Annotated in this window: 45 protein-coding genes and 6 pseudogenes (1 of these 51 cut by a window edge); 20 read left to right on the top strand and 31 right to left on the bottom strand. The window is 67.0% G+C overall.

Going from position 1 to position 57,671, the window contains the following annotated elements; all coding sequences use genetic code 11:
* Window positions 1–1,358: the 3' portion of a cryptochrome/photolyase family protein gene (locus tag SACSA_RS0119805; protein ID WP_019819520.1), read on the top strand. Its footprint begins 7 nt before the window's first position; the window shows 1,358 of its 1,365 coding nt (coding positions 8–1,365); the start codon falls outside the window, past its left edge; the stop codon is at window positions 1,356–1,358.
* An 84-nt stretch (window positions 1,359–1,442) separates the two neighbouring features.
* Here SACSA_RS0119805 and SACSA_RS0119800 read toward each other — a convergent pair whose 3' ends face one another.
* The 3 genes from SACSA_RS0119800 to SACSA_RS0119790 all read right to left on the bottom strand — a co-directional run bounded on the left by SACSA_RS0119800 (window position 1,443) and on the right by SACSA_RS0119790 (window position 3,965).
* Window positions 1,443–2,651 carry an FAD-dependent monooxygenase gene (locus SACSA_RS0119800; protein WP_019819519.1) on the bottom strand — a complete coding sequence of 403 codons (1,209 nt, stop codon included), beginning with the start codon at window positions 2,649–2,651 and terminating at the stop codon, window positions 1,443–1,445.
* Between the two features lie 20 nt (window positions 2,652–2,671).
* Entirely contained in the window at window positions 2,672–3,232 is a 561-nt protein-coding gene (locus SACSA_RS0119795; RefSeq protein WP_408640291.1) for a TetR/AcrR family transcriptional regulator, read from the bottom strand.
* Window positions 3,233–3,578: 346 nt separating this feature from the next.
* On the bottom strand, window positions 3,579–3,965 hold the full coding sequence (locus tag SACSA_RS0119790; RefSeq protein ID WP_028662069.1) for a VOC family protein: 387 nt from the start codon (window positions 3,963–3,965) through the stop codon (window positions 3,579–3,581).
* Window positions 3,966–4,043: 78 nt separating this feature from the next.
* On the opposite strand from SACSA_RS0119790, the pseudogene SACSA_RS27235 reads away from it, so the two are divergent.
* Together SACSA_RS27235 and SACSA_RS26995 are read left to right on the top strand one after the other, a co-directional pair.
* Window positions 4,044–4,163, top strand: a pseudogene (locus SACSA_RS27235) (TetR/AcrR family transcriptional regulator); the annotation flags it as partial.
* Window positions 4,164–4,396: 233 nt separating this feature from the next.
* Window positions 4,397–4,672, top strand: a complete 276-nt coding sequence (locus tag SACSA_RS26995) for a hypothetical protein (protein WP_019819516.1) — start codon at window positions 4,397–4,399, stop codon at window positions 4,670–4,672.
* 32 nt (window positions 4,673–4,704) lie between these two features.
* Here SACSA_RS26995 and SACSA_RS0119780 read toward each other — a convergent pair whose 3' ends face one another.
* The 4 genes from SACSA_RS0119780 to SACSA_RS0119765 form a co-directional block, all read right to left on the bottom strand.
* A complete protein-coding gene (locus SACSA_RS0119780) occupies window positions 4,705–5,373 on the bottom strand; it encodes a hypothetical protein (protein ID WP_019819515.1) in 669 nt (222 codons plus the stop codon).
* Window positions 5,370–6,665, bottom strand: a complete 1,296-nt coding sequence (locus SACSA_RS0119775) for a hypothetical protein (protein WP_232213023.1) — start codon at window positions 6,663–6,665, stop codon at window positions 5,370–5,372. The genes SACSA_RS0119780 and SACSA_RS0119775 overlap by 4 nt, the downstream gene beginning before the upstream one ends.
* Entirely contained in the window at window positions 6,658–7,371 is a 714-nt protein-coding gene (locus SACSA_RS0119770) for an ABC transporter ATP-binding protein (RefSeq protein ID WP_232213022.1), read from the bottom strand. The genes SACSA_RS0119775 and SACSA_RS0119770 overlap by 8 nt, the downstream gene beginning before the upstream one ends.
* 736 nt (window positions 7,372–8,107) lie before the next feature.
* Window positions 8,108–8,923, bottom strand: a complete 816-nt coding sequence (locus SACSA_RS0119765; protein WP_019819511.1) for an alpha/beta fold hydrolase — start codon at window positions 8,921–8,923, stop codon at window positions 8,108–8,110.
* Between the two features lie 80 nt (window positions 8,924–9,003).
* On the opposite strand from SACSA_RS0119765, the gene SACSA_RS0119760 reads away from it, so the two are divergent.
* Window positions 9,004–9,666 (top strand): TetR/AcrR family transcriptional regulator, encoded by a 663-nt coding sequence (locus tag SACSA_RS0119760; RefSeq protein WP_019819510.1) that lies wholly within the window; start codon window positions 9,004–9,006, stop codon window positions 9,664–9,666.
* 90 nt (window positions 9,667–9,756) lie between these two features.
* Here the strand turns inward: SACSA_RS0119760 and SACSA_RS0119755 are convergent, their stop codons facing one another.
* Window positions 9,757–10,998 carry an MFS transporter gene (locus SACSA_RS0119755; protein ID WP_019819509.1) on the bottom strand — a complete coding sequence of 414 codons (1,242 nt, stop codon included), beginning with the start codon at window positions 10,996–10,998 and terminating at the stop codon, window positions 9,757–9,759.
* A gap of 175 nt (window positions 10,999–11,173) precedes the next feature.
* Between SACSA_RS0119755 and SACSA_RS0119750 the strand changes: the two genes are divergently transcribed.
* Entirely contained in the window at window positions 11,174–12,376 is a 1,203-nt protein-coding gene (locus SACSA_RS0119750) for a Gfo/Idh/MocA family protein (RefSeq protein WP_019819508.1), read from the top strand.
* A 64-nt stretch (window positions 12,377–12,440) separates the two neighbouring features.
* Here SACSA_RS0119750 and SACSA_RS0119745 read toward each other — a convergent pair whose 3' ends face one another.
* From SACSA_RS0119745 to SACSA_RS0119720, 6 genes are all read right to left on the bottom strand, one after another.
* Complete coding sequence (locus tag SACSA_RS0119745; protein ID WP_019819507.1) at window positions 12,441–13,439, bottom strand: ABC transporter permease; 999 nt, start codon at window positions 13,437–13,439, stop codon at window positions 12,441–12,443.
* The gene (locus SACSA_RS0119740; RefSeq protein WP_019819506.1) at window positions 13,436–14,431 is read right to left on the bottom strand and encodes an ABC transporter permease; all 996 of its coding nucleotides are present in this window, start codon (window positions 14,429–14,431) and stop codon (window positions 13,436–13,438) included. The genes SACSA_RS0119745 and SACSA_RS0119740 overlap by 4 nt, the downstream gene beginning before the upstream one ends.
* Window positions 14,428–15,924, bottom strand: a complete 1,497-nt coding sequence (locus tag SACSA_RS0119735) for a sugar ABC transporter ATP-binding protein (RefSeq protein ID WP_019819505.1) — start codon at window positions 15,922–15,924, stop codon at window positions 14,428–14,430. The genes SACSA_RS0119740 and SACSA_RS0119735 overlap by 4 nt, the downstream gene beginning before the upstream one ends.
* Window positions 15,925–16,020: 96 nt before the next feature.
* Window positions 16,021–17,046, bottom strand: a complete 1,026-nt coding sequence (locus tag SACSA_RS0119730) for a substrate-binding domain-containing protein (RefSeq protein ID WP_019819504.1) — start codon at window positions 17,044–17,046, stop codon at window positions 16,021–16,023.
* A gap of 361 nt (window positions 17,047–17,407) precedes the next feature.
* Window positions 17,408–21,391 carry a family 16 glycoside hydrolase gene (locus tag SACSA_RS0119725; protein WP_019819503.1) on the bottom strand — a complete coding sequence of 1,328 codons (3,984 nt, stop codon included), beginning with the start codon at window positions 21,389–21,391 and terminating at the stop codon, window positions 17,408–17,410.
* A 266-nt stretch (window positions 21,392–21,657) separates the two neighbouring features.
* On the bottom strand, window positions 21,658–22,869 hold the full coding sequence (locus tag SACSA_RS0119720) for an ROK family transcriptional regulator (protein WP_028662065.1): 1,212 nt from the start codon (window positions 22,867–22,869) through the stop codon (window positions 21,658–21,660).
* Window positions 22,870–22,994: 125 nt separating this feature from the next.
* On the opposite strand from SACSA_RS0119720, the gene SACSA_RS24205 reads away from it, so the two are divergent.
* From SACSA_RS24205 to SACSA_RS24945, 5 genes are all read left to right on the top strand, one after another.
* Window positions 22,995–23,963, top strand: coding sequence for a 3-keto-disaccharide hydrolase (locus SACSA_RS24205; protein WP_019819501.1), 969 nt, complete (start codon window positions 22,995–22,997; stop codon window positions 23,961–23,963).
* A 165-nt stretch (window positions 23,964–24,128) separates the two neighbouring features.
* On the top strand, window positions 24,129–25,094 hold the full coding sequence (locus SACSA_RS23900; RefSeq protein ID WP_019819500.1) for an ROK family protein: 966 nt from the start codon (window positions 24,129–24,131) through the stop codon (window positions 25,092–25,094).
* A gap of 523 nt (window positions 25,095–25,617) precedes the next feature.
* Complete coding sequence (locus tag SACSA_RS0119700) at window positions 25,618–26,028, top strand: VOC family protein (RefSeq protein ID WP_019819498.1); 411 nt, start codon at window positions 25,618–25,620, stop codon at window positions 26,026–26,028.
* Window positions 26,029–26,564: 536 nt separating this feature from the next.
* Window positions 26,565–26,723 carry a hypothetical protein gene (locus tag SACSA_RS26430; protein ID WP_019819497.1) on the top strand — a complete coding sequence of 53 codons (159 nt, stop codon included), beginning with the start codon at window positions 26,565–26,567 and terminating at the stop codon, window positions 26,721–26,723.
* On the top strand, window positions 26,720–26,986 hold the full coding sequence (locus SACSA_RS24945; RefSeq protein ID WP_198009106.1) for a PIN domain-containing protein: 267 nt from the start codon (window positions 26,720–26,722) through the stop codon (window positions 26,984–26,986). Before SACSA_RS26430 ends, SACSA_RS24945 begins: the two co-directional genes overlap by 4 nt.
* Before the next feature lie 33 nt (window positions 26,987–27,019).
* Here SACSA_RS24945 and SACSA_RS0119690 read toward each other — a convergent pair whose 3' ends face one another.
* Window positions 27,020–27,586 carry a dihydrofolate reductase family protein gene (locus tag SACSA_RS0119690; RefSeq protein ID WP_028662064.1) on the bottom strand — a complete coding sequence of 189 codons (567 nt, stop codon included), beginning with the start codon at window positions 27,584–27,586 and terminating at the stop codon, window positions 27,020–27,022.
* Window positions 27,587–27,877: 291 nt separating this feature from the next.
* Window positions 27,878–28,780, bottom strand: coding sequence for a LysR family transcriptional regulator (locus tag SACSA_RS0119685; protein ID WP_019819495.1), 903 nt, complete (start codon window positions 28,778–28,780; stop codon window positions 27,878–27,880).
* A 120-nt stretch (window positions 28,781–28,900) separates the two neighbouring features.
* Between SACSA_RS0119685 and SACSA_RS0119680 the strand changes: the two genes are divergently transcribed.
* Complete coding sequence (locus SACSA_RS0119680; RefSeq protein ID WP_019819494.1) at window positions 28,901–29,743, top strand: SDR family NAD(P)-dependent oxidoreductase; 843 nt, start codon at window positions 28,901–28,903, stop codon at window positions 29,741–29,743.
* A gap of 47 nt (window positions 29,744–29,790) precedes the next feature.
* On the opposite strand, the gene SACSA_RS25460 is transcribed toward SACSA_RS0119680, so the two are convergent.
* From SACSA_RS25460 to SACSA_RS0119660, 4 genes are all read right to left on the bottom strand, one after another.
* Window positions 29,791–29,967 carry a hypothetical protein gene (locus SACSA_RS25460; RefSeq protein ID WP_019819493.1) on the bottom strand — a complete coding sequence of 59 codons (177 nt, stop codon included), beginning with the start codon at window positions 29,965–29,967 and terminating at the stop codon, window positions 29,791–29,793.
* Window positions 29,968–30,063: 96 nt separating this feature from the next.
* Window positions 30,064–31,650 (bottom strand): glycerol-3-phosphate dehydrogenase/oxidase, encoded by a 1,587-nt coding sequence (locus SACSA_RS0119670; RefSeq protein ID WP_019819492.1) that lies wholly within the window; start codon window positions 31,648–31,650, stop codon window positions 30,064–30,066.
* A 16-nt stretch (window positions 31,651–31,666) separates the two neighbouring features.
* On the bottom strand, window positions 31,667–33,184 hold the full coding sequence (gene glpK, locus SACSA_RS0119665) for a glycerol kinase GlpK (RefSeq protein ID WP_019819491.1): 1,518 nt from the start codon (window positions 33,182–33,184) through the stop codon (window positions 31,667–31,669).
* Between the two features lie 18 nt (window positions 33,185–33,202).
* Window positions 33,203–34,021 (bottom strand): MIP/aquaporin family protein, encoded by an 819-nt coding sequence (locus tag SACSA_RS0119660; RefSeq protein WP_019819490.1) that lies wholly within the window; start codon window positions 34,019–34,021, stop codon window positions 33,203–33,205.
* A 223-nt stretch (window positions 34,022–34,244) separates the two neighbouring features.
* Between SACSA_RS0119660 and SACSA_RS0119655 the strand changes: the two genes are divergently transcribed.
* Both SACSA_RS0119655 and glpK (SACSA_RS0119650) read left to right on the top strand, forming a co-directional pair.
* On the top strand, window positions 34,245–35,012 hold the full coding sequence (locus SACSA_RS0119655; RefSeq protein ID WP_019819489.1) for an IclR family transcriptional regulator: 768 nt from the start codon (window positions 34,245–34,247) through the stop codon (window positions 35,010–35,012).
* Between the two features lie 8 nt (window positions 35,013–35,020).
* On the top strand, window positions 35,021–36,535 hold the full coding sequence (gene glpK, locus SACSA_RS0119650) for a glycerol kinase GlpK (RefSeq protein ID WP_019819488.1): 1,515 nt from the start codon (window positions 35,021–35,023) through the stop codon (window positions 36,533–36,535).
* Between the two features lie 17 nt (window positions 36,536–36,552).
* Here the strand turns inward: glpK (SACSA_RS0119650) and SACSA_RS0119645 are convergent, their stop codons facing one another.
* The 4 genes and pseudogenes from SACSA_RS0119645 to SACSA_RS25450 form a co-directional block, all read right to left on the bottom strand.
* Complete coding sequence (locus SACSA_RS0119645) at window positions 36,553–37,461, bottom strand: IS5 family transposase (protein WP_028662063.1); 909 nt, start codon at window positions 37,459–37,461, stop codon at window positions 36,553–36,555.
* Window positions 37,425–37,889, bottom strand: a complete 465-nt coding sequence (locus SACSA_RS27230; protein ID WP_408640287.1) for a transposase — start codon at window positions 37,887–37,889, stop codon at window positions 37,425–37,427. The genes SACSA_RS0119645 and SACSA_RS27230 overlap by 37 nt, the downstream gene beginning before the upstream one ends.
* Window positions 37,890–37,911: 22 nt before the next feature.
* On the bottom strand, window positions 37,912–38,331 hold the full coding sequence (locus tag SACSA_RS24935; RefSeq protein ID WP_083940316.1) for a condensation domain-containing protein: 420 nt from the start codon (window positions 38,329–38,331) through the stop codon (window positions 37,912–37,914).
* 166 nt (window positions 38,332–38,497) lie between these two features.
* Window positions 38,498–38,633 (bottom strand): annotated as a pseudogene (locus SACSA_RS25450) (IS256 family transposase); the annotation flags it as partial.
* Window positions 38,634–38,879: 246 nt separating this feature from the next.
* On the opposite strand from SACSA_RS25450, the gene SACSA_RS23895 reads away from it, so the two are divergent.
* Window positions 38,880–39,536: a transposase gene (locus SACSA_RS23895; RefSeq protein WP_198009104.1), complete on the top strand. Its 657-nt coding sequence runs from the start codon at window positions 38,880–38,882 to the stop codon at window positions 39,534–39,536.
* 16 nt (window positions 39,537–39,552) lie between these two features.
* On the opposite strand, the gene SACSA_RS26990 is transcribed toward SACSA_RS23895, so the two are convergent.
* Both SACSA_RS26990 and SACSA_RS0119635 read right to left on the bottom strand, forming a co-directional pair.
* On the bottom strand, window positions 39,553–39,906 hold the full coding sequence (locus SACSA_RS26990; RefSeq protein WP_232213021.1) for a hypothetical protein: 354 nt from the start codon (window positions 39,904–39,906) through the stop codon (window positions 39,553–39,555).
* A 211-nt stretch (window positions 39,907–40,117) separates the two neighbouring features.
* Window positions 40,118–40,927 (bottom strand): Hint domain-containing protein, encoded by an 810-nt coding sequence (locus tag SACSA_RS0119635; protein ID WP_157597038.1) that lies wholly within the window; start codon window positions 40,925–40,927, stop codon window positions 40,118–40,120.
* Window positions 40,928–42,577: 1,650 nt separating this feature from the next.
* On the opposite strand from SACSA_RS0119635, the gene SACSA_RS0119630 reads away from it, so the two are divergent.
* Genes SACSA_RS0119630 through SACSA_RS0119620 form a run of 3 tightly spaced genes read left to right on the top strand, consistent with a single transcriptional unit; the run spans window position 42,578 to window position 46,999 of the window.
* Window positions 42,578–43,138 (top strand): hypothetical protein, encoded by a 561-nt coding sequence (locus SACSA_RS0119630; protein WP_157597070.1) that lies wholly within the window; start codon window positions 42,578–42,580, stop codon window positions 43,136–43,138.
* Window positions 43,131–44,249 (top strand): helix-turn-helix domain-containing protein, encoded by a 1,119-nt coding sequence (locus SACSA_RS0119625; RefSeq protein WP_019819481.1) that lies wholly within the window; start codon window positions 43,131–43,133, stop codon window positions 44,247–44,249. Before SACSA_RS0119630 ends, SACSA_RS0119625 begins: the two co-directional genes overlap by 8 nt.
* A gap of 5 nt (window positions 44,250–44,254) precedes the next feature.
* Entirely contained in the window at window positions 44,255–46,999 is a 2,745-nt protein-coding gene (locus SACSA_RS0119620) for an ATP-dependent DNA helicase (protein ID WP_028662062.1), read from the top strand.
* A gap of 48 nt (window positions 47,000–47,047) precedes the next feature.
* Here SACSA_RS0119620 and SACSA_RS0119615 read toward each other — a convergent pair.
* Together SACSA_RS0119615 and SACSA_RS0119610 are read right to left on the bottom strand one after the other, a co-directional pair.
* Window positions 47,048–47,955, bottom strand: a pseudogene (locus SACSA_RS0119615) (IS5 family transposase).
* 125 nt (window positions 47,956–48,080) lie between these two features.
* A complete protein-coding gene (locus tag SACSA_RS0119610) occupies window positions 48,081–52,952 on the bottom strand; it encodes a DEAD/DEAH box helicase (protein WP_019819475.1) in 4,872 nt (1,623 codons plus the stop codon).
* A gap of 671 nt (window positions 52,953–53,623) precedes the next feature.
* Between SACSA_RS0119610 and SACSA_RS0119600 the strand changes: the two genes are divergently transcribed.
* Genes SACSA_RS0119600 through fxlM form a run of 3 tightly spaced genes read left to right on the top strand, consistent with a single transcriptional unit; the run spans window position 53,624 to window position 55,862 of the window.
* A complete protein-coding gene (locus SACSA_RS0119600; RefSeq protein ID WP_019819473.1) occupies window positions 53,624–54,622 on the top strand; it encodes a lanthionine synthetase C family protein in 999 nt (332 codons plus the stop codon).
* Window positions 54,623–54,631: 9 nt separating this feature from the next.
* Window positions 54,632–54,754: a hypothetical protein gene (locus tag SACSA_RS27080; protein ID WP_019819472.1), complete on the top strand. Its 123-nt coding sequence runs from the start codon at window positions 54,632–54,634 to the stop codon at window positions 54,752–54,754.
* A gap of 1 nt (window position 54,755) precedes the next feature.
* On the top strand, window positions 54,756–55,862 hold the full coding sequence (gene fxlM / locus SACSA_RS0119595; protein ID WP_232213020.1) for a methyltransferase, FxLD system: 1,107 nt from the start codon (window positions 54,756–54,758) through the stop codon (window positions 55,860–55,862).
* 646 nt (window positions 55,863–56,508) lie between these two features.
* On the opposite strand, the pseudogene SACSA_RS24925 reads toward fxlM, so the two are convergent.
* The 3 pseudogenes from SACSA_RS24925 to SACSA_RS24915 form a co-directional block, all read right to left on the bottom strand.
* A pseudogene (locus SACSA_RS24925) lies at window positions 56,509–57,302 on the bottom strand (IS5 family transposase).
* A gap of 44 nt (window positions 57,303–57,346) precedes the next feature.
* Window positions 57,347–57,518: pseudogene (locus tag SACSA_RS27225) on the bottom strand (haloacid dehalogenase); the annotation flags it as partial.
* 1 nt (window position 57,519) lies between these two features.
* Window positions 57,520–57,671, bottom strand: a pseudogene (locus SACSA_RS24915) (bL17 family ribosomal protein); the annotation flags it as partial.

Here is a 57,671-nt window from a genome sequence, read left to right as displayed (position 1 = left end):
TCTCCCTCGTGCTGTTCACACGGGATCTGCGGGTGCACGACAATCCCGCGCTGCGTGCCGCCGCGGACGATGCCGACCGCGTGATCCCGCTGTTCGTCGTGGACAGTCGGATCGTGGCCAGTGGCTACCCCGGAGGCAACCGGGCGGCCTTCCTCGCCCGGTGCCTGGCCGATCTCGACGCCGGACTGCGCGCCCTGGGTGGACGGTTGGTCGTCCGCACGGGTGACCCGGTGCGGTGGGTGCGCACCCTCGTCGACGAGCACGCGATCCGCGATGTGCACCTCTCCGACGACGTCAGCGGCCACGCACAGCGCAGGCTCGCGCGGTTGCGCGCCGAACTCGACGAGGCCGGTGCCCGGGTGCACGCGCACACCGAGACGATCACCGCCGTCGCCCCGGCGCGCCTGAGCCCGTCGGGAGGCCAGGACCACTTCGCCGTGTTCACCCCGTACCTGCGGCGGTGGCTGGAGACGCCCCTCCGTTCGGTGCTCGCACCTCCTGACACGGTTCGCCTGCCCGGTGGCCTCTCCCCCGGCGCTCTGCCGGGACCGGAGGCGTTCAGCTCGGCCGAGGCCACCGCCGGGACCCTCGACGGCGGGGAACGCGCCGCCCGCACGGCCCTCGCGGCATGGGCCGCGGGCCCGGTCGACGACTACGCCGAGGGCCACGACGATCTGGCCGGGGACCGCACCTCGCACCTGTCGCCACATCTGCACCTGGGCACTCTCTCGGCGGTCGAGGTGCTGCACCGGGTCGGCTCCCGTACCCCGGGGGCGCGGGAGTTCACCCGGCAGCTCGCCTGGCGGGACTTTCACCACCAGGTGCTGGCCGCCCGCCCGGCGTGCGCCCGCCAGGACTACCGGCCGCGCGGCGACCGGTGGCGCGACGCTCCCGCGGAACTGCGCGCGTGGCAGGAGGGGCGCACGGGGTTCCCGATCGTCGACGCGGGCATGCGGCAGCTGTTGCGGCAGGGGTGGATGCACAATCGCGCCCGGTTGATCACCGCGAGTTTCCTGACCAAGACCCTCTATCTCGACTGGCGCGCGGGTGCCCGGCATTACCTGCGCCATCTGCTCGACGGTGACATCGCGAACAACCAGTTGAACTGGCAGTGGGTCGCGGGCACCGGCACCGACAGCCGTCCGAACCGGGTGCTCAACCCGCTGCGGCAGGCCGAGCGCTACGACCCCGACGGCGCCTACGTGCGGCGCCACCTGCCCGAACTGGGCGAGATCACCGGCCCCGAGGTACACCGTCCGTGGACGCTGTCGGAGACGGTGCGTTCCCGCCTCGACTACCCGGAGCCGATGGTCGATCTCGCCGGTGCCCGCGAGCGCTTCCTCGCCGCCCGACGGTGAGCCGTCCCCCGCGGGGATGGCCGGTGTGAGTCCAGGACCAGCAGGCCACAGGCGCCAGGGGATAAGCCGACCGATCCTGGCTCCTCACCGTGCCAGTTCGGTGCCGATCAGCTGCCGAGAGCCGTCGCCCTGGTGCAGCGTCGCGCTGAGCGACGTCGACTTGCCCGTCAGGGTCGCGGTCACGTAACGGTCGAACAGCGGCAGACGCGACATCCGCAGCACGCTCCGCCGCACCCGTAGCCCCAGCTCCGTCGCGGGCACGAACCGGCCGGCGCCGGACCGACCCACGCGCTGCTTCTCCTCGGCCACCGGACGCCACAGCGTCTCGTACCGTGCCAGTGCGTGCTCGACCGACCGCGTCCGTGCGAGCTGATCGGCCAGTAGGTAGGCGCCGGCGATTCCGAGTGACGCGCCTTGGCCTGCCACCAGAGAGACGGCGTAGCAGGCATCACCGGCCAGCACGACCCGCCCCTGACGCCAGCGGGGCATCACGATCTGGGCGACCTGGTCGTAGTAGATCTCCGGGGAGGGCGGACACCGGTCGAGCGCCTCCGGCACGACCCACCCCAGACCGCGGTAGGCGTCGAGCACCGCCGTCCTCGGGTCTTCCGGTAGTGCCGGGTCCGGCGTGCGGTGCACGCCGAAGGCCACGACGCGATCCTCGCCGAGCGCGTAGAAGCCCATCTGCCTGCCGATGGTGTCGGTGAGGCAGGCTCCACCCTGCACGGCGGCATGGATCCGTGGTGAATCGAACGAGAACGCGGCGGTGTGGAACCCGAGATAGCGCAGGAACCGCTCCTCGTGGCCGAACACCAGTCGGCGCACCGTCGAATGCACGCCGTCGGTGCCCGCGAGCAGATCGGCGTCAAGGCCGGTGCCGTCGTCCAGAGTGACCCGCACGCCGTCGCCGTGATCGGCCACGGCCACCGGGCTGGTGCCGTAGCGCAGGTCGACCACGGGTGGCAGGTGCTCGCGCAGCACGCGCTCCAGGTCCGGCCGCATCAGATGCAACAGCGCTCCGTCGGCGAACCGCGCGGGCCGCAGGCTCGCACGGCGGCGCCCGCGCCCGTCGACGAAGCTCGCTTCCGCCACGGGATGGGCGATCGCCTCGATCGACGGAAGCAGTCCCATGGCCTCGATCGCCTCGTAGCCCGGCCCGAAGAAGTCGATCATGTATCCCTGCTGTCGTGGGGCAGGTGCACGCTCCAGCAGCACGACCTCGCCACCGAGTGCCGCGATTCGACTCGCCAAGGTCAGACCGGTGATTCCGGCCCCGCAGATGACCACCTTCACAGCGTCCTCCTTTGTCATGGTCAGCTGACCAGCCGACGGAGAACCGCGGCGGTCGCACCGCTGTCCACTCCGGTGCCCATCCCGCGATGCAGGAGCAGGCCGTCGACCGCGGCCAGCAGGACCCCTGCGGTCTGCTCGGGGTCGGACACACCGCGCTCACCCAGCCAGCGGCCGAACCGGTGACGGAACTCGGCGACCATGCCGCCGACCTCCTCACGCAGCGGCTCTCCCCGCGTGGCCGCCAAGTACGCCTCGATGGCCAGCAGCGAGGTCGGATCGTCGCCGGTGTACTGCTGCACCGAGGAGAGGATCGCCTCGACCGCCTCCGCCGGAGTGCGTGCGGTGTCCAAAACCTTGTCCACCTCGTGCAGCACACCCCGCAGGACCCCGACCGTGGCCTCGTTGAGCAAGGCCGACAGGGAGGGGAAGTGGTAGTGCACCACGCTCGGGTTCACCCCGGCGCGCTCGGCCAGGTTCCGGGTGCTCACCGCGGACCAACCGCGTTCGGGAATGAGTTCGACCGCGGCCGCCAGCAGGCGCCGCCGCACTTCTTGGCCGCGTGCTGCCGCCGGAGAGGACACGGCGCTCCCCTTCCCCTTGAACTGGACGACTGTCCTGTACAACTGCCCTGATACTAGCGCGTGCACGATGAGGCCCGCAACGACGGCACGTTCCGGCTCCTCCACACGCTCACGGTGAATACGGCGGTGTTGCCGCCCGCCGTCGGTGGCGAGCAGCGACCGCCGCGGGCGGACACGCGGAGGACGCGCGGGCTGAGCGGTGCTGGCCCGGAGCCGATCCGCCGGCCTCCGGCTCCACTACTCCCTATTGCGCCGGTGTGGCGCGCCGGTCATCCGGCGGGCGGGGCGCCAGACCGCGTAGGCCTGGTCAGCTCGCACCCGCCCGTGTCGCCTCGGCGCGGGTCGGTTACTGCCCGCTGCCGTATGGGCGGGTGAGGATCTCCATGTGGTGCCCGTTGGGGTCGTCGAAATACGTGCCGCGACCGCCGTCGTTGTGGTTGATCTCCCCCGGCCCCTGATGACCGGGACCGGCCCAGTGAGAGATACCGGCCTGCCGAATCCGCCCGAGAATGGCGTCGAACTCGTCCTCGGAGACCAGGAAGGCGTAATGCTGCGGCACGATCTCGTCACCGTCGACGTCGAGGAAGTCCAGGTCGACCCCGTTGCTGGTCGTGACCGGGACGAACGGGCCGTACGGCGGGCCGACCCGCAGCCCCAGGATCGACGCCAGCCACTGCGCGGACGCGTGCTTGTCGCGTGCGGCGACGATGGTGTGGTTGAGTTCAATCGGCATGTCCCTGTCTCCGTTCCGGACGTGGTTGTTGACGCACCGGATTCCCATTTAAACGAATCTGCGGACCTGCGCATCGTGATGGACCCGCCGCGGGCCGCGGTCGGCTCCATGCTCGATCGAGCTATCGCTCGCGGACACCTGCGCGACGACACCGACCGCGAGCAGATCCTCGACCCGCTGGGGTCACTGGTGTACCACCGCGCGCTGTTCGGCGAGCGCCACCTCAGCGACGCCGACGCCGAACGCGTCATCGCCGCGCTCCTCGTAGTCTGGGCCCCAAATGCGGTGACGCCGCCGTTGCTGCTGGCCGGAGGCGCCGTCCTGGGTGTGGCCGAGGTCATCGCCCTCACCTCCGCGATGGCGCTGACCCGGCCGCGATCGGTCCGCGCTGGCGGGAGCGGGCGAACTCCCGGATCACGGGCGCGGAAACGGTGTGCAACGAGTTCTGCGGCCCGTTCGTGGGCGGGCTGCTGGTCGCGGTCGGCAGCGCCGTCGCTCTCGGCATGCCCATCGGCACGGGCGCGATCGGACTCCTCGCGGAAGTCGTTGGCATGCGTGCCGCGTTCCTCGTCTTCGCCACCGCCGTCCTGATCGCCATCCCGCCCTTCCTGCGCACCGTCACCCCGGACGTCCTCGCGGGCGTCGAGAGGGCAAGACAACGGCAACTCGCCGAACACCGAACCGCTTCCGACCCAAGGGAGAGGTGAACCGGCGCCCGCCGTCGGACGCGGTATGAACGCTAGCGTGCGAGCCGTTGTGCGAACGCAGTCGACCCGCGTGTGCGGGCGTGCACGGTGACCGCGAGAGTCGCCACCACGAGCACGGCGGCAAGGGGAGAGTACGGCCAGGTGCCCGGCAGCGGGAAGCGCAGGCCGGTGATCGGCGTGTAGTGGCGACTGGCGGGAACGAGGTTGCTCACCACGGCAGTGCCGATCCAGAGAAACACTCCTCCGGCACCGGCAAGAGCCGGGCCAACGAACGGAGTGGTGGCGAACACCAGCGCGGCGACGAACGCCGCATTCAACGCGGAGAAGGCGAACAACTCGGGCACGGTCGTGACGTCATACGCCTCCGCGGAGGGGGGCAGGTCGAAAGACGCGGTCGAGATCACCACCACGAGCGGAGCGGTGGCGATCCCCCCGGCGGCGGCGGTGGCAGCCGGAACGGCGGTTCGCGGTCCACCGGCGGTGTGATCCCATTCCCAAAGACGGGGCCGCAGCGAGATCGCGGCGAGGATGGCACAGACGATGCCGCATGCTTCGACCACCGGAAGCGACACCGCAGGGTCGTTGGGGTTGAGGCCGATGTCGAGCACCCGGCCGGACAGCATTAGACCGAGCGCGGAACACACGACGACACCGGCGAGCAGACAATGCGTCCGCCGGTAGCGCAGCAGGATCATGATCATGAGGGCAGTTCGACCGTGTCGAGCGAGCAGGTGCGGATCTCCTCGGGATGTTCGGCCATCCACTCGCGCATCACGCCGGTGGCGACCTTGCCGAAGACGTTCTTGTCGTCGACGGCACGACCGCCGTGAGCCAGCCACGAGGCCAGGTCGGACGCTCTGTCATACGGATGATCTCCACCGGACGTGGCATATCCTCTGCGCGGGTACCGCTCGACGCATGCGGACATCCCGGCGAGCTCCGCGGCGAGAGCACGCGCCTCGTTCCCGCGCGACGCGGCATCGTTCAGGGAATCACCCGGAGCGAGGATGGCGGCGTGTGTGTTCGGCATGTGGCGCGAGCCGAACAGCAGCGCGCGATCGTGGACACGCCGAATCTGTTCTTGGGGCCCCCGCGCGGTGAACACGGGGCCGAGCGCAGCGACAAGGGCGTCGAGTTCGCTGCCGTGGCCTTGGTGGACGCAGTACTCAATACGATTGTGCTCAATGCACTCCCGGGGCGCAGCGGGCGGAGTCGCGAACAGGTCCGGCGTCGTGCTGACCCCGAGGGACCCCAGTGTCACGGGAACGACCGCGAACGCCGCCGCGACCGCGACACCGGAACGCGCGCGTGCGGCCCGGTTGGCGAGCAGCTGGGCCGCGATCCCACTCGCCGCCGCAGTGACCAGGAGGAAGAAGTCACAGCGGAACACCACCATCGCGGTGTTCTCGACCTGGCCGAGTGCCGGATCGATGTGGAGCACCGGGATCACAGCGGCATAGGTGTCGCCACCACTGCCGAGCGCCGCGAGCCCGAAGAACAACAGGAACGCCACCGGAGCCACCAGCGCGGTTCTGGCCAGGACTCCGATGAGGTATCCGACCGCGATGGCGGCCATGAGACCGAGCAGCCCGCTGGCCATCACCAGTACATTCGGACCACCGAACCGGGCGTCGACGACGGTGACGACGACCAGCGGCACCAACCCGAGCAGGTAGCCACCCACCAGCGCCACACCGAGTTGCCCCAGATGACGCCGCACCGCCGGAGCACCCACCCGAGATCCGACGGGAAGCGCGAAAACCCGGCCCGGGGCCGTGAGCCTGCCCGCGACCACGGCCGCGACCGCGGCGCACAGGGGCGCGACCCACGCAGTCTGTTGGTGGAACTGCGCGTTGGTGTACTGCCACTCCTGATACGGCCAGCTCAATGACTCCCACGTGCCCGCGAGAACGAGGACGAGGACACCCACCGTGGGAGTCGGCAGGTACCACCACGGCAACGGCCAGCTCAGCCTGCGCAGCCACTCAGTCACGCGCACCACCGAGCGTGTTGATCAGCGACTCGTAGGCCCGCTCGAAAGCCGACCCCAGGCTCCCGGCACCCTCGGTGTCCTCCACCAGGGCGGTCAGTTCGTCGACCGTTCCGTCGAAGGCCATTCGGCCCTGCGCCAACACCGCCACACGTTCGCAGACATGGGCGATGTCCTCGATCAGATGAGTGGACAACACGACGGTGTAGCGGGCCCCGATCGCGCTGATGACCTCCCGAGCACGCAGCCGCTGCCCCGGATCGAGCCCCGAGGTCGGCTCGTCCAACACCACCAGCTGCGGCCGGTGCGCCAACGCGGCGGCGATACCCAGGCGCTGCCGCTGGCCCCCGGACAACGAACGCACACGATCACCGGCCCGATTCCCCAGCTCGACCTCAGCCAAAGCACGTTCCGCGGCCGCGATGCACTCCTTTCGCGCGACGCCGTTGATCCACGCCGCGTACGCTACGGTGTCCAGGACACGCATTTCCCCCGCCGTCGAATACTGCTGCGGCACGAACCCGACAGCGGACTCGCGTCCACCCCCGCTGAAGACGATCTCGCCAGAGGACGGCTTCGTCAGCCCGACAAGCAGATTCAACAAGGTCGTCTTGCCTGCGCCGTTCGGTCCCAGCAATCCCGTGACACCGCGAGGGACCTCCCACGTCACTCCGGACAGCGCCGTACGACGCCCGTACCGGAACGTCACGTCATCACACGAGATGCGCAATCTCAGTGCCCCCAGGGCCGTTGATTCGATACTCCGCGCCGACCGCTCTACGGCCCGTGCAGAACATACCACGGCTCAGCCGGTCAAATAGCACACGGCTCGACTCAGCACTATTTCCGGTAGAGCCAATAACCCAACTGTAGAGCAAACGCGTCCCTGTTACGCCAACCGCTACTCGTTGCACTAACGGTGCCGTTGCCAATGGTCGCGCTGTTCTGCGCCCAGAGCGGATCGGGTGAAAAGCTGACATCTTCGGTAAGGCGAGTAGTAATCGTAGCCGTATTGCCACAACCGCTGCGCCCACCCGTGGCCGTTACGCTGCTGGCGTAGGCTGCGGGCGTCCGTACGGGATGAGCGATCGCCTCGATCGACGAAACAGTCCCATGGCCTCGATCGCCTCGTAGCCCGGCACGAAGAAGTCGGTCATGTATCCCTGCTGTCGTGGGGCAGGTGCACGCTCCAGCAGCACGACCTCGCCACCGAGTGCCACGATTCGACTCGCCAAGGCGTCCGTTGGGAGGAACTCGACGCAGGTGGTCCGGGCCAGCGGTCCGGTGACGCCGGTGCCGTCACCCGCGCGGTCGTAGCTGTACTCATCATCGTGCCGCAGGCCAGGCGATGCGCTGCGGCGACGAGGGATACCACCCGACACCGACCACGCGGCTGGTCCTCCCGCCCCCGTGTCGACGAAGGATCCTCCCGCAGGACAGGCGGGCTACTCGAAGGTGGACATGAGGTGGGCCAGAAGTTGTGCCGGTGCGTCTTCCTGCAGGACGTGGCCGGCGCCTTCGATCCAGTGCAGCTCTGCGTGCGGGATCCGGTCGTGCAGCCATCGCGCGTAATGGGGTGGGAGGATGCGGTCCTCGGTTCCCCAGATCAGGCGCGTCGGGATGGTGATATCGCTGATCAGGTGCTCGTACTCCGCCGTATGCTCCTGCTTGAGCTGGCTGTACTGACGGTAGAAGGCGGCCTGTCCGCTCTCGCCGCGCCAGGGGGCGAGGAACGTGTCGAGCACCGCTGGTCGGTAGCCGAAGTTCGTGGCGTGGCGCAGATGACTGGCGACGAGTTCCTGGTGGGCGTAGCCCGGAAGTTGATGGAATACCTCGGCGTGTTCCAGGATGAGCTGGAAGAGGCCGCGTTCCCACTCGCCGCCGCTCACGGCGTCGAACAGAGTGAGGTCTCGGAAGCTCGCCCCTTCCAGCAGCATGCTGCGCAGCGTGACCGCGCCGCCGATGTCATGAGCGACGACGCTGGGGTGGGACAGCTCCCAGTGGTCGAGCAGCTGGGCGAAGTTCCGGGCGTGCGCGGCCAGGCTGAGGTCTTGGCCCTCGCGTTGCTCGGACTGGCCGAAGCCGAGCAGGTCGAACGCGTAGACCTGCCGCGTCCGGGCGAGGGCCGGCGCGAGATCGCGCCAGAGGAAGGACGAGTATGGCGTGCCGTGCACGAGCACGAGCGGCTCCCCGTTTCCCAGGGTCGTCCACCGGATCGTCCCGCCCGGTGCTTCGAACTCGTTGTCCAGTGACCAGGCCATCGTGACTCTCTCCTACACTGATCTGTGAAGTTACCTGCTCGACAGTAGGTACACAGATCTGTGAAGTCAACTGAGGTGAGATGAACACCGACACCGGCCCGGGGCGACCACTGACGCCAGGCGCCCAGCGGATCCTCGACGTCGCCTCAGAGCTGTTCTACCGGCACGGCATCCACGCCGTCGGCGTCGACACCATCGCCGCCGAATCCGGGGTGACCAAGCGGACCCTCTACGACCGGTTCGCGTCGAAGGACAACCTCGTCGCTGCCTACCTGGACGCCCGGGACCGGCGCTGGCGCGACATGGTCACCACCCGCCTCCACGACGCGCCCCCCGACCCCGTGACCCGCGTGCTGGTGCCCTTCGACGAGCTCGCCGACTCGCTGAAACCGAGCACACGAGGCTGCGCCTTCATCAACGCCTTCGCCGAGCTGCCCAACCCCGACCATCCCGGCCACCGAATCGTCGTCGCCGCGAAAGCGTGGTTACGCGCCCTGTTTCGCGACCTGCTCATCGAGGCCGCCACCGTGGGTGAGAACGATGCCGAGACGCTCGCCATCCAGCTGCTGAGCCTGCACGAGGGAGCCATCGTCAGCTACGCCATCAACAACGACACCCCGGCTGTGACCGCCACTCGCGCAGCCGCGAAAACCCTCGTGACCGGCGCCCTTCCGGGCCCTCACCCTGCTCCCGCCAACCAATCCCACCGAACACAACACCCTGATCATGCGACCGGGCCGTGAGCGGGACCTGCCATGTCTCATCCATGCGGTCCCGCGAAGAACTCACTTGTCGAGAGAGAGCCGAGCGCCCGCTCGTTTCGCGGTGGGGTCTCACCGGTGACCGGCGTCGTGCTCGGCCGCATCGATGGCGTCGTCGGTCAGGATCGTCATGCCACCGAGCAGGGCGAGCATCAGCAGCGCCATCGTGGCGAACACCCAGCGGAGCCCGAGGAGTTCGGCGAGGACACCGCCGACCACGGCACCGAGCGGTATGGTGCCCCAGGCGAGGAGCCGATAGCCGCTGTTGACACGCCCGAGCAGCCGGTCGGGCGTGATCCGCTGACGCAGGGCGACCACGACGACGTTCCACAGCATGATCCCGACGCCCCCGGCGAAAAGCCCGGCACCGATCAGGAACGGGTTCGTGGTCACGGCCGGGACGCCGACCAGCAGCACGCCGCTGAGCACGGACAGCAGAAGTGTGCGGGCTCTTCCCAGCGCCAGTTCGATTCGTTCGGCGACCAGCGAACCGAGCAGACTGCCGACGGCGGTGGTGGCGAACAGGACACCGAAGGCCGGTTCGGACAGCCCCATGGCGGACGCCGAGCCGACCGCGAACAGGACGAAGACGCTGAACGTGGCGTTGGACGCGAGGTTGAACACCCCGGTCATCACGGCGAGCGCCCGCAGCAGCCGGTGCCGCCACAGAAAGCGCACCCCTTCGGCGATGTCGGCCCGCAGACTCGTGTGCCGACTCGCCTCCACCCGGAACGACCCGTGCACGAGCAGCAGTGCCCCCAGGGCGACCGCCCACAGCGCCGCCGGCGCCGCGAAGGCGACGGCCACACCGGCCGCCACCAGAAAACCGGCCAGGGGCGGACCGGCGAACTGGTTCGCCGTCAACTCGGCCGCGAACAGGCGACTGTTGGCTCGCGACAGCTGAGCGCGGTCCACGAGCTGGGGCAGGATGGACTGCGCCGAGGTGTCGTACACCGTCTCCGCGATGCCGAGGCCGAACGCCACCGCGTAGAGCATCCAGATCGAGCCCAGGTCGAGCACGACAGCCAGCATGAGCGCCGCAGGCAGCGCGACCCGGATACTGTTGGCACCCACCATCATCCGTCGGCGATCGATCCGGTCAGCCAACGCGCCGACGGGCAGCGCGAACAGCAGCCACGGCAGCGCCAGCGCGACCGCGAGTCCCGCGATCAGCATGGGTGATCGGGTGTAGTGCACCGCCACCAGCGGCATCGCGACCTTGACGATCCCGTCGGCGAGATTCGACAGGCCCGACGAAATCCACAGACGCCAGTACGGCGCACCCAGGGAGCCCCGCCCGAACACGTTCGCCACCCGTGGATGATCGCACACCGAGCCGTGCCGAGGGTGCCAGAGTCGAGCCGGACCGGTGCCTTCGTGCTGAGCGGCCACGCCGTCGGCGACCCAAAGCCGGGCTCAATGGTCTGGTCCAATCCAGGCGCCCTGTCTAGACTTTCCACGTGACCGACGCCACGAAGAGAGGTTTGTCGTGACAGAGCACCGCATCGCCATGTTGGGTACCGGCCTGATCGGGGACTTCTACACCGCCACTCTGCATCGCGGGCGCAACCGCGACACGGTAGACCTGGTGTACTCGCGCTCGGAGGAGCGCGGCGCGGCGTTCCGCGAACGCTGGGGGGTCCCGCGGTCGACCACATCACTGGAGGCGGCGTGCTCAGACCCTGACATCGACACCGTGGTGATCGGGCTGCCCAACGACATGCACGAGGAGGCCGTCCGCCTCGCCGCGGAGAACGGCAAGCACGTGCTGTGCACCAAGCCACTCGGCCGCACCGGCGCGGAGGCGAAGAAACTCCTCGACATCGTCGAAGAGCACGGCGTCTTCGCCGGCTACCTTGAGGACCTCGCTTACACGCCCAAGACGTTGGGGGCGGTGAAGTCGGTGCGGGACGGCGCGCTCGGCGACATCCTGTGGGTGCGTTCACGAGAGACCCATCCCGGCCCCCACAGCGCCTGGTTCTGGGACGAGAAGAAGGCCGGTGGCGGTGCCATCGTGGATCTGGGCTGCCACTGCATCGAGATCTGCCGGTCGTTCATCGGCAAGGGAAACCGGCCGGTCGAGGTGTTCTGCTGGAAGGACACCCTGGTCCACCCGATCACCGCGGAGGACCACGCGGTGGCCCTGATCCGCTTCGAGTCCGGCGCCGTCGGGCAGTTCGAGGTGTCCTGGGCGTTCCGCGGGGGCTTGGACCTGCGCGACGAGGTCGCAGGAACCGAGGGAACGATTTGGCTCAACCACTTCCAGCGGACCGGCTTCGAGATGTTCACCACGGGCAAGGGCGAAGGATACGTCGCTGAGAAGGCCGAAACGACGAGCGGCTGGCTCTTCCCTGTCGGCGACGAGGTCGGTGAGCTCGGATACGTCGACATGTTCACCGACATGTTCGACTCGATCGACAACGGTACCGAGCCACGGGAGACGTTCTACGACGGGTACGTCGTCAACTGCGTTATGGACGCGTGCTTCGCCTCCTCCGGCAGTGGGAAGTGGGAGCCGGTGCAGCTCGACGACTGGCGTGGCGGGTCGACACCGCGGATCTCCCGGGTCGCCGAGACCCACAACGGCCACCCGGTGATCAAGAGCGAGACGCTGCCGGACGGACGGACGAAGCTGCTCTTCCGGCGCCAGGACACCGGCGAGGTCGTGGAGGAGGTCGTCGGCACCGCCTGACGGCGGCGGTCACCGCGGGAGCGCCCACGTGGGTGCTCCCGCTCCTTTTCGGACTCCCGACCTTTCAGCCCGAGCGCTGGCCGGACACCGCCACGTAGACCCAGGCCAGCGCGAGCACGATGAGCCCGTAGACGATCTGCTGCACGTCCGGTCCCACCTCGAGCGCGAGGAGCAGACGGTTCAGGACGGTCAGGATCAGCGCTCCGACGATCGTTCCGGCGTACCCGCCGTAGCCACCGAGGATCGACGTTCCTCCGATGACGGCGGCAGCGATGCTCGGCAGCAGGAACACGTTGCTCTGGCTCGGGCCCACCGAACCGCTCGTCCCCGAGATCAACAGTCCGGCGACCGCGGCCAGGACGGCGACGACGACGTAGGTGGCGATGTGCACCTGCCAGACGCGGACGCCCGACAGCCGGCAGGCCTCGGGATTGTCGCCCACGGCGTAGATGGTGCGTCCCAGTCCCGACCGGTGCAGCCCGTAGACCAGCAGCGCTGCCACCGTGACCCACACCAGTGCGTTGAGCGGGACCGGCCCGATAAGGCTTCCCCCGCCGATCTCCCTGAGCAGTGGAAGAACCCGCGCCGACCCGGAGAGGAAGCCACCACTGGCCAGGCCGACCGAGACGACGCCGAGCAGGACGCTCGACATTCCGATGGTCATGATCAGCGGGTGAACGCGGAACACACCGACGCCGATGCCGTTCACCGCTCCCACCGCGACGGCCGCGAGCACGGCGAAACCCAGCGCGACCACCGGTCCCGCTCCGCTCTGCGTCGCGGCGACGTAGGCGGCCAGGTTCGCGATCATCGTCACCGACAGATCGATGCCGCCGGTGAGGAAGGCGAGGGTCTGCCCAGCGGCGAACAGAGCCAGAGGACAGGCGAGCAGCAGGATGGAGCGGATACCTCCGGCGCTGAACAGGCTCGGGTCCACCACGGCGGTCGCCACGTAGAACACCACGAATACGACGCTCAGCACGATGACGGGCTGGTCGGTCAGGATCCGGCGCAGGCGTCGTCCCTGGTCCTGCCGATGTGCCATGTCCGCGGTGACGCTCACTCGCTCCTCCTCCTGATCTCCAGCAGTCCGCCGAGCATCACCACCACGATGATGATCGCGCCCTCGAGCAGGACGGCCACATTCGAGTTGACCCCCATACTGAGCAGGATCGCCGGGATCAGCGTGAGCACGAAGGCGGCGAGGACCGGCCCGAGCAATCGCCCGACCCCGCCGGACAGCGCGACGCCACCCAGCACCACGGCCGCCACCGAACCGAGCAATGCGCCCAGCGCGATCGACTCCTCCGGATTCCCGCTCCCGAGCAGAGCTGTGGTCGCCACGCCCGCGAACCCGGTGAAGACGCCGGAGAGCAGATAGGCCCGGATCCGGGTCCGCCGTACGGCGACTCCGGCGAGGAACGCGGACTGCCGGTCGCTGCCGACCGCGTACACGGCGATCCCTGCGCGACTGCGGCTGAAGGGCAGCCAGATCAGACAGTAGATTCCGGCCAGCGTCAGCAGCGCGGGCCACGGATTCGTGAACCCGCCTGTGATCAGCTGCGCGAACTCCGGCGAGGTGCCGCCCCCGGGGCCACCGAGGACGAGAAGCGCGATACCGACGAAGACGAAGTGCAGCGCCAGTGTCACGACGATGTCGGGCATGCCGGAGACGGCCACGACCCAGCCCATCGCGGCGGACACCAGCGCGGTGGCCACGACGGTGCCCGCCGCGATCAGCAGGCAGACCACGAGCGACTGCCCGTCCATGAAATACGCCGACACGCAGTTGGCGAGCACCATGAGCGCACCCACCGCGAGGTTGATTCCCCCGGAGATGACCACCACGCCCTGGGCCATGGCCAGCAGCGCGAGCGTGAGCGTCCCCGCGGTGAGCGACCGCAGCTCGAAACCGCCGAAGTTCGGAACCTGCAGGTAGCGCACGAACAGCATGACCAGGAGCACGAGGCCCATCCCGACCACCCAGCCGTACTGCTGTCGGAAGCGGACGAGGCCGCTGGTGGCGCCCGGGACCGTGGTGAGGCTGCCGCTCATCGTGCCTCCTCCGGTTCGCCCACGAAGCCGTGGGCCGCGCTGAGGATGGCCTCCTCACCGGCGTCGGCCGGCAGTTCCGCGACGATCTCACCGTGGTAGAGCACGACCGCGCGGTCACACACGAGCTCGATCTCGCGCAGCTCACTCGTGTACAGGACAACGGCGGCACCGTTGTCGGCCAGCTCCCGCACCAGGGTGTAGATCTGGCGTTTCGTGCCGATGTCGATGCCCCTGGTCGGGTCGAAGAGCAGCAGCGTGGTGAAGCCCTCGGCGAGCCATCGGCCGATGGTGAGCTTTTGCTGGTTTCCGCCGGACAGCCTGCGCGCCTGGCTGGCCGCACGCGTGTCGATGGACAGCCGCTCGACCGCGTGGCTCACCGCACGGTTCTCCTTCTTCATGCTGATCGGCCCCCATCGGGAGGGACGCGCACGGGAGGAGAGCGCGATGTTCTCCCGGATCGACCGCTGGGGAAGCAACGCGACGGAGCGGTCGCTCGGGACCAGCGCGAGACCGTGCCGGATGGCGGTGGCCGGATGGCGGGGAGAGATCTCCTCGCCATCCACGACGACGCGGCCTTCCCGCGCACGCTGCGCGCCGGCGAGCACCTCGAACAACATGTCCTGGCCTTGGCCCTCCAAGCCGGTGACCCCGAGAACCTCGCCGGGCCGCACCGAGAAGCTCACGTCGCGCAGGGGCCCGGCACGGAGGTTCTCCACCACCAGCCGGGGTGGCCGGTCGGTGCGTTCGACCGGGCCTCGGCGTGCTCCCACCGTCTCCTCAGCCATCTGCCCCACGGTCTCGCCCAGCATCGACTGGACGATCCGCTGCTCGCCGCCCGCGCGAGGCGGGAAGCTGGCGACATCACCGCCGTCACGGAAGACCGTGCACATGGAACAGTGCCGCACCACCTCCTCCAGCCTGTGCGAGATGAACAGCACGGACCCGCCTCCGGAGATGTGGCGTGCCATCACGTCGAAGACCGTGGTGGCGAGGTCGGCCGGGAGCGCGGCGGTGATCTCGTCGAGGACCAGCAGACGCGGTCGGTGGGTCAGAGCCCGCGCGAGGTCGAGCATGCGCAGGAACGGCAAGGGGACGTCGCGCGTACGTTCAGCCAGGCTGAGCTCCCCGATGCCGAACTCGACCAGGCGTCGCGTGACCGCGGCGGTGTCGGTGCCGGTCAGCTTCAGGTTCTGCTCGATGGTGAGGTCGGGCACCATCGCCGGGTCCTGGAAGACCGTGGCGATGCCCTTGGCGTAGCCATCCGCCGGCGACCGCAACTCGACCGGTTCCCCGGCCATGGTGATGCTGCCCGCGTCGCGGTGGAGAACCCCGGTGATGATCTTCACCAGCGTCGACTTGCCTGCGCCGTTCGCCCCCAGGAGCGCGTGCGACTCCCCTGGCCTTACCGTCAGGTCCGCCGAGCGCAGCGCGACGACCGTGCCGTAGGACTTCGCGATGCCTCGCACTTTCAGCAGTGCCTCGTCAAGCGGCATGGTGCTCTTTCGTTCTGTCGGGGCACGCGCGTGGAGCGGGCCGGGCAGGCGCCGCTCCACGCGCTGGGGACCAGGTGAGGCCGTGGCCTCGCCGTCTTACTCGCCCGGGCCCGTGCAGGCGTACAGCTGTTCCTTGGTCATCTGCAGCGGGTAGTCGATGTCGACCGCGGCACTCGACGTCGGAGGACGCTGGGGGTCGTACGCCTCCGTCATCCGCTGGGTGTCCTCCTCCATCGACCACAGCTCAGGGGTCAGCGTGGTCTCGCGCGTGACGTCCTCACCGTTGAGGACCTTCAGCGCGATGTCCGTGCCCACGGCACCGATCACGGCCGGGTTGGTCACCACCGCTCCAGGCGCGCCCTCGATGAGCTGTCCCAGGAAGGCGTTGGTGTCCTGGCCGGTGACGGGCACCGCCTCCTTGCCCGCGGACTGGATCGCGTTGACCACCGTGTAGTCGGCGCCCGTGGTCCAGACGCCCGCGAAGTCACCGGCGCTGAACTGCTGCACTGCCTGCTCACCGGCCTTGGTGTAGTCCCAGCCACTCCAGACGGTCCGCAGGGTGATGTCCGGGTACTCCTCCAGCGCCGCCATCACTCCCTTGTGCCGGTCCACGTCGGCCTGCACGCCTTCGATTCCGCGGACGTAGAGCAGCTCGCCCTGCCCGCCGACCTCCTCGGCCAGCCACTCCATGCCCAGACGGCCCCACTCGACCTGGTCGTTGGTGACGACGTGCGCCGCGTCGGTGGAGACCGCGGAATCCACGGAGACCACGGCGATGCCTTGCGCGTCGGCCTGCTCGATGATGCCGTTCAGCTGTTCGGGATCGGACGGATTCACGACGATCGCGTCAACGCCCTGCGAGATCAGGTTTTGCAGGTGCTGCACCTGTTCGGTCGGCCCGGCGTTCTCCGAGATCACCACCACCTCGGAGACCTGACCGCTGGCGAGCGCCTCCGCCTTGATGGAGCACACCATCTGCTCCCGCCACCCGTTTCCGGCCAGCGTGTTGCTGACCCCGATGACGAACTGCCCGTCGCCGTTGCCCGAGCCCTCCTGGGTCGCCCCACCGCCACCGCAGGCCGCGGTCAGCGCGAGGGCCGTTCCCACTGCGGCCACCTTCATGGTCCTCAGTCTCCGCATCTGACCAGCTCCTCCGTCCCGGACGCAATTCAGTGACACCGCGCCGGATCGCTCGGCGCAGGCAGTGGCGCAAGGTCCCCACAGCGGTCGACGCCCCCGCGGAGCGACCAGACCACCGTATTCGAATTTGACTAGGCCAATGTAGACAACAACGTCAACGTAATGAACCGGTCAATCCCGGTCAAGCATCGAAACCGATTCGTGGCCGCCTTCCCCATCTCAAGAACGCGCTCTCCGATGGCATCTGGGGTGCGATTTCGGGCGTGGGGGCGGCTCGGTCGGGTCTGGTGGTCGTCATCGGCCGGCCAGGTGCGGGCCGGCCGATGACGACGGGTTCGTTCGTTCAGTAGGGTCGTGCGCCTCCCGCGGGTGGGCCACCTCGGCGGCCGACATCGCTGCGGGCGGCGGCGTTGGTGATGGTGCCGCGTTCCTTGCGGGTGATCACGCCGTCGGCCACCAGCTCGGAGGTCACGTCCTTGACGTGGCGCATGAACGCTCCCTTGTTTGGCCACTCGCCCTCGTCGTCGATGAGGTCGTTGATGGTGCAGCCGTTGTCGAGGGCGTGGTTGGCGACGCCGCTGTCGACGTCACCGAGCACGACAGTCTCCCGAGAATCCGGCTCGGGACACGGCCCCGGCTCGCCGATGGTGAACTCCACCGACCGCCAGTCCTCGACCGTGCCTGCCACGTCCACCGACCGGAACTCCACCGTGTAGTCACCGGGGCCGGGCACGACGAACGGCTCGGTGTAGACCGTCGGCTCCGGCTCACCGGCCATCCGGTACTGCGTCCGCGCGACGCCGGAGGTGGCGTCCTGCGCATCCAGGCGCACCGTCACCGGCCCGGTGAAGACATCACCGGCTTGCTCGCCCTGCAGGGACGCCTCCGTGGCGGGAGCCGTCTGATCGACCAAGAACTCGATCTCCTCGATCCCGGTCTGCTCACCAGGACCACCCGACGGCTGCACCTCGAACGTCGAGACCATACCGGTCCACGTCGTCGGATCATCAGGATCCGGCCGACTCGAGTGCGGTGTGCAGTAGACGTAGTACGTGCCCACCTCGGCTGCCTCGTAGAAGAACGGGTCGTCCTCCCAATCCGATCCCAGCGGACGAGACGCCAGCACCGTGCCGCTCTCGTCGGTGATCACCACATCGTGTGCGTAGCCGGGAACGTACTGGAACTTGACCGTGTCACCCTGCCGCACACTGAACTCGGACTCGCTGAAATCGAACCCGTTCTCTCCGACGAGGATCTCCTTCTCCGCCGGCTCGCCACCGTCGCCGGGAACCACCGCCCGATAATCGATGTTGTGGACACCGTCCGCGTCGAACACCACGGGTTCGGTCCACGTGCGCCACTCGGACTCATCGGTCCGCGGACGCCACTGCAACTCCGCATCGGGATTGTTCGACTCCAGGCTCAGCGTCACCGGCGACACGTACCAACCGTTGGTGCCGTCGGGCTCCACTGGCTCCACCGAGGCATCCACCGTCAGCTCATCGGTGAGTTCCTTGACCCAGAGGTCGCGGAAGAACACGTTGTCCGACACGCGGTTGTTCTGGATCCCGATGTAGCCGGAGGACAGGTCGCGTCCCGAGCCTTCCGGGTTCTCGTACTCGTTGACCAGCACGTCGTTGATCCACACCCGGACCATCGGGTCATCGACCTCGATCTCCATCTCGTTCCACTGACCGGGGACGGTCGGGAACGACGTCGGCGCCTGGAAGGTGTAGATCGACCCGGTCTTGGAGCTGTCCGGAGCGTCGGGTCGGCCACCGGTGTCGTCGATCTGGATCTCGTAGCCCTGGCGCACGCCGATCCAGGGGTCGTCACCGGGATCGGGGAATCCGAAGAACACCCCCGAGTTGTCGTTCTCGGCCACGGCCTTGAAGTCGAGATGCAACCGGTAGGACTCGAACTGCTCCTCATACCACAGCATCCCCAGCCCTTCCGGATCGCCGACCGTTTCGAGAGCACACGTACCCTCGCGGTCCGCGTCCGGGACGACGGTGAACCCGCCCGGTCCGGCCTGGTTCCACCCGTTCAGCGTCGACCCGTCCCACAGCGGACGGTAGCCCGCGTCGACCGTCGGCTCCGCACACGCGGGCGGTTCCGCGTCGGACGCGGTACACAAGGAGAAGTCGGTGAACCTCGCGGTCAACGGGCTCTCGATCTCATTGGGACCATGCGCGGCGAAGAACCCGAACCTGGGGTTGTCGTATCGCGAGATCGGGGCCGGTCTCCCCACGTTGACCCACGTCTGCCCGTCCCGGGAATACTCGGCGGTCACGTTCTCGCCATCACTGGTCAGCCGGAGGCTGAGCGTCGATGGCGCATCCGGAACAGCCGGGTTGTCGACTCCACTCTGATAGCGGATCTCACCATTCTCATGGTAGAGGTACTCGAACCGTCCATCGGCCTGGTCACCGACCGGAGGGAAGAACGCTGCCTTGGTGAAGTTCTCGTCGTCGGCATGGATGATGAATCCGGCCTGATCGTGCCGGACAGGGTTCTCCGGCATCGCGACGGTGACCTCGGCGGTCCATCGCTCGTCCGGAACCGGCGTGAGGATCAAGTTCTGCGCGTCGGTGTTGACGTTGCCGCTCAGGTGGTTGCTGATCATGTCACCTTGCAGCATGTCGATTTCCAGCGCGCCGTCGGCCTGCCGGTAACCATCGGGATTCTCGCGCACGATCGTCGACCACATCTCACGATCGAGCTCGCTCCCACTGAAGTCGTCGACCACGCACTCGTCGAGAGGAGGAGAGTCGTTGCTGACGTAGTCGATACGGTAGAGGCCCGCGTTGGCACTGGGTCCGAAGCCGCCGCCTTCGAGGACGTAAAGCGAGCCGTCCGGGCCGAACGTGCCGTCCATGAGGCGGGACCAGGTCTCGCCGGGCATGAAGTCGTCGATCGCGGTGACGTTCTCGTTGTCGTCGAGCGCGGCTGTCTTGACGTGGCCGCGGTGGTAGTCCAGCAGGAACCAGCGTCCGTCGTAGTGTTCGGGGAACTTGGTGTCGGACTCGAGGTTTTCGTCGTAGCGATACACCGGCCCGGACATCGGTCCCCCGGCGCCGGTGCCCATGTTCAGGAACGGCTCCGGAATGGGGTTGATCGGCCGGTCGGGCCATCCGACCCACGTGTCCGGCCACCCGGCCCAGCTGCGTGGGTAATAGATGGTCGCCGGCTTCACCGGCGGAAGCTGTTCGAGCCCGGTGTTGTTCGGCGAGTCGTTGACCGGGCCGTTCTCGCAGTCGTAGAAGTCGCCCCGTGGCTGGTCGCTCTCGTAGTCCCACTGACGGTACGGGTAGTTGTTTCCGATGCAGTACGGGTAGCCGAAGTTCGCCGGCTCCGACGTCGTCATGTACTGATCGAAGCCCCACGGTCCGCGCTCGGTCCATTCCCCCAGCCGGTCGGGACCGTAGTTGCCGATGTGCAGCCGATCGGTCGCCGGGTCGATCGAGATCCGGAACGGGTTCCGGAAGCCCATCGCGTAGATCTCCGGCCGCGTCAGGTCCTGGTTGTACTCCTCCGCCGGGAACAGGTTGCCCTCGGGGATCGTGTAGGAGCCGTCCGGCTGCGGTGTGATCCGCAGGATCTTCCCGCGCAGGTCGTTCGTGTTGCCCGACGTCCTGCGGTCGTCGTTGTACCAATGGGTCGGCCGGTTATCGAGCGGCGAGTACTGGTCGTTCAGATCCGGCGGCGACTCGTCGCCGGTGCTCAGATACAGGTTCCCCGCGGAGTCGAACTCGAGGTCCCCTGCCACGTGACAGCAGTGGGTCTTGTTGTACGGCACCTTCAACAGGACGACTTCGGACGCCACGTCCAGTTCGTTGTCCTGGACCGCGAAGCGGGACAAGAAATGGTTCTTCTCGTCTCTGCTGGTGTAGTAGGCGTACACCCAGCCGTTCGACTCGAAGTCGGGATCCAGCGCCAGCCCCAGGAGCCCGCCCTCCTGGTTCTTCGATCCTTCGAAGTCAGGATTCGACGGCAACGGATGATCGTCGAACACACTCAACTCGGCCGCGACGGTCACCTGCTCGGTCTCCGGATGAAATATCCGGATCACGCCATCACGGCTGGCCATGAACACCCTGCCGTCAGGCGCGATGTCCATCGTCATCGGCTCCGGCACATCCGGAGTCAGCAGCACCTTCTCGAACTCGTCACCCGCGGACAGCTCCGCGAACGTGGAGCCCGGGTCCTGCGCATCGCCGGCCTCCTGCGCGGCGGCCGGCGAGCTCACCAGAAGCGACACCAACAGTGCCAGGAACAACAGCAACGAGGTGGATCTCTTCAACGAGGTGGATCTCTTGCCCAACATGGTCCCTCCGGGTGGGGTCGCCGGTCGCGCTCAAGATCGTGCATGGAAGACTTAGTAATGAAACTATCCTCACTATGTTGCTGGAGCTGTATATCGCCTACGCGGTGTAGCGTCAAGGGTCGCGAGCCAAGCCGGTGGTGGCCGGCCGACGCCGCGGCCGAGGAACGGCGCCGCGGTACCGGGCCGTTCGTGCTGGTACCGGAGCTGCCCGAGGCCACCGCGCCCGACGTCGCCGGTGCCGGAACTTTCCCGGAGGACGGACAGAGTCAGCGCCGAGTGACCGGCTTCGTGTTCGGCGCGGTGTAGGGGTCCAGGAGGCGTCGGTGGGCCTCGGTGAGGGCTATGTGCACAGCACCGAGCGCGACCGCGTCGTCGCCGAGGCGCGAGAGCGCTATTCGGGGTACGACGATCACGCGTTTGGTCAGGTGGTGCCGGAGAGCGGTGAGGACGGCGTCGCCGGCCAGGACGATGCCCCCACCGATGATCACGAGTTCGGGGTCGACTGCCAGGAGGAAGGGGGCGAGGCCGCGCGCGAGACGGGCGCAGACCTCGTCGACCACCTGGAGCGCTCGCGCGTCGCCGTCGGCCGCGGCGGTGAGGACAGCCGCGGCGTCCGTGCTCCGGTCATCGCCGAGGCTGCGGGCACGGCGCACGATCCACGCGGTCCCGACAGAAGACTCGAGCGGGCCGTGTCCACCGGCCTGCACCCCCTGCGGCTCGTCCTCGAGATCGACGAACCCGATTTCACCGGCGGCGTCGTGGGCACCGCGGAGCAGCTGGTCCCGCAACAGCACCGCGGCACCGACCCGAGACCCCCACTGCACGAGGAGCAGGTTGTCGGTCTGGCTGCCCGCGCCGCGCCATCGTTCGGCCATGGCGGCGAGGTTGACGTCGTTCTCGACGTGCACAGGGCAGCTGACGTTGCGCTGGAGCAAGCGGCCGAGTTCGAGAAAGTCCCGGCCGGGCATGGAGGGCGCCTGCACCACGGCACCGCGGCGCGGGTCAACGATGCCCGGCATACCGACGCCCACCGAGGCGAGCGCGGACAGCGGGACCCCCGCCTTGGCGAGGACCTCGCTCATGGTCGCCTCGACACCGTCGAGCAGGTTGGCATGCGCGTCGCCCTCGGCGGTCACGTCGCGGCGCTGACGGGCGACGATGGTTCCGTTGAGGTCGGCGACCTCGCAGTAGACCCGGTGCGGGCCGACATCGACGCCGAGCACATACCGGGCGTCGGCGCGGAACCTCAACACGCGCGCGGGCCGACCCATCCGAGGCACGTCGGCCTCAAGCGTCTCGGCCTCTTCGACCAGGCCGTCGTCGATCAGCGTGGAGACGGCCGCGGTGACCGTCGGACGGGACAGGCCGGTCGCTCGCATCAGTTCCGTCACGCGGGCCGCCCCCACCTCTTGGAGGACGGTCAGTACCGCGGCGCAGTTCATCAGCCGCAGCGTCTGCGGATTACCACCAGCTTGCATCGCGACCCCTTGACGCTACACCTCGCAGGCGATATACAACTCCAGCGAGATAGTGAAGATAGTTTCATTACTAAGTCTCCCATGCGCGATCTTGTGTGCGGCCAGCAACCCCACCCGGAGGGACCATGTTGGGCAAGAGATCCACCTCGTTGCTGTTGTTCCTGGCACTGCTGATGTCGCTGCTGGTGAGCGCACCGGCCGCCGCACGGGAGGCCGACCCATGCCCGGATCGGCACACGCCGCCCGCAGGCTACGTACCACTGTTCGACGGCGAGACGCTGAACGGATGGACCCAGGCGGGTCCCGGTGGCTTCGTCGTCGCCGACTGCGGGCTGCTCCAGCCGCATGGAGGCATGGGCCTGCTCTGGTACGACCAGCGCGAGTTCACCGATTTCACCATGCGAGTCGACTTCCGGGTCCATGACCCTGCCGACAACGCAGGCGTGTTCATGCGCTTCCCCGATCCCGGTGATGACCCGTGGGTCGGCGTGAACCAGGGCTACGAGGTGCAGATCTATGAGGCCACCGACGATCCCCTGACACGGACCGGTGCCATCTACACCTTCGCTCCGGCCGAGCCGCTGGCCACCAACCCCATCGGTGAGTGGAACACGATGGAGATCGAGGCCATCGGCCACGAATATCGGGTCATCCTCAACGGCACCGAGGTCGCCACCTACACCGGTGACGGCAGCCGAGGGCTCGAAGGCTACGTCGGCCTGCAGAACCACTCAAGGGGTCAGACAGCAGGCGAAAGCGTAGAGTTCCGCGATGTCTGGATCAAGGATCTGACGCAGCCGGAGGGGCCGTGCCCCGAACCGGATTCTCGGGAGACTGTCGTGCTCGGTGACGTCGACAGCGACGTCGCCAACCACGCCCTCGACAACGGCTGCACCATCAACGACCTCATCGACGACGAGGGCGAGTGGCCGAACAAGGGAGCGTTCATGCGCCACGTCAAGGACGTGACCTCCGAGCTGGTGGCCGACGGCGTGATCACCCGGAAGGAACGCGGCACCATCACCAACGCCGCCGCCCGCAGCGATGTCGGCCACCGAAATGGCCCACCCGAACGGACGGCGCAACCCCACTAACGCGACCCGACCGGGGTAAGCAACACAGTGGTGAAAACCAGTGGCGGGAGCGGATGGTGTGCTGGATCCAGCCCCAGGAACCGGTGAACAGCGTCATGCACGAGGTGCTTACCGTGCTGACGGCGAGGACATCCGCTGCTGAACGTCCAGTGACAGGCTGACACTGTGGACGAAAGAACTCCGGGCGGCGCCGTTCTCGCCTTCGACATCGGCGGTACGACGACCAAGGCCGAGGTGGTGGGACCCGACCTGCGGCCCTGGGCCAGCACACGGGCACCGACTCCCCGCGGGGCTGCGCTGGTTGACGCGATCGCCGAGGTTGGGACTACGCTGCTCGCCACGTTGGAACCGGACCGACGTGCCGCCGTGTCCGCCGCCGGACTGGCGCTGCCGGGGATCGTGGATACCGTGGCCGGCACCAGCGTTTTCGCTGCGAACCTCGACCTCCGCGACGAGCCCATTGTCGAGCCGGTGTCGCGGCGTTTGGGCCTGCCGGTCCGTCTTGGTCACGACGTCACGGTCGCAGCCGAGGCGGAGCGGCAGCGCGGCGCGGCGCGAGACCTGGTCGATCCGGTCGTGGTTTTCGTCGGCACCGGGATCGGCGCCGTGAGCTACGTGCACGGCAGGCGCGTCGTCGGCACGTCCGGCCAAGCGGGCGAGCTCGGTCATGTGGTTGTCCGGCCCGCCGGACCGCTGTGCGGTTGCGGTGTCCGCGGGTGCCTGGAAGCGGTGGCCTCAGCCGCGGCGGTCGCACGCGCCTACACCGAGCTCTCGGGACGCCCGGTCCGCGGCGCCGAGGACGTCGTCGCGCTGCGTGGCAAGGACCCCGCGGCGGACGCGGTGTGGGACGAAGCGGCCGAGGCACTCGGCGACGGCTTGCTCGCCGCGACCGCGCTGTTGGCGCCCGGCGGCATCGTGCTCGGCGGCGGGCTGGCCATGGCAGGCCGCGCCTTACTCGATCCCGTGGAGGACCGGCTGCGTACCCGCGCGAACACCGTGCCGGTGCCACCGCTGCTCACCGCCGCGCTCGGATCCCGGGCAGGTGTGGTCGGCGCCGCCCTCATCGCGCTCGACCACGAGGTGCCTGCCCGGATTCCACGCGACACCCCGGGACGCCAGCCCGCACCCTGAGGAGGCGGCGCGATGACGGCGGTGTCGTCATCCACAGACTCGGACCAGCAACACTTCGGTCGACAATCGCTTGATTCACTCGCCTGCCCCCCTGCCTGAGGATTGACGGACCGTCGTCGATCGCGCGGTGATGAACTACGACGTGAGTGTCGACGAACGGTTTCACCAGTACGCGGCCGCACACCTCGTCGAGGTAGCGCGGGCCGTCGGCGGTATCGGAAGGTGGTGAATGGTCACCCCGCACCGTCGACACCGGGGCGATCCGGCGACGAGGAGGTACAACGACGAACGACGTTCCGCCCCGGAGCGAGGTCACGATCACCGCTTCGATCAAGGACGCCTAGCGCGGGCCGCCCTGCGGGACCGGTCCGTGCTGCACTAGTGGCACGGCCGGGACACCGACGGGCTCGGCACCGAAGAGTCCGACCGGCTCGACCGACAGTGGTCGTCCTGGTGGCCCGAACACACTCGCAACACCCACCACCGCGTCCGGGACGCGGTACGACCCGAAAGGCGCGACACCATGACGGACGGCACCATCGGCACCATCGTCGGCTTCGACCTCACGGTGCGGGACGCACCGGCTGTACGGGACTTCTACGCCAACGTCGTCGGCTGGAAGCCCGAATCGCTGAGTATGGGCGAGTACGACGACTACATGATGCTGACCCCGGACGGCACACCGGTGGCCGGTGTGTGCCATGCGAAAGCCGAGAACGCGGACCTCCCGCCGCAATGGATCACCTACATCGCTGTCGGCGATCTCTCCGCGAGCATGGACCGGGTCACAGCCCAGGGCGGTGAAGTACTGCAGGCGCCGAACGGGTTCGGCCCCGGCGGATTCGCGCTCGTCAAGGATCCCGCGGGTGCGGTGCTGGCGCTGATGCAGAACCCGTACGGCGGCTCGGACACTCCCGACCACGCGGAGGGCTGAACGGGGAAGTCGTGGGGCCCGCGACCGAGACGGTGACGGGCCCCACGCTCAGCCCGACGACAACCGCAGAACGGGCTGTGGTGTTCAACTCACCATCGCGCGTCGAGCAGCCGGTCGCCCGATCCCGTGTCCATCGCGCGAGCATGAGCTCGGTCAGTCGTTCCGTGACGGTCCTTTGCGGCGGTAGTCGTACACCGCGTGGTCGTCGAACGCCCGATGTCCGGTGGTGGAGGCTCGGTCTCTTCAGCGCTCGGCACGGCGGTAGGACACGGAAAGTCCGCGAAGGCAAGAGATCCCAGGCGCGTCGTAGTAGTTCAGCTCTTCCGTCGCCGGAGTGAACTCCGTTGTGCGACCGGCCAGGACGCCGAGCGCGACTGTGGTCTCCATCCTGGCGAGTTAGGAGTCGAGGCCGCGAACGCCGCAGGGGAGAAAGCACGGCTTACCCTTTTACCGGACCAGGCCGAGGTTGACACTCGACACCGCGACGAGCCAAGAGCCGGTTCAGCCAGGCAGCATCCGGAACGGCAGGTCGGATATTGCCCGAGACCGGCCTCCGCACCGTCGTCCAGCAGCGCACCAGCGAAGCGCCGTTCGAGCTTCCCGACGCCAGCGTCGACGGTCGGGGCCTGCAACCGGCCTTCCGCGGGGCACGCTGGGACGACATCCGGGACGCGATCTACCCGCACCCCGCATGATCGCCCTCGACACCAACATCCTCGTCTACGCACATCGACGTGACACAGAGTTCCATCGACCGGCCGCGCAACACGTAAGGACACTCGCGGAAGGCCGATCGGCGTGGGCGATCCCCTGGCCCTGCCTGCACGAGTTCTACGCCATCAGCACGCATCCGACGATCTACGACCCGCCGAGCACACGAGAACAAGCAACCGCACAGCTCGACGCCTGGCTCTCCTCGCCCTCTCTCTCGCTACTCGGTGAGCCGACGGCCTATTGAAATCACTTCAAGCCGCTACTCAAGGAGGTGAACCTAGCCGCGTACGGGCTCGTAGCGCAGGAGGACCGCGCCCGACTCGAAGGTGCGGTTCTCCACCAGCTCCAGCTTCAGCCACTTGTCCAGTGACGGGAAAAACGGTATGCCGCCGCCGATCGCGACCGGCGTCACCAGTACGTGGAACTCGTCCACGAGACCGGCCCTGACCAGGGTCGCGGCGAGCGTGGCGCCACCCACCTCCATCAGGCCGTCGGTCTCGGCCTTGAGCCTCCTCGCCACCTCGACCACATCACCCCGCTCCAACCGGGAGTTCCAGTCGACCGACTCCAGGGTCCGCGAGAAAACCACCTTCGGCGTCGCGAGCCACAGCCGGGCATACTCGGCCTCCACCGGGGGCACGCCGGGTGCCTGGCCTGCGGTCGGCCAGTGGGCCGCCATCAGCTCGTACAGCTTCCGCCCGTACAGCGACAGCGCGACGTCCCTGGTCCGGTCGTTCCAGTACTGATGCAATTCGTCGTCCGGCACGCTCCACCCGAGGTCGCCGTTCGCGTCGGCGATGTAGCCGTCCACCGAGACGTTCATGCCATAGGTCAGCTTTCCCATAGTGGTACAGAGTGCCAGAACGAGGGAAAATCATCGCGGCTCCGCGGCGGCACGCCACGACGTCAACACCCGAACGCGGGCCGTCACGCGGGCAGAGCCTTCTCCAGGTAGCCGACGAGGACCTGCTCCGACTCGGCGACCAGGCTTCACGGTCGTCCTCGGACGCCGACACGATCGTCGACAGCAGCCCGCCGAACAGCCGGGTCGCCCTCGCCGTAACCGTCTGCTCCGTTGCACCGGATGAACCCGGCCCACACGCTCCGCGTGAACTGATACCACGACCGACACGCTTCACCCAGCACCGGTGACCGCATCGCGCAGAGCCGCCACCACGGCACGCTGCCCCGCCGTCGGCTCAAACTTGGTCACAGCCGTCGTGGTCCGCCCGGACCACGACGGGTCGTGAACCCCGACGGTGTCGACCTCGGCAGGGAGCCCGGGAACGGCGATCTCGGGAACGGTCGTGATGCCGAGCCCGGCAGCGACGAAGCCGAGCCTGGCGTTCCAGTTGTGGATGCGATAGGCGATCCGGGGCTGTGGCAACGTGGGCCAGGCGCCGAACTGGGGGTCGCCCCGCAAACCCGCACCGGCGATCCAGGACTCGCCGGCCAGGTCGTCGACCGTGACCTGCGACCGGCCGGCCAAGCGGTGGCCTCGCGGTATGGCGACGACGCCGCTGCCGCCGGTCGTCAGACGCACGGTCCGTAGGCCACGCAGGTCGTAGGCAGGCAGACCCTGGCCGACGGCGATCACGGCGACATCGACTCCTCCGGCGCTCACCTGGCGCACGAGCGCCGGTGTGGACGCCTCGTGCAGCTCGACGACCAGTGCGGGATGCTCGCTTCTGAGCGCCGCCACCGTCCTGGGCACGAGCGACCAGGTGGCGGTCGGGAAGGCACCGAGGATCACCTGCTCGGCGAGTGTGTCGGAAAGCATGGCGAGCTCGCGGTCTGCCGCATCGAGCTCGGCCAGCACAGCGGCCGCCCGCCGTGCGACCGCCTCGCCGGCACGGGTGGCCTCCACTCCCCGGGCCTTACGCACGAACAAGGGCATCCCCGCGGCCGACTCCGCGGCCGCCACCTGCCGAGAGATCGCCGACTGGGTGTATCCGAGGAGGTCGGCCGCGGCGGTGAAAGACCCGGTGCCGACGACAGCATGGACGACACGCAAGGCGGGAACGGTGAACTCGGCCATGAGCTCCACCCTAGACATGCGTACCACGCATGTCATACATGCGAAAGATTCGTTTGTGGAATGCCTGAGCCGCCACGATGCTGGAGCCACGAAGGCAACACCACGAAAGGAACAACGCGGATGTCCCCTCCTGATCACAAGACCTGGTTCATCACCGGCGCCTCACGGGGCTTCGGCCGTCTCTGGACGGAAGCCGCGCTGGAGCGTGGCGACCGGGTCGCGGCGACGGCCCGCGACCTCACCGCACTCGAGTCGCTGACGGAGCGATTCGGGGACGCGGTCCTGCCACTGGCCCTCGACGTCACCGACCGGGCCGCGGTGTCTCGCGCCGTCGAGCATGCCGTCGACCGGTTCGGCCGCCTCGACGTCGTCGTCAACAACGCCGGTTACGGACTCTTCGGCATGGTCGAGGAACTCACCGAGACCGAGCTGCGCGAGCAGATGGAGACCAACTTCTTCGGCGCCGTCTGGGTGACCCAGGCGGTCCTGCCCGTTCTGCGGGCCCAGCGTTCCGGCCACATTCTGCAGGTCACGAGCGAGGGCGGCGTACGCGCTTATCCCGGCATCGGCGCCTATCACGCCTCCAAGTGGGCGGTGGAGGGCCTGTCCGACTCGCTCGTCCAGGAGGTCGCTTCGTTCGGGATTCACGTGACCGCGGTCGAGCCGGGCCCCTATGCCACGGAGTTCGCCGGGAGCAAGAGCCTGCGGACCACCGAGCACCACCCCGATTACGTCGGCGTTCGGGAAGCGACCGCCAAGGAGTGGGTCCTCGGCGACCCGGAAGCCACCGCGGAGGCGATCCTCACGATCGTCGACGCCGAGAACCCTCCCCCGCGGATCGTCCTCGGGCATACACTCCCCGAGATCGAGGAGATCTACGCCGACCGACTGCGGGTCTGGCGGGAATGGGCACCGGTCACCGAGGCCGCGTTCGGCAGGCGGATCATTCCCGAGGCCGCGTGACCGGAGTCAGTCCCCTCCCGGCTCTGGCTGGGCTCGCCGGCGCGTCGTCAGGTGCGCGTCTGCGCGATTCTGTCGAGCCATTCGGCCATCAACCGGCGTTCGCCATCGGTCAGCTCGGCGAGGTCCGCCCGACACACCGGAAGTGTGACGGCGGCCGTGGCCGGAGACCCGCGGTCCGCGCCGTCGGTCCGCGGGTCGTCGTCGGTGGTGATGGCCGCGATCACGGCCTCCAGAGGCAGGATCGTCAGCCGGGGTCACGTTCGGACTCCGGTGAACCGACGAGCGAAAGCACAGCGCCGCGCCCCCCGCTGGCTCACTCACTAGGGGTGACTGGCCGGGAAGAGCCCGTCGACACGACCGGCCACCGGGCCGCCGTGTTCGAGCAGCGTCGCCACCCGCGCACGGATGTCGGCCGTGTCCAGCCCCCGCACGGTGAGCGTCGTGCGGCGGCGCAGCACGTCGTCGATCTGGTAAGCCCACTCTCGCTCCATGGCATACACGACCTGCGCCCAGATGTCGGGGCCGTCCGGATGCACCCGGTCCAGCAGCGCCGGCTCGTCGAGACCGAGGGCCAGCACCTCGTGGCTCACGGAGCCGTAGTGGCGGGCCAGGTGCGCGGCGACGTCGTGGGGCAACTCCGGCGCCGCGTTGCCGAGCACGTGTTCGACGGCGTCCGGCCTGGCCGCGCCGGGCAGCGGGGTGATGCCGGTGTCGGGCCGTGCCTGCGGGAGTCTCGGGGACAGGTGCGCCAGGATCCTGCGCCCGATGTCGCGGAACGTCGTCCACTTCCCACCCGCGATGCTGACCATGCCGCCACGGCCGACGCTGACGACGGTCTCCCGCTTGGCGTGCTGGGTGCCGCCGTCGCCGCCGGGCAGCACCCGCAGCCCGGAGAACGAGTAGACCACGTCGCTGCGGCGCAGGTGTTCCTGCCCGATCGACAGCCCCGCCTCGCCGAGGATCTGGTCGACGTCGGCATCCGAGGGCCGCAGCGCCGCCGGGTCACCCATGTACTCCTCGTCGGTAGTGCCCACCAGCAGCTGGTCCTCCCACGGGATCGCGAACGACACCCGGCCGCCGTCGAGCGGGGTGGTCACAGCCGCGTCCCACCGGCCGTGCCTGCGCAGCACGAGGTGCGTACCCTTGGACAGGCGCATGCTGGGCCGCGCGGCAGGGTCCTCCATCCGCCGCAGGTGGTCGACCCACGGGCCCGCGGCGTTGACGACCACCGAGGCCTCGATTCCGAACTCCGTGCCATCGGTGCCGTCCCTGACGTCCACACCGGACACCGCACCGTGGACGGTGCGCAGGCCGAGCACCTCGGCGTGGTTGAGCAGCACGGCACCGGACTCGGCGGCGGCCCGCGCCGTGGTGACCGCGAGCCTCGCGTCGTTCATCTGGTGGTCGTGATACAGCCCGCACGCCGAGAGACTCTCGGCCCGCAGCGCGGGAACGTACTCGCGTGCGCGTCGCGGCGACAGCAGTTTGCCGACACCGTCGGCGAACCCGGACAGGGCGGTGTAGGCGAGCATGCCCGCCCCGATGGTCGCGGGCCCGTGCGGGCCGCCGCGACGCAACGCCACCAGGAAGGGCAGCGGCCGCACGTGGTGCGGTGCGACGGTCGTGCCGAGCGCCCGCCGCTCCCGGTGATTTTCGCGGACCAGCTTGATATTGCCCATCGCCAGGTAGCGCAGCCCGCCGTGCACGAGCTTGGACGACGCGCTCGACGTGGCCGAGGCGAAGTCGCCCTTGTCGACCACCGCGACGCGCAGCCCGGCCCTGGCCGCCTCCCACGCGGTGGAAAGGCCGACGATGCCGCCACCGACGACCAGGACGTCGAAGCGGCCGGTGGTGAGCAGGGCCCGCGTGCGGGCCCGCTGCTCGCTGAGTTGTTCGCGCACGATCATGTTCCTTCGCTTTCGATCAGTTGGCGTCGATCCAGCCGACGGTCCGTGACACCGCCTTCTGCCACCCCGCGTACCCGGTGGCACGCTGCTCGTCGGTCCAGCCCGGTTCCCACCGCTGGTCCTCCTGCCAGTTCCGTTCCAGCTCGTCGGTGGAGTTCCAGAACCCGACCGACAGACCGGCGGCGTAGGCGGCGCCCAGCGCGGTGGTTTCGGCGACCACCGGACGCGACACCGGAACGCCGAGGATGTCGGCCTGCAGCTGCATGCACAGCTTGTTGCCGGTGACCCCGCCGTCGACGCGCAGCACCCCGAGCTCCACACCCGAGTCGGCGGTCATGGCCTCGACCACGTCCCGTGTCTGGTAGCAGATCGCCTCCAGGGTCGCCCGCGCGACGTGGGCGTTGGTGCTGTACCGGGACAGGCCGAGCAGGGCTCCCCGCGCGTCGGATCGCCAGTACGGGGCGAACAGCCCGGAGAACGCCGGGACGAAGTAGACCCCGCCGTTGTCGGACACCTGTGCTGCCAGCGACTCGCTCTGCGCGGCGCCGCTGATGATGCCCAGCTGGTCGCGCAGCCACTGCACGGCCGAGCCGGTGACCGCGATGGACCCTTCCAGCGCGTACACGGGTTTCGCGTCACCGAACTGGTACGCGAGCGTGGTGAGCAGTCCGTGCTCGGAACGGACGAGCTCGTGCCCGGTGTTGAGCAGCAGGAAGTTCCCGGTGCCGTAGGTGTTCTTGGCTTCGCCGGGACGGAAGCACAGCTGGCCGACGGTGGCGGCCTGCTGGTCGCCCAGCACACCCGCCAGCTTCACCTCGCCCTGAAACGGACCATCGGCCCTGGTGACACCGTAGAGCGCGGGATTTCCCGACGGCCGGATCCGCGGCAGCATCAGCCTCGGAATGTCGAAGAAGGACAGCAGTTCGTCGTCCCAGTCCAGGGTCTCGAGGTCCATCAGCATGGTGCGGCTGGCGTTGGTGACGTCGGTGACGTGCACCCCGCCGTCGACGCCCCCGGTCAGGTGCCACAGCAGCCAGGTGTCCATCGTGCCGAACACCGCGTCACCCGCCTCGGCCGCGGCGCGGACACCGTCGACGTTGTCGAGGATCCACTGGAGCTTGCCCGCGGCGAAGTACGTCGCCGGAGGCAGACCTGCCTTGCGGCGGATGATGTCACCACGGCCGTCCGCGTCCAGCGCGGCGGCGATCCGGTCGGTCCGGGTGTCCTGCCAGACGATGGCGTTGCCGTACGGGCGGCCGGTGTGCCGGTTCCACACGACGGTGGTCTCCCGCTGGTTGGTGAGGCCCACCGCGGCCAGGTCGGCGGCCCGCAGGCCCGTCTTCGTGAGCGCGCTCTCGATCACCGCGCGGGTGCGTTCCCAGACCTCGGTCGGGTTGTGCTCGACCCAGCCGGGCCGCGGCATGATCTGCTCGTGCTCGAGCTGGTGGCGCGCGACCTCGTTGCCGTCGTGGTCGAACACCATGAACCGGGTGCTGGTCGTGCCCTGGTCGATCGCGCCGATGTAGCTGCTCATTGTCGTCACCCTTCCTCGTCAGACCCTGGCCGCGACGGCGTCGGGAACGTAGCCTGGCTCGGGTTCGGCAGGGGGGAGGAACCGGCCGACGAGCAGCCGGTAGAGCCCGGCGCCGAGCACGCCACCGATGAGCGGGCCGACGATGGGCACCCAGAAGTACAGTTGGCCGTACTGGTCCAGCCACGCGGTGTCGTAGCCGGTGAGGAACGAGGCGAGGCGGGGGCCGAAGTCGCGGGCGGGGTTGATCGCGTACCCGGCGTTGGTGCCCCAGGCCATGCCGATGCCGACGACGCAACCGCCCACGAGCAGCGGTGCCATCCACGGCGGCGGGGTCACGTTGCGCGCATGGGTGATGGCGCACACGACGAACAGCAGGATCGCGGTGCCGATGATCTGGTCGCGCAGGGCGCCGAGGTCGCCCACCGGCAGCTCGCCGTTGCCCGGCAACGTGGAGAACACGCCCTGCGTCTTGATCGTGTGCCCGGGGTCGGCCGCGGCGAGGACCTCCGAGTAATTCCACCGCACCAGCAGCGCGCCCACGAACGCGCCCGCGGTCTGCGCGAGCGCGTAGGGCGCGACCTTGCGCCAGGGGAACTCGCGGAACACGGCCAGCGCCACGGTGACGGCGGGGTTGATGTGGCCGCCGCTGATCCTCGCGGACACGAGCACGCCGAGCACCACGCCCAGCCCCCAGGACCAGGCGATACTGTCGTGGTCACCGATGCCCGCCGCGGCCACTTGCGCCACGACTCCGACCCCGAACAGGATCAGGATCATGGTTCCGGCGAACTCGGCCGCGAGTTCACCGGCGAGCCCGCGTGCCTTGAGACGCTCCATTGCTACCTCCGGAAAAACCGTCGTCCCGCGCCGTCGCGGAACGGCGGTGACGATAGGAACGGCATCCGGTGCCGACAACGCCGACCATTCGGCATGGTCGAACGGCATGCCGCCAGAGTGGCGCTCCGCGCGGCGAGGTGCGCAGGTAAGCACGGTTCGGACCGTTCGACCATGTCGAATACCCGAGTTCCAGGGACGGTGCCGACCATCTAAGGTTCCCCCCATGCCCGGGCCCATCCAGTCGATCGAGCGCGCCGCCGCGATCCTGCGGTTGCTGGCGCGCGGCTCCGCCCGGATCGCGCTCGCCGACATCGCGACCGGTCTCGGGCTGGCGAAGGCCACGACCCACGGGCTCCTGCGCACGCTGCAGGGCGTAGGTTTCGTGGAGCAGGACCCCGGCACCGGCAAGTACCAGCTTGGGGAAGCCATGCGCGGCCTCGGCCCCGGTTACCTCGACGCGAACGAGCTGCGCTCGCGGTCCAGCAACTGGGCCGACGCGCTGGCCGCCTTCAGTGGTGAGGCTGTCCGCCTCGGCGTTCCCGACGAGAATGCCACCGTGCTGGTGGTGCACCATGTGTTCCGCCCCGACGACACCCAGCAGTCGCTCGACGTGGGTGCGCACCAGCCGATGCACGCCACGGCGCTGGGCAAGGTGCTGCTCGCCTTCGACGCGGACCTCGCCTCCGTCGTGCTGGCCGGCACGCCCGAGGCCTACACCCGGCGGACGCTCACCACCGCGCACGCGCTGGCGCCCGAACTGGCCGGGGTCCGGCAGGCGGGTTGGGCCGCCGAGGTGGAGGAGTTCGTGCCGGGTGAGGCCGGGCTCGCCGCGCCGGTCCGGTCGTTCGGCGGGCTCGTGGTCGGCGCGATCAGCATCGCGGGGGCCGTCGACCGGATCTGCGACACCCGGGGACGTCCCAGGGATGGTCTGGTTCGCACCGTGCGGGAGGCGGCGCTCGCCGTGAGCCGCGACCTCGAGACCGACCGCTAGGAGTGCCGATGCCCGCCCAGTACGTGATGGCGATCGACCAGGGCACCACGTCCACCCGGTGCCTGGTGTTCGACCAGCGGGCCAGGCTGGTGGCCGTGGTGCAGCGTGAGCACCGCCAGTACTACCCGAAGCCGGGCTGGGTGGAGCACGATCCCACCGAGATCTGGCGCAACGTGGATCGCATCGTGCCGCAGGCACTGCGCGAGGCCGGCGTCACCGCCGAGCAGGTCGCCGGGCTCGGCATCGCGAACCAGCGGGAGACCACGGTGGTGTGGGACCGCCACACCGGCGCTCCCGTCGGTCACGCGCTGGTGTGGCAGGACACCAGGACCGACGACCTCGTACGGGAACTGGGACGGCGCCCCGATGCCGACCAGGTGCGGAGCAAGAGCGGCCTGCCGCTGGCGACCTACTTCTCGGCCCCGCGCATCCGCTGGCTGCTGGATCACATGCCGGGGCTGCGCGAGCGGGCCGAACGCGGCGACGTCCTGTTCGGCACGATGGAGAGCTGGCTGATCTGGAACCTCACCGGCGGCACCGACGGCGGCACCCACATCACCGACGTCACCAACGCCAGCAGGACTCTCCTCATGGACCTGTCCACACTGGACTGGGACGACGAGTTGCTGACGTTCTTCGAAATACCGCGGGCCATGCTACCCGAGATCCGGCCCTCGGCCGCGATCCACGGCACCACCCGCAGGGTCGTGCCGGGAGTGCGGATCGCCGCCGCGCTCGGCGACCAGCAGGCGGCGCTGTTCGGCCAGACCTGCTTCGATCGCGGCGAAGCGAAGTGCACCTACGGCACCGGCGGCTTCCTGCTCATGAACACCGGGACCGAACCGGTGACCTCGGCGCACGGGCTGCTCACCACCGTGGCCTTCCAGTTCGGCTCCGAACCCGCGCACTACGCGCTCGAGGGGTCCATCGCGGTCACCGGGTCGCTGGTGCAGTGGTTCCGGGACGCGCTCGGGCTGATCCGGACGGCGCCGGAGATCGAGACCCTCGCCCGCACCGTCGACGACAACGGCGGGTGCTACATCGTGCCCGCGTTCGCGGGCCTGTTCGCCCCGCACTGGCGCAGCGAGGCGCGGGGCATCGTGGTCGGGCTGACCTCCTATGTGGGCAAAGGGCACCTCGCGAGGGCCGTGCTGGAGGCAACGGCGTGGCAGACCCGCGAGGTCGTCGACGCGATGAACGCCGACGCCGAGCTGACCGCCAAGGCGCTCAAGGTGGACGGCGGCATGACCGCCGATCACCTCCTCATGCAGCTCATCGCCGACGTACTGGGCGTGCCGGTGATGCGGCCCGTGCTCGCCGAAACCGTGTCGGTAGGCGTGGCATACGCGGCCGGCCTCACCGTCGGCCTGTGGCCCGACCTGCAGGGGTTGCGGCGCAACTGGCACCGGGCCGCCCAGTGGCTGCCGCAGATGGCGGCGTCGCGACGCGAGTCCGAGTACGCGAACTGGCAGCACGCGGTGCGGCTCAGCATCGAATGGGGCAACCGAGACCGCGCCGGGTGAGCGCACCTAGGAGCTGTTTAGAAAGTGGTCTTGGTGAGGGTTCGTAGCCAGGTGTCGATGGCGGCGATGTGGAGTGTGGCTTCGTATCGGACGGCGAGCTTGTCGTAGCGGCTGGCGACGGCGCGGTGGTGTTTGAGCTGGTTGATGCCGCATTCCACGGCGTGGCGCTGCCGGTAGGTCGTGGGGTCGAACACGGGTGGGCGGCCACCGGCTGATCCGCGGGCGCGGCGGTGGGCGGCTTGGTCTCTCGGGACCGGGATCGTGGCCGGGATACCGCGTTGCCGCAGGTAGCGCCGGTTCGCGCGGGAGGAGTAGGCCTTGTCGGCGAGCACGTGATCCGGACGCTCGCGGGGGCGACCACGGCCGAGGCGCGGTACCCGGATCGCGTCCAGCGCGTGAACCATCTGTGGGCTGTCGCCGCGTTGACCGGCGGTGAGCAGCAGCGACAGTGGTTTCCGGCCGCCTTCGCAGGTCAGGTGGATTTTCGTGGACAGTCCGCCCCGGGACCGGCCCAGCGCATGGTCGTCCGGTTCGTCGCCGGGTGGTTCGGTCTGTTCCTGCGGCCGGTGTCGGGCGCCGGCGGCATGCTGGTGGGCTCGGTTGATCGTGGAGTCCACCGACACCCGCCAGGTGATCAGCCCCGCCTGGTCGGCCCACGCCTGCAGGATGGTGAGGATCCAGGGCCACACGCCGTCGCGTTGCCAGCGGCGAAACAGCTGATAGATCGACTGCCAGTGCCCATAGCGTTCCGGCACGTCCCGCCACGGGGCCCCGACCCGCACACGCCAGCGGATCCCGTTGAGCAACTGACGGCGTGTCCACTTGGGTGGACGCCCCGTACCTGCCTGCAGCGGCAACACACGCTGCAACGCCCGCCACTGCCGGTCCGTCAAGTCCTTCCGTCCACCGACCGATACGCTGCCCATCGAGGTCTCCGGTAGTTGATCTTCTTGGTCGTTGATCCCTCTACCGGAGACCTCTCTCCACACCAACAGCGGCCCCGCCTTCCTAAACAGCTCCTAGTTGGCGAGGAACCGCGAGCGCATTGCGCCGGTGCGATTTTCACGGGTCTTTTTCGTGCTGTGACGCCATGCGAGGCGGCGCAGGCGAGCCCGTCCGGCTTACAGCGGCAGTGTGCGCAGGTCCGTGGCGGGCTCGTCATATCCGGGTTCCGGGCGTCGTCCGGTGCTAGCCAACTCCGGTGTGGCGATCTCGGCCGCGCGCGGTCGCGCAAAGCGTCGAGCACGTCTTGAGTCGCTCCCTGCCGTTCCCAGGCGGCGAAGTGCTTATACACAGTGGACCACGGTGGAAAGTCCGCCGGTAAGGCTCGCCACTTGATCCCGCTATCGACCACATACAGGATCGCGTCGACGAACTCACGGCGACATTGCTTGAGTGGCCCGGCCTGGTTCGTGCCGCTGCCAGTCTGACCCGAACAGTGGTCCTGTCTCCAGGTCAAAGGGCTTACGGGCCTCCTCGTCCAGCCAAGCTGCTTCCGAGTCATCCCGTGCCAGGTACTCCAGTGTGCCGTCCGGGTCGACTGCCTGGAGCGATTCTCCTTCGGAGAGTACGAAGTGCGTGCGTAGTGCCTCGTGCCTACGCACGATCAACGTCAGCGCGCACCGCATCGCCTGCTCATCGATTCTGCCGTGCAGTTCGCAGCGGAGACTGATGTGGTAAGTCGGTGCGTCACCGAGCAGGTGTTGCACGAAGTACAGTTGATATTGGGCTCGCGATGCCGGGAACAAATAGAGCTGCGGAACTTCCTCATCAACCGGTGCGCGACCGTCACTCATCCAATATGTTCCTTAAAAGCACGCTAGCACCTTTCAGGTACATGGCCATGCGGCCAAAACTGCCAAATCCTTATAAGTTTCCTCAAAACCTCGGACGGCTACGATGCTTAGTTCAGGTCACTGCCAGGCGTCACTACGACAGCAGGGTGACGACCGGCGTTGTTGATCAGTAAGTTTCGGCGCCCGGACAGCGGTCACCGAAGGTGATGGCAAAGGCGTTCAGCACGGGTTTCCAGGGGCATCGTTCATCGGGCGGGGCCTGCCCCGGTGGGGTCGAGGCTGCGGGTGACAAGGTACAGGCAGGGATGTCTACTGTGGTTGTTCTCCCGCCCCGGTCTGACCCTGATACAGGCTGGCCCCTTGTGTCCTGGAAGTGATCCGTCGGCCGGCTCGGGAGAACTTGTGGCACGGTCGATCGGGAGATTGACTTTGTAGGAGCCTGCTGCTTCAGCCCGTCCCCGTCCTCTCCGACCTACGGTCGCACCGTTCCTGCCCTCGGTTGTCGACGGGAAGAACGGACATAATCACGATGCCGGTAACCGATCGCGTTGTCACCCGAGTTGGCTCAAATTATGCGCTCCTGCTCGCGACCGGAGGGCGTTGAGGATCTGCTGGAGGTCGTGGGGAACAACTCATCCGGCACCAACCGCAACGACAGCTCATCCGTGCTCGACGCTTTGCGCGACCGCGCGCGGCTGGCCGAAGGGCGTCACGCCCCGCCGAGCGCGGGGATCATCGACTCGGCCTCGGGCAGAGCCGCCGAGACCGTCGGCGCGGGCACCCGGGGGTTCGACGCCAGCAAGAAGATCAACGGCCGCAAACATCATATCGCCGTCGACACCGTCGGCCTGCTGATCTGCGTACTGGTCACCGGCGCCGACACCCAAGACCGGACCGCCGCCCGGGACCTCCTCGCTCGCCTGAAACACCACTGCCCCAGCGTGCCGCACCTGTGGGCCGACTCCGGCTACACCGGCACCCTCATCGACCGGGCCCGCTCGTTGTTCGGGATCACCCTGGACATCGTCGCCAAACTCGCAGGACAAGTCGGGGTCGTGGTACTACACCGGCGATGGGTCGTGGAACCCAGCCTGGCCTGGATCAACCAACACTGCCGCAGCGTACGCGACTGCGAACGACTCCCCGAACACCACGAAGCCATCGTCCGCTGGGCCATATCCACCACCAGCAAACTCCTCACCTAAGCTCAGGAACAGCCTCTCAGAGTTCCGCAAAGGCACACAGAGTATCCGCCCATCCCTGCATTTCCGCGCTAACCCCTAATGTTACGGAGGTACTGTCATGAATATCGATTATAAGGCGAGCAAGCTCACACTTTTCGAGATCTAGATGAGTTTCTCCCTCTTTACCCCGATTAGCGACCATTTTAAGATATCTGAATATGCTATTCGCAAGAGTTTGCTCCTGGTGTGCGTGCATGCGTGCGAAGTCGAAGTCACACCTCGCCGCCACTGCGACAGCGTTCACGGTTTGATCTACATGTTCAGCCAATCCGAACAGCTCACTCTCTTGAAGTCGATAACCGATTCCATTCGACAACTCAATTTCCTCCACTGCAGGGAAATCTGAGTTGCCGATCGACTCAAACTCCAGTATTCGCCACACTCGCGGTTCTCGCGGTAGAATACCGACGAGGTCAATCAATTCGATCCGGTGCTTGGTGTACCCGCCAACACCTCTCGACACAAACCAAATTTTGATCCTCTCCAACTCTTGACATATACATCACACTTCATTATGGATACTCAAGCGGTTCAGCGCCACCTCATTGCAAGGTCCCCCCAGTGGGATTTGGGTTGTATGGGTGTTGATGCGGGTTACTATGGCCCTTCGGCCTCCCGTGATCAGTAAAGTCGATGTCCCGTACCGGCTTGCCGTTCTCATCGAACTCCCTCGCCTGTGGGTACGTCCCATTTCGCCCCTTCTTGTGGCCGAGCTGAGTATGCGGGTGATTCACATCCGGCGCGGGCTCACCATTTGCCCTAGGCGACTTCCGATCGGGGAACCCCCTACCGAGCTCACAGGCGGAATTGTGGGTGAGTATACCTACTTCGCCGACGTGGTAGGTGTGGTCGGCGTTGATGGTGAGGTTGTGGACCCGTTGTTGTGCGCTGCGGGCCTCGACGGCCGTGACCTGGACCCAGGTCCCGGATCCGGTGCGTAGCCAGGTGCCGGGTGTCAGGTCGTCGGCGTTGACCCAGCCATCGACCGGGCCGGTCCAGAACGGGTGTTCGGCGGTGGCCACCACCGAACCGGTCCCATCGCCACTGGCGTCGTCGGCGGTGTCGATCTCGACGAGGGTCTTCTCGCCCTCACCGATGATCGTGCCCACCACCTCACGCGACGCCGACTCCCCGGTGTCCGGGTCGGTAGCCAACACCCAGTCGCCGAGCTGAATCTCCTCGATCGGTTTTCGCGTCCCATCGGCCAACAGCACCGCCGTGCCCGGCACGAAGCTGTTGATCGGGCACGACGCGCCACTCTCCCGCGACAGCCGCTTACCGGACCACGTGTTCGCTGCAGGCAACCCGGCGCGGACGATCCGGCGGCTGTGACTTGCCCTGCTGTCGGTCAAACGCCCGGGGAGCTACCCGTGGTCCTTGAGCCGTCGGATTTGCAGCTAGGTCCGAACAGCTCGGCCACCCATTGTCCGGACCTACCTCAGATCCACCCAGCGTGAGAGGGTGGTCACTGACTGATGTGGGGAATCTACTACGAACTGGTGTCCGAGGGGGGACTTCGGGTTCTAGGAACAGCAGATCTCCAAGAAGGTAAGAAATCATGGGTAGAGAGTACATAGATACTTCTGTGTCGTAAGTCTTCCGGTCCGCGTGTCAGTGTTCTCTACCACGCACGGGAACTCCGATCGAACACCAGCTTCGCACGGTGTCGTCCGGCAGATCGACACCACTGCAGAACACGTCGTAGCCGTTGTCACGAGGTCAAGCAAACTTCCGTTCCGGTCTGCCTCGGTCGCCACGTGCGGGGTAGCCATGGCGAGAGCGGTACGAACCTGGGTCAGCAAAGACTGGCCCGTGCTGATCCGTTGCTACAACGGCGGCTATCAACACGCCCATCCCGGCTATCTTCCACCCCGCTCACGCCAGGAATTCCCGCTCCGCAAGCGGTGCCCGCAGCACCCGCACTCAGCCGCCGATTCCTGCACCGACTGTGACCCATAGCAGCTACGCCTGGACAACTGGCCGTGTCCCAACGGGTGCACTGATCCGGCCGAGCAAAGCAGTGCTCGGCTTCCCCGGTGCGTGGTGTGGCCGCCCACGCACCAGGTCGCCCCCGAGGGCCGATGCGGCCGTGGGTGCGAGTTGAAAGAGAGAGCGCGCTGCAGCGCGCGAATCCCAAATTCGTCCTCGGCCTCGTCGACAGCGGCTCCTTCCTCTGTTATCACTGGCGCGGCTTCGTCTGCGTGTCTTACGGCGTCGAGCCGGTGGACGCCGCGATGGACCTGTGCCAGCGCTGCGGCAACGCCGACCCCTGCCGCGAGCCTGCGCCCGCTGCGCCAGCTCTGGAGGCACCGCGCCGCGCCCCGAAGTTCCGATAATGAACCATTCGGGAGTCCTGCGTGGTGTCCTCCATACCGGGCCAGTCCACGATGCCGGCGACGTTGACCAGAATGTCGAGCCGGTATAGCCGCCGTCGGCGGAGACGACCGGGCCGGCGATGAGGCCCGAAGCGAGGCCAGGAGACCGATCACCTCGGCGATCTCCCAGAACTGCGGGCCGCGGCCCAGGGGTGGGCGTCGCCGAAGGAGCCCAGGTACTCCCGTTGTCGGCCCGAAAGTTGTCGAGCATGTCGCTCTCGACCGCGCCGGGGCGACGACGCTGGCACGGATACCGCGTGGGCCGCCCTCCAGCGCGAGGACCTTGGTCAAACTGTGCCAGCGCTCCTCTGGACGCGCTGGCAACGGTTTCGACCTCTCCGACGGTGCAAGCGAACGGCCCGACGGTGACGATCACACTCCCGCCGTGTTCGCGCGCCCATGCACCTAAAGCATTGATGCGTGGATCGTGTGCAATAATGAAGTCGCGTCCTGGTCGAGCCGCGGCCATGGACACCTGCTTCAGGAGGGTCACCAATGGTCCCGGACTCGCCCGCCGATGCTCTCGGCTCTCACGCGCCCGGCCTGCGCAACTTGCTCGTTGAGCTCGTACGGGCGCGGCACGGTCTCGCGTCTGAGGCACACCTGGTCTCCGAGTCCAGGTACGCGATGGGGTTCGGCAGCCAGTGGCGGGACCTGCTGGACGACACCAGTCAAACACTGAAGGAACGGGGTTTCCAGTCCATCAAGCTGGGCCCCGGGGGACACGAGGTCCCAGTCGTCAACGGCAGCTTGGTGTACGTCTGGCGCGTGGCGAACAATCCGAAGGCGGTGAGCGAGTTCGCGTCGAGCCCGACCCGGAAAAACGGCTTCATGACCGCTCCCCTCGACCCGACGCTGTGGGAGCCCAGCCTGTCCGGCGAGCCTCAGCCCGTCTATGACGCCTCGGAGGAGAACGAGCTTGATCCCGTGCTCAGGACGGTCGGCGACACGATGCCGTTGGTGCTAGTCATGGTCGAGTCGACACCGCGGCAGCTGCAGTCGATCGAGTGGGCGGTCGCCGTACTCGACGGCGACGGCAAGGTCCGGCTGCGTGGGCAGGAGTGCATCTGGGAACCTGAGCTTGCCGCCGAGGACGCTGCATCCGACGTCGAGTCGTTCGACAGCGGTGTGCCGGTCGCGCCGGTCGTGGAGCTCCAGAAGCAGGACCGGAGGCCAGCCGATGGGTGAGGAGGGTCAAGGCCTGTTCGAGGTCCCGGCTGGCGGGAACGGTCGGTTCGAGCCGGCACGGCTGACCCAAGCCCGGGTCCGCCTGGGGGTGAGCAAGGCCGACCTGGCTGCAGAGGTCGGTGTCTCTGCGGCAGCGATCGGCCAGTACGAGGCCGGCGTGAACTCGCCACGGCCCGAGGTGCTCAACCGGCTGGCGACTTCCTTGAAAGTCCGCCCGGGGTTCTTCGGCGTTGGCCGCCCGCTCGCGCGCATCGACACCCTGAACGCACACTTCCGCAGCCTGAGGTCAGCCCGCGTCAGCGACCGCCAGAAGGCACTGGCCACTGCGGCGTTGGTGTGGGAGCTGACCTTCGCGCTCGAGCGGTACGTCAAGCTTCCCGACGTGGATCTTCCCGTCCTCACCGCCGGCGCAACGCCGTCCGAGGCTGCCGCGGCGCTCCGCGCGCACTGGGGGTTGCCGGACGGTCCGGTGAAGCACTTGGTCGCCACCGCCGAGTCCTGCGGCATCGTCGTCGCCGTACGGCCGTTGCGCGAGATCGACGCTGTCGACGCGTTTTCGGCTGTCATCGTCGACAGGCCGCTCATCATCACCACACCCCGTCGCAGCGAGAACGTTTTTAGGCACAGGTTTTCGATAGCGCACGAGATCGGCCACCTGCTGCTGCATCGCGACCCCAGCGGCCACAGCGCTGCGGTTGAGAAGGAGGCCGACGAGTTCGCAGCCGCATTCCTGACGCCGGCAGCTGCCATGGACGCGGTGCTGCCGCAGCGGCTGGACCTGGCGGCTCTGGACCGGCTCGGGCGGACATGGGGCGTCTCGCCGAAGTCGCTCGTCCGCCGGATGGTCGAGCGCGGGCGCACCACCGAGTCGTCGGCGCGGCGGGCCTACCAGCGCTTGGCTATGACCGACGACCCTCGGGCCGACCCGACGAGCGCGTACCCGGGGGAGAACCCGTCACTCCTGAAGAAGGCTGCGGAGCTGGCGAGCGACCACGGCGTGGGGATTCCTTCTCTCGCTGAGGTGCTGAAGCTTAGCACGGTGCAAGTCCGTGACCTGCTCGGCGATGCCGACCAGCGCCCGGTCCTGCGCCTGGTCGGCGGCGGGGACTGACTGCCATGGCATCAGTGCAGCAGCAGGTGCAGAGCGTCGACGGGGTGATCTGCCAGAACATCGCCAGTCTCCGTGACGATCGCGGTTTTCTGTCGCAGAACCTCCTCGCTCAGCTTAGGAACATGATCGAGGGGCTCATCGTCTGGGCGCACCTCGACGATCCCTCGGCCGAGTTCCACTACGACCAGGTGGGCCCTGCGCTGGCCGAGGTCAAGGCGAAGGCGAAGTTCCGCTTGCTGAGCAGGTTCCACAACCTGCTCCAGGCCAGTGCCTCGCACTACACGCTGGACGGCGACCCGTCCGAGCGGCTGATGCTGAAATACTACGAGTACCTGCTTCGGACCCGCGACCTCGTGTTGAAGCAGTTCGGTATCAGGATTCTTAGCAACCTTGAGCTGTTCCCCGTAGACCTCGATCCGTCGCTCCGGGAGTACCACGAGAAGATCGCGGAGCGCATCGAGGCGGCCAGCGCGAAGCGGATCGAGCGCCGTCGCGGGCGCTACTATGTCCATAGTTCGCGGCCCTTCTTCTCCGGCGGGCGGATCTACTACGAGGTCACCTTCTCGGTGGCCCACGACTGGACGAGCAAGTTCGACCGCACGATCGCGTTCACCGACATCGACATGACCGACAGGTACGCGGCCTACCTGGACCTGTCGAGCGAATCGATCACGGTGCTGGGGCAGACCATGCCGATCTTGGTCATCCGTTCGTGGGAGGTCTCGATACGGCCCTGCGAGTTCACCAACTACGCGCGGTTCTTCGGACTGTCGACGCGGGTTCAGTCGAGCCACGCCGAGTACCGCAACCTGATGCAGTACCTGACGAAGACTCGATCCAGCCTGCTCGACCTCGTCGATATGACCGACGCGAGCTACAACCGGATCCGCAGTTGGGCTCTCGGCGACTCGCGGCGGACCGCGCTGATCTTCCCTGCGCTCGACCAGGCCCGGGCGCTCATCCGCTCGAACCGGCCGGGGTCTCGTGTGCTGCGGTACCTGATGCTCCAGATGCGCAATCAGTGGATCAAGGCCCAGTACGACCCCACGCCGAACAGGTGGCTGTCGGGGCTCCGGCTCACGTCGCGGAGCAGTCCCTTCGACACGATGCCGTTCTGCACTGCCCCCAGCGGTCACGTCCCGCGGTTCGTGGATCTCGCAGAGAGCCTTGATGCAACCGGCCGCGAGCACGAGCTGCTGGCGCGCCGCGTAAGGAACAACGTCGAGCAGCACGGCGCGATCTACACACCGGTTGCTGAGTGCGAAGACCTCGGCGACATTGACGCGCTGATCACGAAGCACAACCGGCTGCTCCCGCCGATCGACCGGCACGCGCCGCGGAAGCTTGCCCACGCCCACGGGCACGTCTTCATCGTCGGGTACGAGGACGACACCGTCGCGATCATCGAGAAGCTGCGGGCGATCGCGGGTGAGGGCATCGAAGGGCACGCCGACGGTGTCCAGGAGTGGCTGGACGCGAACCCGGGCGAGATCGACGACGACCTGAAGGCCACGGCACTGAAAAAGCTGTTCAGGCGCTCGAAGGTCGCACTCGTCTACGGGTCGGCCGGGACCGGGAAGTCCACCATGGTGGATCACATCGCTGGGTACTTTTCGGGCGAGCGGAAGCTGTTCCTCGCGCACACCAACCCGGCCGTCGACAACCTCAGGCGGCGGGTACATGCGCCGAATTCAGACTTCAGCACGATCACCGGCCACATCAACAGTAGCGCGTCGTTCGGCTCAAGCTACGGCGTCGTCGTGATCGACGAGTGCAGCTTCGTGGACAACACGAGTCTGTTGAAGGTACTCAACAGCACCGAGTTCGAACTGCTGGTGCTCGTCGGTGACGTCTACCAGATCGAGTCGATCCAGTTCGGCAACTGGTTCAGCCTCGCGCGCTCCTACGTCCCCAAGGAGTCGGTCTTCGAGCTGACCAAGCCCTGGCGGACAGAAGACGGAGCGCTACTCGTCTTATGGGACCGGGTGCGGAACCTGGACGACCGGATCGAGGAGTCGCTCTCCAAGCACGGCTACTCGAAATCGCTGGGCGATGCGCTCTTCCTGCGCGAGAGCGACGACGAGATCGTGCTGTGCCTGAACTACGACGGGCTCTACGGCATCAACAACGTCAACCGGTTCCTGCAGGCGAGCAACCCGAGCCCCGCCGTGACCTGGGGCGAGGCGACCTACAAGGTCGGCGACCCGGTGCTGTTCAACGAGACCGAGCGCTTTCGGCCGGTCATCTACAACAACATGAAAGGCAGGATCACCGGCATCGACCGCGTGCCCGGTCGCATCACGTTCGACGTCGACCTCGAACACGAGATCACCGACGAGGACGATCTGGCCCGTACCGACCTGCGGTTGGTCAAGGACTCGGTAGTCCAGTTCGACGTCTTCGAGCGCCCGAACTCGGACGACGATGACGACGACGTCAACACGCTGGTGCCCTTCCAGATCGCCTACGCCGTGTCGATCCACAAGGCACAGGGCTTGGAATACGACTCCGTCAAGGTGGTCATCACGGACGCCAACGAGGAACGGGTCTCCCACAGCATCTTCTACACGGCGATCACGCGGACCAGGCGTCGGCTTGGTGTCTTCTGGACACCGGAGACGCAGCAACGGATTCTGAGCCGCCTGGCGGTGCGAGAGAAGGCGAAGGACGAGAACCTGCTCAAGGCACGCCGGGGTGTCATTCCTGTTGAGTCCCGGCCGAAACGGCAGAAGGAACGCCCCCGGCCGTAGTGGGTGCGCCGGGGGCCCACAAGTCGATCCTGCGCGGTTAGGAGCTGTTTAGGAATTGGTCTTGGTGAGGTTGCGTAGCCAGATGTCGATGGTGGCGACGTGGAGGGTGGCTTCGTAGCGGACGGCGAGTGTGTCGTAGCGACTGGCGATGGCGCGGTGGTGTTTGAGCTGGTTGATGCCGCATTCGACGGCGTGACGTTGCCGGTAGTGGTGGGGGTCGAAGGCGGGTGGGCGGCCGCCGCTGGAGCCGCGGGCGCGGCGATGGGCGGCTTGATCTTTGGGGGTCGGGATCGTGGCCGCGATCCCGCGTGTGCGCAGGTAAGCCCGGTTCGAGCGGGAGGAGTAGGCCTTGTCGGCCAGCACGCGCTGCGGGCGTGTGCGCGCTCGTCCAGGTCCGGGCCGGGGCACCCGGATCGCGTCCAGCACGCCGGTCATCTGAGGGCTGTCACCGCGTTGACCGGCGGTGATCACCAGTGACAACGGTTTGCGTCCTTGTTCGCAGGCCAGGTGGATCTTCGTGGTGAACCCGCCCTGGGACCGACCGAGCGCGTGGTCGGCCGGCTCGTCGCCGGGCGGTTCGACCTGCTCATCGGTTCGTCGGCGGGCCCCGGACGCGTGCTGGTGGGTCCGGTTGATCGTGTATTCCACCGATACCTGCCAGTCGATCAGCCCTGCCCGGTCGGCCCATGCCCACAGCATCGTGAGAATCCACGGCCACACGCCCTCACGTTGCCAGCGACGGAACAACTGATAGATCGACTGCCAGTGCCCGTAACGTTCCGGCACGTCCCGCCAGGGAGCACCGACCCACACGCGCCACCGGATCCCGTCCAGCAACTGACGCCACGTCCACTTCGGGCGACGTCCCACCGAGGACGAGGCGGCAACACGCGCTGCAACGCCTCCCACTGCCGGTCCGTCAAGTCTTTACGCGCGCCCACCGATACCCTTCCCACCGACGTCTCCGGATAGATGCTGATCTTCTTGGTCGTTGATCCATCTACCGGAGACCTCGCTATACCCAGACACCAGGGCCCGTTCCTAAACAGCTCCTAGTTCGGGCGGCTGTCACCTGCACTGGCTATTCCAGGATATCGAGCGCGGGAAGGTTGTCTATGATCTTCAGAGTCTCCAGACTGACGGTGACGATCCGCTTGAGCAGGTCGACGATGTAGCGCGGGTCGTCGGACCAGTCGTTGGGGTCGCTGATGATCTCCGATGGTTTGTCGACCTTGACCTGGTAGCGGTCGATGATCCACTCGATCGCGGAGCGAGTACCGAGTTGATAGCGGTACGCCTCTTCCGGAATGTTGGTGAGCGTGACCCGGTTATTGTAGACGATCGTCGAACGATCCGGTTGACCCTTCACCTTGGGGATCTTCATCTTGGTGACGCGGTATAGCTCACTCGGCGAGGTCGCCGACTCGTCACCGGCCACCATCTCGACAATGCCGCCGTACGGCTCGACCTGCTCATAGCCGAGGTGCAGGTTGGCGAGCGCACGGCCAGCCTCGGCATAGCCGTGGAAATCCCGGGCCTTCGGGATACGCGGCAGCGACTTCTTCAAGTTGGCAGCGAAGCGCTCACGGTACTCCGAGGAGTGCAGCAGACCGTAGGTGTAGTAGAAGATGTCGTTCTTCGTGATGGTCGGATCAGCGTACGCCTTCCGATAATCGACGAGGGCGGCGTCGGTGATGTTGTCGACGCGCTCGTAGCCATCATTGCTGTCACCGAATGCCAAAACTCCCTCGACGGGTTCGCGATAGGTGTATCGGCAGAAGTACGGGCCAACACTTTTGGTGCCGACAGCGTGCAAGTCAGGCACAGTATCCATCATTAGAAGTGAAAACGACTCGTCAGACCCAGTGCCGGTGATGTAAAATCCGAAGTTCGCATGATCTGACGTCGGGAATATCTGCCGCAACTGATACGACCTCTGCATGAGTTGCGGATCGAAGTAAACCCACTGCTTAGCAAAAGGTCGGTAGGTCGACACCCGAACCAGGCTAGCATCGAATTTGTACGTGACCCCCTTAACGATCCGTTTGAGGTCACTCTCGTTCCAGCTGGTCTTATTCTCGTCGTGGCCAATGTGCCCACCAACCCCAGCAGCGGAAGATCCAACTACCTTTACATGGTCCGCATAATCAGTCACCTGCTCGTTATAGAAGTCAACCATCGATTGAACGTTCTTGGCAAGCTCACTTTTGGAGTAGTTATAAACCCAGAGATCGCGGCCAGTTTTCAACCCGCTGGAATGCAGCGCGAAGACAGGCTTTGCCGCCGCACTCTTGACCTTCTCCCCTATCGCCTGAAATTCCGTGAATTGTTCATCACGCTGGTTAACCCAGTCTCCGTCCACGTTCGGTTTGAGCTGATCCCACTCCACAGTGTTCAGGTCTTGTTCATTGAGGATGCGCAGTTTATTCTCACGGCTGAGGTAGTGACCGATGTCGCGATAGTAAAGCTCGCAGTTGTTACCAGTACGAGCGCTTTGCTCGCTCTTGACTAGGAGCAGGATCGCAATGGTGGTTCGGCTGCCTGAACCGAAAATTTTCCCACCTTCCTTTTTAGACTGTGCTCCTCCGGTGAGTTGGTTGCCGCGCAGATTGTAACAGTAGATCGCGTCGAATTCCTCGACCAAGGACTTGCGCAGTCCGTCAGCGGTGTTGCCGTCGATGTAGCCGCCGTTGGAGACGAAGGCGACAATGCCTTCGTCGGTGATGCGGTCGGATGCCCAGCGGATCGCGCGGATATAGGAGTCGTAGAGTGAGTTTTTGTTCGTCGCCGTTGACTTGGCGGCGTAGGTTTGCTGGATGCGCGTATCCAGGGTTTCATACTTCAGGTTCTGGTTGTTGTCGTTTTGGTTTCCCTGGCCTACCGAGTAGGGCGGGTTGCCTATGACAACGGTGATCGGCTGGGTCTTCTGTCTCTTCGCGCGTTCGCTGTTGCCTTCCAAGACGTCCATGCCCGTGATCTGCGATTCGACGCCCTCCGCGAGTTGGAACGTGTCGGTCAGGACGATGCCCTCAAACGGCCGGTACCCGCCGCCCGTGAGGTCGCTGAAGGCGGCCTCGATGTTGACTGCGGCGATGTAGTAAGCGAGCAGCACGATCTCGTTGGCGTGCAGTTCGTGGGTGTACTTGCGCAGCAGGTCATCCGGCTTGATGAGACCGGACTGGAGCAGCCGCACAGGGAACGTTCCAGTGCCGACGAAGGGGTCGATAATTTGCACGCCTTCATCGGACAAGGACTTGCCGAGGTGTTTGACTAGGGCCTGTTCGGTGGCGCGGAGAATGAAGTCGACAACCTCGATCGGTGTGTAGACAATACCGAGTGCGTCGGCGGTCTTGGGCAGGGCTGTCTTGAAGAACTTGTCGTACAGCTCGACGATGACGCGTTGGCGGCCCTCGTGGTTGTCGATGCCTTCGGCGCGGACGCGGACCGAGTGGTAGAAGTCTTCCAGGGTCTTGGTTTCGGCGTCAAGGCCCTGGTCGTCGAGGACATCGAGCATGCGTTGCATCGCCTTGGAGACCGGGTTGTGCTCGGTGAAGGCATAGTCTTTGAATAGCGCTTCGAAGACCGGCTTGGTGATGATGTGCTGCGCGAGCATGTCGACGGCATCGTCATCGGTCACGCCGGGGTTGAGGGTCGCCCGCAGCTCGCCCACGAATTCCTCGAACGCGGGCCGCTTGTCGGGTAGAGCGAGCGCGGCCTTGATGCGGGTAACGTGGCGGTCGGCGATCTGGGCGATATCTTTGGCCCAGTCCTCCCAGTAGTGGCGCTCGCCGACCTTGTCGACGATGCGGGCGTAGATGGTGTCTCGCCAATCGCTGATGGAGAACAGAGCTTGCTGGACATGCTGGGCACTTTGGGCTTCCCGCTCCTTGGCGGCCTTGGCGCTGTCGTCAGTGCTGGAACCGTCCTTGTCACCGACCGACTCGTCGCCCGCGCCGACGTGCCCGATGCCGATCGTTTCGGGCTTCTTCTTGTTCAGCTCGATCTGGTTGACGGTCGCGTTAAAGCGGTCATCGTGGGCGCGTAGCGCCTGCAGGACCTGCCACACGGTCTTAAAACGCCGATTGTCGGCGAGCGCCTTTTCCGGAGGCGTCCCGGCGGGGATCGCGACGGGCAGGATGATGTAGCCGTAGTTCTTGCCTGGTGCGACGCGCATCACGCGGCCGACCGACTGGACCACGTCCACCACGGAGTTGCGCGGGTGCAGGAACAGCACCGCGTCCAAGCTTGGCACGTCCACGCCTTCGGACAGGCAGCGTGCGTTGGACAGGATGCGGGCGTTGGCCGGGCCGGGGTCCTGCTTGAGCCAGTCGAGGAGCCGGTTGCGTTGAAGGGCGTTGAAGGTGCCGTCGACGTGGTCGACCTCGCAGTGCAGCACCTCGTCGTCGGCGTCGTCGTAGGCGTCGACGACCTCGTTGAAGCGTTCCGTGATTGTCTTGGAATCGGCGATCGACCGAGCGAAGGCGACAGCTCGCTTCATCGTGGTTTCATCCTCGCTGAAACCGGAGCCATCTGCAAAGGTGCCGGTGCGCTTGGCCAGCGCGTTCCAGCAGCCGATGATTTTCGCGGCGTCGTCGAGGTTGAGTTCGGAATCCCCGCCGGTGAAACCTTGTTGGAGGGTTTTGGCGACTACACCCTCGTCCACGGTGAGAATGAGGACCTTGTAATCGGTGAGCAGGCCCTTCTGCACGGCCTTGCCGAAGCCGAGCCGGTGGAACTCGGGGCCGTACGTGGTCTCGTCGTCCATCGAGGCGACCGCCGCGGCCGCACCCTTGGCTTCCTGCTTGGTGTCGTCGCTGTACACACGGGGGGTCGCGGTCATGTATAGGCGCCGGTCCGCACTGATGAAGTTGTTGTCGTGCACGCGGACGAACGTGGACTCGTCGTGGCCGGACAGGGTGACGCCGGTGGTTCGGTGGGCCTCGTCGCACAGAACAAGGTCGAAGCGGGGCAAGCCCTTCTTCTGGGCCGCAGCAACGGTCGCGATCGACTGGTAGGTCGAGAACACCACCGTCAGCCCCGGCATGGCTTCGACCCTGGCGATCTGCGTGACCAACCGGTCCGGGTCGGTCGTGGCAGGAAGTGCCAGTTCGTGAGTGGCCATGTCCTTGTCGTCGCCCTGTGCCTTCTGCTTGCTGACCTGAGCGTCCGAGCACACGGCAAATGACCGGATCTCAACTTCAGCCTCATAAGACCACTCACGCAGAGCCTGCGAGAGCAAAGCGATAGAAGGCACAAGAAACAATGCGGTGGTCTGCTCACCGTCGCCTGCCTCAGCGCGTTCACGGTGCAGCCGTTCCGCGATCTTCAGGCTGGTGAACGTCTTGCCGGTACCGCAGGCCATGATGAGCTTGCCACGATCATGCTTGGCGAAGCCAGCGAACACCTCATCGATCGCTGCACGCTGATGCGGAAGGGGCTGCTTGCGAGCTCGCAAGGTCATCCCGATCTCGGATCGAGCTCCGGGCGCAGGCACATGCCACTGAACCGGGCTGAAGGCAATCTCGGCCAGACCGACGCGCGTAACCGGAATCTGCTGGTCGGTTAGCGCTGACTCAGCATGGACGCTCCACTTGTCCGTCGTCGAGATGATCATCCGGCGGGCGAAGTCGCCTTTACCGGAGGCCGTGAAGAAGGAGTCGATGTCCTCCTTACGCACTGTGTGATCTGGATCATAAAACTTGCATTGGATCGCGCAAAATTCACCAGTCCGCCGGTCCTGGGCTACCAGGTCGATGCCGGTGTCCCGCTTGTCGTGTTCCGCGCCCGGCCAGTCAGCCCACATCCACACGCGGCTGAACTGCTCGCTCCACTGCGGGTCGGTGCTCAGGTACTGGACCATGAGTTCCTCGAAACGAGTCCCCCGGTCCCGGTTGACGGTGGAGCTCTCGCGGATCGCTTGGAGTACGTCATGCACCGTCGTGGTCTCAGTCAACGCGCCTCGCACCTCATCGCAGTCAGCAGTCGGCGGTGCGCGAGCGGCACCGCAACTTTCGCATGAATCCTGTGTAACTCTACCGGTGATCCTGTTCACGTGGCCTGCGCCTGCGCCTGTGTCGAGCAGGCCCCGCTCCACATGACCAGCGCTTCGACCCGATCAACACATCCACCAACAAGTCAGGACGTCGGCCGTGAACCTCAGCTGAGCCTGCACCGACGTCAGCCGAAGCTCAGTCCCCGTACCCCTCGGATCTGTCGAGGCGGGAGTGATTACCGCCCCTGGCCAAGACATCGCGCCCAGGACATGACAAGCTGCCCGCCGACGAGCGCAAGACCCGCACCCAGGTCTACCCCTGGAACCCGTCGATCTCCCACACGGTGACAGTGGAGGTGTTGAATCGGCGGTTCGCGAGTTGGTCGAGCACTGTGGTGTAAACCGGGGTGCGCGCCGCGGACCTGCGCGACCTCACACACCGCTCGATCGACCGGACTGACCGAAAGACGTGCTGACTGTGCACCGCAAGGGGCGGAAAGACCCGACAACTCAGCTCACCGTCACTGCGCTAGCGGACGTCGATACGTACCTCATCGAAGAAAGCAGTCCGACCCCGGAACCGACGTCACCGCAGCCAGCTAACCGGTGGACACAGCCGCGCTCCTGACCTGGTGGCCGAGCCGTTGATGGCTCACCCCGAGGAAGCGAGTTTGTTCGAGGGCGCGCCTGCGATCGCGTTCACTCTCGCCGCCACCGGCCAGCGCCGGGCACTGGCTGTGCTCGATGAGCACGTCGAGAAGATCACCCGGTCCCGGCTGGAGACCGCCCACCAGCGCATGGCCCGCGGCGAGCTGGCCGACAAACGCGAGTTCGACCTCATCGGCGGCCTAACCGGGCTGGGTGTCTACCTGCTGCACCGTAGTACCACCGACGACGCATTATGTGAAGCGCTGCGCTACCTGGTGTGCCTGACCCAGCCCCACCCCGACGGGCAACCTGGCTGGTGGGCGGCCCACGGCCCCACCGGTTCTGGCCCCGCCTGGCGGGATGGGCATGGCAACCTGGGCATGGCGCACGGCATCGCGGGGCCGTTGACACTGCTGTCGCTGGCGTTGCGCCGCGGCCTCGTCGTGTCCGGGCAGGCCGCGGCTATCGACCGCATCTGCCAGTGGCTGGACCGCTGGCGCTGTGGCGTGCCACCGAAGGCGTGGTGGCCCGAAGTCATCGGCCATGCCGACCACGCACGCGGCGCCGTGCACCAGCCTGGCCCGGCGCGGCCAAGCTGGTGCTACGGCACTCCCGGCATCGCTCGCGCGCAACAAGTCGCCGGCCTCGCACTCGGCGACCGCCCCCGGCAGCGACTCGCCGAGAACATCCTGGCCTGGTGCCTGACCGACGAGCAGCAGCTCGCCCAGCTCAGTGACGTGTCGCTGTGCCGTGGCTGGGCCGGAGTTGTGCACACTGCCTGGCGCGCCAGCCGCCACAATGACCAGCTCGCCGCCACGCTCCCCCGCCTGCGCGGCGGCCTCAACGCCCACCTGGCACGCCAGCCCCCGAGCGAGTGTGGACCGCTCACTGGCGCCACGGGTGTCATGCTGGCCCAGCGCGTCGCCCGCACGAACACACCACCGATCACACAGTGGGACACCTGCCTGCTGCTCAACGATTGAAAGGAACCGATGAACACCACCGATACCGCCGCCAGCTCACCCGAGGCCCGGCGCGAGACCATGCTCGCCAAGGTCCAGGCCAAGGGCTATGCAAAGCGTCCCGACGTGGCACGGGGCACGGGTGCTGCGTGAGGTGCCACGGCACGAGTTCGTGCCCGAGACCGATCTGGACGCCGCGTACAACCCGTGGCAGGCAGTGATCACCCACCGCTTCTCCGACGGCACCTCGCTGTCCTGTGCCTCTGCGCCGCACGTCGTGGCAATGATGCTTGATCAGCTCGTCGTGGAACCCGGCAACAAGATCCTCGAGATCGGCGCCGGGACCGGCTACAACGCCTGTCTGCTCGCCCACCTGACCGGCGAGGACACCAATGTCGTCACTATCGATATCGACCCTGACGTCACCGCCCAAGCCAGCCGCAACCTGGCCGCCGCGGGCCACACCGATATGCACGTGGTCACCGGCGACGGCGCGCTCGGTGTCCCCGAGCACGCCCCCTACGACCGGCTCATCGCCACCATGTCCCCGTGGAACATCCCTCGGGCCTGGTGGCGGCAGCTCGCTCCCGACGCCCGCGTGGTGCTGCCACTGCGGTGGCGTGGTCAGGCTCGCTCGGTCGCGTTCACCTACCGAGACGGGCGCCTGGTTGCCGACTCGATCGAACTATGCGGCTTCGTTTACCTTGTCAGCGACGACGAAGGCGAACTGTCCGCGCCGATCACCGACGACGAGACCATTCGGCTGCATTGGGACCGCGACCAGCCCTTCGACCTCGATGTCTTGCACGGAGTACTCAATCGGCCCCGCAGCACCGCATGGTCCGACGTCACCATCGCGGGCGACGAACCCCACGACGGGGTATGGCTGCGACTGACCGCCACCGATCCGCGCGTGTGCCGCCTCAACGTCCCCGCCGGCACCAAACCCGCGCTCTGCGACCCAATCTCACCCGGCCGCGCACCCGCGCTGGTGGAAGGCAGATCGCTGGCCTACCTCACCTCCCGCCGCCGCGACGGCGGCGAAACCACCCGGTGGGAACTGGGCGCCACCGGGCACGGCCCCGCCGGTGCCGAACTCGCCCGCCATTTCTGTGACGAGACCCGCGCCTGGTCGATGCACCGCGACGAACACAAACCCACCCTCATCACCTACCCCGCCGACACCCCAGACAGCGAACTGCCCGGACCAGTGATCGACAAGACCCACAGCAGGCTCGTCCTCACCTACAGAACCGACTGACCAGCCCAGCAGAGAACAGACGATGACCAGGAAGCCCGAACCACCGACCGAGCAGGCAGTCGATGCCTTCGAGACTAAGTTAATCCAAGCGTTCCGCTGTGCTGCCCGAAGCCGGGGCCTACGAGTCATAGAGCTCGCCGGCTTTCTGGCCACCAGCGGAGCCACAATGGGCCTTTATCAAGACGGAGCGCGGTTCAGCGAGAATCGACTGAGAATCACGTAGAAACTAAGCGGGTGACATGTTGATCAACATGGGCCGCGCCGTCGAGTTTGGTCGCCCGGTGGCCTTCGCGTTCGACGTCGCGCCCTCTCGTTGATCGGGTGCTGATCGTTGCCGGGTGGGAAGCGCCCATATGTCAGGTTGTGTTTACTGAGTAAAGGTTCTTGCCTCGTTTCTTCTTGAAGGTGCAGATGTCCTCATTTTGCAGTCTGGTGAGGAGAGCTTCATGAAGGCCGTCGTAGTCGACGTTGAACTCCGCTCCCGAGTGGTCGACATTGTTGTATGGGGGACCGAGGGCGACGAAGACGTCAACGATGTGTTGTGTTGCCGCAGCGGGTGCTGCGGTGTGTAGGAGACGCAGCAGAAGATTGCGGTCCGACGGTGCGGCCTGTGCTATCCGCACCACTGTGTCTGGCGTTAGAGCTCCTAACGTATTCGGTTGGGGAGTCGGCGCCAGCAGATGATGCTGGTGGCGAGGGTGAGGAGGCCGTGGTGGATGTCGGTGCGGCGTTCCCACCGGGTGGCCAGGCGGCGGAACTGGTGCAGCAGGGCGAGGGTCTGTTCGACGACCCACCGTGCTGCCTGGACGTTGTCGCGGGTGCCGCGGCGGCTGATCAACGGGCGGATCCCTCGCCGCCGCAGCGCATCGCGGTAGGTGTCGTGGTCGTAGCCCGGTCGGCCACGAGCACGTCAGGTTTGCGGCGGGCCTGCCTCGCCGTCCCCGTACCGGTGGGATGGCCCCGACCAGCGGCAGAAGCTGGGTGATGTCGTTGCGGTTGCCGCCGGTGAGCCGCACGGCGAGGGGGATGCCCCGCCGTCGCAGATCACATGGTGCTTGGAGCCGGTCTTGGCCCGGTCGACCGGGCTCCGGCCCCGTGTCCGGCCCCCTTTTCGCGCGCACGTGCGAAGCATCCACACACGCCCGGGACCAGTCGATGGCCGCGGCCGCGTTCAGCTCCGCCAGCAACACCTCGTGCAACCGGTCGAACACCCCGCCTCCTGCCAGTCCCGCAACCGCCGCCAACACGTCATGCCCGAGCCGAAGCCCAGCTCCTGCGGCAGGTCCTCCCACCCGATCCCGGTGTAGAGCACGAACAAGATGCCCTGCAACACCTGCCGATCCGGCAACGGCTTCGGCCCGTCCTGCCCGCCGGACGCACCGGCAACACCGGCTCGACCCGCGACCACAACTCATCCGACACCACCCACGGCGCACCCACACCAAGACCATCTCAAACCAAGATCATCAATGTGTTAGGGGCTCTCAGCCGGCGTACTGAAGTAGGCGTTCAGCGACCTGGACAAGATCAGCACCACTCACGTCCGGTGCGGTGAAGACGTCACCGTAACGGCCTTCCAGCCGCTGACACCATCCGGCGAGACAGCCCGCACGTTGGCTCCGTGGCAGTCCAGGCATGCACCGCGACCAACGCCATTGGTGATCAGCTTCTCGGCGAGCGGGCGCACGCGCTTCGCCTTGGCCTCGGTCGTCGTGATCTTGCCGTGCTCGAACAACGACGTCGCCAGGTTGGCCAACATCAGCCGCTCGTGCGCGGGCGATCCGCCGAGACGGGGTCCCTTGGTGGGGG

It is taken from the genome of Saccharomonospora saliphila YIM 90502, assembly GCF_000383795.1.
GTDB classification, from domain to species: domain Bacteria; phylum Actinomycetota; class Actinomycetes; order Mycobacteriales; family Pseudonocardiaceae; genus Saccharomonospora; species Saccharomonospora saliphila.
Note: the sequence above shows the minus strand (reverse complement) of the source record. Positions and strands in the feature narration are given on the sequence as shown.

Excerpts from the sequence above, each read along its gene's own strand:
- SACSA_RS24205 (WP_019819501.1), top strand. The coding sequence starts at position 22,995 with ATGTTGGGCAAGAGATCCACCTCGTTGCTGTTGTTCCTGGCACTGCTG.
- SACSA_RS0119740 (WP_019819506.1), bottom strand. The coding sequence starts at position 14,431 with ATGAGCGGCAGCCTCACCACGGTCCCGGGCGCCACCAGCGGCCTCGTC.
- SACSA_RS0119630 (WP_157597070.1), top strand. The coding sequence starts at position 42,578 with ATGGGGTTCGGCAGCCAGTGGCGGGACCTGCTGGACGACACCAGTCAA.
- SACSA_RS0119655 (WP_019819489.1), top strand. The coding sequence starts at position 34,245 with ATGCCCGGGCCCATCCAGTCGATCGAGCGCGCCGCCGCGATCCTGCGG.
- SACSA_RS0119790 (WP_028662069.1), bottom strand. The coding sequence starts at position 3,965 with ATGCCGATTGAACTCAACCACACCATCGTCGCCGCACGCGACAAGCAC.
- SACSA_RS0119645 (WP_028662063.1), bottom strand. The coding sequence starts at position 37,461 with ATGGGCAGCGTATCGGTCGGTGGACGGAAGGACTTGACGGACCGGCAG.
- SACSA_RS0119730 (WP_019819504.1), bottom strand. The coding sequence starts at position 17,046 with ATGAAGGTGGCCGCAGTGGGAACGGCCCTCGCGCTGACCGCGGCCTGC.
- SACSA_RS0119780 (WP_019819515.1), bottom strand. The coding sequence starts at position 5,373 with ATGATCATGATCCTGCTGCGCTACCGGCGGACGCATTGTCTGCTCGCC.
- SACSA_RS0119690 (WP_028662064.1), bottom strand. The coding sequence starts at position 27,586 with ATGGGAAAGCTGACCTATGGCATGAACGTCTCGGTGGACGGCTACATC.
- glpK (WP_019819491.1), bottom strand. The coding sequence starts at position 33,184 with ATGAGCAGCTACATCGGCGCGATCGACCAGGGCACGACCAGCACCCGG.
- SACSA_RS24935 (WP_083940316.1), bottom strand. The coding sequence starts at position 38,331 with ATGAGTGACGGTCGCGCACCGGTTGATGAGGAAGTTCCGCAGCTCTAT.
- SACSA_RS0119720 (WP_028662065.1), bottom strand. The coding sequence starts at position 22,869 with ATGCAAGCTGGTGGTAATCCGCAGACGCTGCGGCTGATGAACTGCGCC.
- SACSA_RS27080 (WP_019819472.1), top strand. The coding sequence starts at position 54,632 with ATGAACACCACCGATACCGCCGCCAGCTCACCCGAGGCCCGGCGCGAG.
- SACSA_RS24945 (WP_198009106.1), top strand. The coding sequence starts at position 26,720 with ATGATCGCCCTCGACACCAACATCCTCGTCTACGCACATCGACGTGAC.
- SACSA_RS0119765 (WP_019819511.1), bottom strand. The coding sequence starts at position 8,923 with ATGGCCTGGTCACTGGACAACGAGTTCGAAGCACCGGGCGGGACGATC.
- SACSA_RS0119700 (WP_019819498.1), top strand. The coding sequence starts at position 25,618 with ATGACGGACGGCACCATCGGCACCATCGTCGGCTTCGACCTCACGGTG.
- SACSA_RS0119760 (WP_019819510.1), top strand. The coding sequence starts at position 9,004 with ATGAACACCGACACCGGCCCGGGGCGACCACTGACGCCAGGCGCCCAG.
- SACSA_RS0119685 (WP_019819495.1), bottom strand. The coding sequence starts at position 28,780 with ATGGCCGAGTTCACCGTTCCCGCCTTGCGTGTCGTCCATGCTGTCGTC.
- SACSA_RS0119725 (WP_019819503.1), bottom strand. The coding sequence starts at position 21,391 with ATGTTGGGCAAGAGATCCACCTCGTTGAAGAGATCCACCTCGTTGCTG.
- SACSA_RS0119620 (WP_028662062.1), top strand. The coding sequence starts at position 44,255 with ATGGCATCAGTGCAGCAGCAGGTGCAGAGCGTCGACGGGGTGATCTGC.
- SACSA_RS0119625 (WP_019819481.1), top strand. The coding sequence starts at position 43,131 with ATGGGTGAGGAGGGTCAAGGCCTGTTCGAGGTCCCGGCTGGCGGGAAC.
- glpK (WP_019819488.1), top strand. The coding sequence starts at position 35,021 with ATGCCCGCCCAGTACGTGATGGCGATCGACCAGGGCACCACGTCCACC.
- SACSA_RS0119660 (WP_019819490.1), bottom strand. The coding sequence starts at position 34,021 with ATGGAGCGTCTCAAGGCACGCGGGCTCGCCGGTGAACTCGCGGCCGAG.
- SACSA_RS0119680 (WP_019819494.1), top strand. The coding sequence starts at position 28,901 with ATGTCCCCTCCTGATCACAAGACCTGGTTCATCACCGGCGCCTCACGG.
- SACSA_RS0119670 (WP_019819492.1), bottom strand. The coding sequence starts at position 31,650 with ATGATCGTGCGCGAACAACTCAGCGAGCAGCGGGCCCGCACGCGGGCC.
- SACSA_RS0119735 (WP_019819505.1), bottom strand. The coding sequence starts at position 15,924 with ATGCCGCTTGACGAGGCACTGCTGAAAGTGCGAGGCATCGCGAAGTCC.